Origin of the sequence: Paenibacillus contaminans (assembly GCF_003285015.1) — a bacterium.
In the GTDB taxonomy this organism is placed as follows: Bacteria; Bacillota; Bacilli; order Paenibacillales; family NBRC-103111; genus Paenibacillus_V; species Paenibacillus_V contaminans.
The window spans coordinates 173,015-230,685 of record NZ_QMFB01000012.1 but is presented as its reverse complement, the minus strand read 5'-3'; the positions used below and the strand labels follow the sequence as shown (position 1 = coordinate 230,685).

Here is a 57,671-nt window from a genome sequence, read left to right as displayed (position 1 = left end):
AGGTCGAGTTTGTCCAGAAGGTCGAGCTGAAGCCGATCGACATCGATCCGAGCGCGGTTCAGAAAACCGAGGATCTGGCGCAGAAGCTGGAAACCGGCGATATTCAACCTACTAAATATACGGTGGCGAAGGGAGATTGCGTCTCCTGCATCGCCAAGAAATTTAATATTTCGAAGCAGGTCATCTATCAGAACAACCCATGGATCGTAGACGATATGATCAAGGTCGGACAGCAGATTGATTTGACGGTGCTGCAGCCGGCACTATCGGTCCGCACGGTGGAGAAAGTCGTAGAGAATCAGGAAATCCAGTATGAAACCGAGTACGTGCAGGACGATACGGTTCGGGCCGGAATAACGGAAACGATCAACGCAGGTAAGAACGGTCTTAAGAAGGTCACCTTCAACGTGACGAAAGTAAACGGGCTCATGATGGAAGAGGAGCTCTTGAGCGAAGAGGTTATCCAGGAGCCGGTCAAAGCGAAGATTCGCAGAGGCACGAAGGTGATCAAGGGTGAAGGAACAGGGAAGTTCTCTTGGCCGGTCATTTCGTCAAGTCTCTCCAGCGGCTACGGCAGCAGGTGGGGCAAGCTCCACAAGGGCGTAGATTTGACCTCCAGCAACAAGAGCATTATGGCAGCGGATAACGGCAAAGTCGTATACGCAGGGTTCAAATCCGATTACGGCAATCATATTATTATCGATCATCTGAACGGCTACCGTACCTTGTATGGCCATCTGAGCAAGATCGACGTCAGCGTCGGCAAAATCGTCGAGAAGGGCGATAAAATCGGCACGATGGGCAGCACCGGCGATTCGACCGGAGTACACTTGCATTTTGAAGTTCAGAAGGGCACTACACCGGAAAATCCGCTTAAATATTTGAAATTCTAAATCAAAAGTTATCATCTTGATCGCTAGCAGGGGACGACATTCGTTCTCTGCTTTTTTATTTTATCGCGCCGGAAAGTATATCGTGAAAGTGGTTCTAAATCCCGGTAAACACCAGCGTCAAGACGCCGTTAACGCCGTTAGGCGTTTATCCTAATTACCCGGAACGTATATCCGTTAAACGCGCAGCCTGAAAAACGCAAAGCTGCAGGTATCCTTGGGCGTATTTGGCATTCGAGAGAAGCGGGCAAGCTCCGAAGCTTGACGGGCGGTTTTGTGTTAGAATAGAGGGTAAAGAAGACGAAAGGCGGTGGCCTTATGTACGGTAAAATTTTAGTGGTGGACGATGAACGGCCGATTGCGGACATTTTGAAATTTAATCTGGAGAAAGAAGGCTACCAGGTTATTTGCGCTTATGACGGAGGAGAAGCGGTGGAGCTCGCTTTCAGCGAGGATCCTGATTTAATATTGCTCGATTTGATGCTGCCTGTGAAGGACGGCATGGATGTGTGTCGGGAAGTAAGGGCCAAACGGAACACGCCGATCATTATGCTGACGGCCAAAGATTCGGAGATCGACAAAGTGCTCGGACTTGAGATGGGAGCGGACGATTACGTAACGAAGCCGTTCGGCGCCCGCGAGCTTCTGGCGCGTGTGAAAGCGCATTTGCGCCGTCAGACGCAAGCGCAGGCACAAAACCAGCAAGAGTCGGAGGAGGCTGCTGCGCCTCAAGGGCTGCGGATTCATAAGCTGCTCATCGACAGCGACATGTACGTCGTTTATAAGGACAATGTGCTGCTGGACTTGACGCACCGGGAGTTCGAGCTTATCTACTATATGGCCCGCAACAACGGCAAGGTTATGACGCGGGAGCATCTTTTGCAGGCGGTATGGGGATACGATTATTACGGGGACGTTCGTACGGTTGACGTCACGATCCGCCGCTTGCGCGAGAAGATCGAAGACGATCCGAGCAAGCCGGAATATATTACGACGCGCCGGGGGCTCGGCTATATGATGCGGAACCCGAAAACGGGCGGCGCTTTTGCATGAAAGGTTTTCGATTCGTTCGGACGATTCAAATCAAGTTTATTTTGATTTACGTGCTGCTTATATTGTTCGCGATGCAGTTGATCGGTATTTATTTCGTCCGGACGACGGAAAGCTCGTTTATGAACAATTTCACCGATACGCTGAATAAACAGGCGCTGCTGCTGGCCGATTACGTGGAGCCTAAGCTATCCGTCAATCAGGAGAGCAAGTCCGGGGACGGGAAGAAGCCGGGTGAGGAATCGATCACCGATTTCGTTATGGAATGGAACCGTGTCAGCAACTGGGATATTCAGATTATCGATGCCAGCGGTATCGTCATCAGCACGTCGCAGCAAAATTCCAAATCGATCGTCGGGCAGAAAAATACGCAGCTGGTCGTCAGCCGTGCCCTGCAGAACATTAAGGACAAAGATAACGAACAGGTGTTTCTCGATACGGACGGCTATCGGAAGAAGGCGATCGCGAAGCCGGTCTCCAGCGATACGAAGGTCATCGGGGCGGTATATATCGTCGCTTCAATGGAGGAAATTTACAATACGACGACCCGGATTAACCGCATTTTCCTGTCGGGGACGCTGATCTCGGTTGCGATGACGGCATTGCTCGGCGTTATTCTATCGCATACGATCACGAGTCCGATTAAAGAAATAACGAAGCAGGTAACCTCGGTGGCGGAGGGCAATTTCAATCAAAAGGTGAAGGTATTCAGCTACGACGAGATCGGTCAGCTGAGCTTCGCGTTTAATTACATGACGAACCGGCTTAAGGAAGCGCTCTCGGTCAACGAGGAGGAGAAGGAGAAGCTCTCCTCGATCTTGTCGAACATGAGCGACGGCGTCGTTGCCGCTGATGACCAGGATCATGTTATCCTGATCAACCAGCGTGCGAAGCAAATGCTTCAGCTCGAAGAGAACGAAGCGCTCGGCAGCAATTTGTACAAGGTGCTGGAGCTCGATAAAGAAGTGGCGCTGAGCCGTATTAACGGCGAACAAAGAGGGACGCCGATTATGATCGAGCGGATACAGCCCCAGGACGAGGATCGTAAAATCCGCGTAACGTTTACGCCGATTCACCGGCGCGATCTGGGTGTGACGGGGACGATCGTCGTGCTGCACGATGTAACGGAGCAGGAGGAGCTGGAGCTTGCCCGGCGCGAGTTCGTAGCCAACGTGTCCCATGAGCTGCGGACGCCGCTGACGACGATTAAAAGCTATCTGGAGGCGTTAGAGGACGGGGCGCTGGAGGAACCGGCGTTAGCGCACCGATTCATCGGCGTGACGCGCAGCGAGACGGAACGGATGATCCGGCTTGTAACGGATCTGCTCCATTTGTCGCGGCTCGATTCGAAGCAGGCGATCCTCGCAAAGTCATGGACGAGCGTAGGGGAAATGCTGGACGAGGTCGCAGACCGTTTTTCATTTCAGCTGCAGCAGCGGCGAATCGATATCGCCATCGAGGTTGCGGACGAAATCGGGGAAGTGCTGCTGGATCGGGATAAAATCGACCAGGTGCTCGACAATCTCGTTTCGAATGCGATCAAATATACCGGAGACGGCGGCCAAATAACGGTTTCCGCCCGGTTATCCGACAGCGAGACGGTGGAAGTAGCCGTTAAAGACAATGGCATCGGCATTCCGAAGAAGGATTTGGACCGTATTTTCGAACGTTTCTATCGGGTGGATAAGGCAAGATCGCGAAATATGGGCGGTACCGGCCTCGGTCTGTCGATTGCCCGGGAAATTATAAAAGCGCATGGCGGCGCGATTGTTTTGGAATCGGAATATAATCACGGAACGAAGGTCACCTTTACGCTGCCCTATGTACGGGAGGAGGAGACGGCCTAGTGGAAAAATTCAAATCGGTCCTCCTCACCCTGCTCGTCGCGTTAAGTCTCGTGCAGAGCTATCTGCTCGCGTACGGGACGCCGAAGTTCGAGCCGATCGCGCAGGACTATGTGGAGACGCGGCTTGACGGCACGCAGGCGGAGTTATCGGACCTGCTTTATCCGAGCGAGATCGTTCTGCATTTTGGCAAAAAGAGTCATACGGTTCTGCCCTTCGATCACCAGTTTTACGAGCGGATTTACAACGACCTGCTGAAACGGCGGACGTTCGACGGGCTGCGCAAAACGAACTTGGTGACTGCCGGCATTCACCTTGAGGATATCCGCAACAATCAAGTCGGGTTCGAGGTGCGCTTCAAAGACGCGATACCGCTTAATATCCTGCAGACCATGCTGCGGATCAATGAGGATTTGCCGACGGACAACGATTACATCACGAAAATTTGGATCTATATCAAGGACAACAAAGAGGACGTCAAAACGTACTTTTTCACGGAGACGGGGACGACCGTTTATGAAGTCGTGAAGGCGGATGTGCTCGCCAAGGACGTAGAGAAGGCAGTCGGGTTCGGGGAGTTTCTGACGAAATATCATTCCGAGGACGGCGATTTCTATTTGCCGGAGCAGCCGATCGCCATGGCCAAAATCCGGATGCCGTACACGCAATTTACGGCCGATCAGCTTAAACGCAGCTTGTTCGTCGACCCGGGGCTGACGCGGTTCCTTCAGGAGCGCGACGGCTCGCAAATCTATACGGATAGCAAAAAGGGACTGCAAATAAAGCCGGACCAGCGCTGGTTCAGCTATTCGGATCCGATTTTTACGCCGGCCGAAAGCCGTTCCGACGTCAAGGGCAATCTGTTGTCGGGCATTCAGTTCGTCAATCAGCACGGCGGCTGGAACAGCAAATACATGCTCAGCAAGATTACGCCCAAGCAATCCTTCGGGCCGCAAACCTTCATATTCAGGCAGTTCATCGACAATGTCCCTATTATAAACAGCAGGAACGAAAATTTCGGTTACATCAAGGTTGTGCTGCAGAAAGGCGTTTTGTCCAACTACGAGCGCTCGACGGTTATTCCCGATCTTAACAACGCCACCCGTACGGAAGCATCGCTGCCGGGCGGCAAAGAGCTTGACGACATGATCAGCCTTTACCCGCGAAGAGTCATGGCGGCGGCGATTTTCCCGGCTTATCAGGCGGTTGTCACGGATCAGTATATCGAGTTGATTCCACGTTGGGCGGTTGAGCTGAGGGATGGGACGTTCGAGTTCCTGTAAGTGTTCTGCAGGACGAGGCGAAGGAACGATGAAGCGGAGGTGAACGGATGGATTGGGGACGGGCGAAGATGATTATGATCGTATCGTTCTTGTTTCTGAATGTGCTGCTCGGCTATCAGCTGTGGGTGACGCGCTTCAGCCAGCCCTATTCGGAAACCAATACGGCCAGCATTATCGAAGAGACGAATAAGCTGCTCGCGAACAAGAACATCCGGGTGCTCGCGGATGTTCCGAAAGATACGCCGAAGCTTGGACAGATTACCGTGAAGCTGCAGGAGAAATACCGCAATGCGGAGAAGGTCACCCTCCAGCAGCCGATCAAGTACGTGAACTTAATCAGCCGAAGCGGGCTTAAAGAGGTTATCGCGAAGCTGCCGGTGGAGAATGCGAATGCGTATAAGCTGGATACGGCGCTTACCCGCGATGACGAGTACGTTTTCTATCAGGTGATGAGCGACATGCCGCTCTTCGACGCAACGCTCCATCTATATGGACAAAAAGGCGAAATCAACGGTTTTAAACAGACGGCGGTTGAAGTACAATCAGGAGGAGAGCACAAAGAGCAGAAGGTTATTTCGGCCTATACGGCGATTCGAAGCCTGGCCGAAAATTTGCCGGAAGGCTCTGTCATAGCAGACGTTCGGCTGGGCTATCATGGGCAGCAATTCGACTCCGAGACGCAGGTCATGCTGCCTACTTGGCGCGTCGTGCTCGCGGAGGGCGTCCCGTATTATGTTCAGGCGTTCAACGGCGAGCTGGAACGGCCGCAGGAGCAGCGGGAGTGAGGTTGCCAGAGGCGTATTTGGGCGGAATGGACGGCAGTAAGTATCGAACGCACCATGATCGCAGCACGAACGACAGCATGTATGAAAGGGCAGAGGGAGCAGGGATTATGGGGTTACGGTTTAGTGTTTTATCCAGCGGATCCACAGGAAACGCTACGGTAGTGACGAACGAGGAAACGAAGGTGCTCGTGGACGCCGGCTTCAGCGCGAAGAAGATCGACGAGCTGCTGCAGGAGCGCGGCATGTGCGGCAGCGACCTGGATGCCATAGTGGTGACGCATGAGCATGCGGATCATATTAAAGGGCTTGGCGCTGTTGCGCGCAAGTTTGACCTTCCGATCTACGCCAACGAGAAAACGTGGGCGGAGCTGGACCGGCAGATCGGCGAGATTGCCGAATCCAACAGGCGCGTCCTCGATACGGGCGGGCTGCTCGAGATCGGCACGATGCAGATCGAATCGTTCGGTATTTCGCACGATGCGGCGGAGCCCGTAGGGTATTGCTTCCATGAAGGAGAGCAGAAGCTGAGTCTGGCAACGGATCTCGGCTATATGAGCGGCAAGGTAAAAGAGAAAATCAAGGATTCGGACGTTCTGGTGCTCGAATCCAATCACGATATCGAGATGCTGCGCATGGGCAAGTATCCGTGGAACATCAAACGCCGCATTCTGAGCGACGTCGGCCACTTGTCCAATGAGGCGGCAGGCGAAGGACTTATCGACATCCTTTCGTCCAAGACGAAGCGGGTTTATTTAGCGCATTTGAGCCGCGATCACAACATGATGGATTTGGCGCGGCTGACGGTCGGCAACATACTTGAAGGGCAGCGGATCACGGAGGAGCAGGTCAAACTGATGGATACATACTTCGACCGGCCTACTGCTTGGGATAGATTGGATCAGGATTGATGGCGTCCAGCTGAACGAGTTTGTTTTCAAGCTCGCTGTGCGTAAGCTGCCCCTTCTCGATCAATAGCTCCAGCAGCGCGCTGATCAAGACGGTTTGCCGGTAGTGCTGTTCTTTCATGTCGGCCAGTTTGCCGATCAAATCGACTTGCTCCAAGTGATTGAATATACGATTCATCCCGATTCTCCTTTTCTAGGAAACTATGATTTTTGTCTTTCTTTTGTGTTACTATTGTAGTCAAGCGTTCACAAAAACATTCCGATTATTTTCGTTTATCCGAAAGTATATCGTGGAGTGCTCTAAATCCCGGTAAACGCCATGGTCAAAGACACCGGTAGGCGTTTATCCTTGTTCATTCGGCGGGTTTTGTTCCGCTGCAGTAACGCGTTTTTGATCGGATATAGGAAAGTTAAGATAGATGCCGGGTTCACCGGTTTAGGGCTGACGATCCGTCAGAAGGGAGAGGGATGGATTGAGCTTTTTTCAAGACGATTTTTACTCCACCAAGATGTCCAGATGGGGACAGCGGGGATGGAACAGACAGCCTCAGAACGGCGGCGGCATCGTATGGGTGGCCATTATTGCCGCCGTATTGGGGGCTCTCCTTTGTTTAGGGCTTGTTGCAATCCTTCGCCCGGCTGCTACCGGAGGCCATGACCAAGTAGTGGCGGCGGCCGACAAGGTGAAGCCTGCGGTTGTCAGCGTGCTAAGCACAGTGAAAGACGCCAAGCAGGATAAGATGATGGGCTTGGGTCTCGGTTCGGGCATCATTTTTCAGAAAACGGGCGGGAAAGCGCGAATCGCTACCAATTATCACGTTATTGACGGCGGGACGGATTTTGAAATCGTTCTTCCTGACGGCAAGCGGAAGAAAGCGACCGTTCTCGGCAAAGATCTGTACACCGATTTGGCGGTGCTGGAAATCGACGCGGGCGACGTGACGAGCGTAGCCGAGTTCGGCAATTCGGACTTGCTTAAGGCAGGTCAGACGGCCATCGCGATCGGCAATCCGCTTGGATTGGACTTCTCGCAGACGGTTACCACCGGTGTAATCAGCCGGCCTAAGAGCAACATCCCGGTTTCGCTCGGACAGAACGGCGAGCTCGACTGGGAGATCGACGTCATTCAAACCGATGCGGCGATTAACCAAGGAAACAGCGGCGGACCTTTGGTCGGCCTGGATGGTAAAGTCATCGGGATCAACAGCTTGAAAATCGCGACGACCGGCGTAGAGGGACTCGGGTTCGCGATTCCGATTAACGAAGCGAAGCCTATTCTTGAAGCACTCATACAAGATCATAAAGTTAAACGCCCGGCTATGGGCATTACGCTTGAAGATTTGCAATCGTATCAAACCGGTCTCGATGTACTAAAATTGCCCGACGATGTGAAAACTGGAGTTATCGTACTGGACGCATCCGGCCCGGCTAAAGAAGCAGGGCTCAAAACCAGCGACGTGATCGTCGAGCTTGACGGCAAGCCGATCAATTCCGCTTTGGCATTGCGCAAATATTTGTATAACGAGAAGAAGATCGGCGATAAGCTGTCCATCACATACTATCGGGCAGGGAAGAAAGCGACTGCTTCGCTTACGCTCGGGGAGCTGTAGTCTGTAGACGGACGGCGTTATGGCCATTCAAATTGGGGGACGCACATGTTTGTCGTTTGCAAAGAACATCTGGAGCTGGCCATCGACCGGTTCGTAGATGAATACGAAGAAGCGCCCGATCTGGTCGATCTGCTGGAGACGCGTTTTCCCGATTGGACGCCGCCGGCCTGCTGCGAAGAGCAAGGCTGCGAACAATTCGGACGTTTTCTGGTCGTGTGAATAGGGCGAGAGGGGGAGCGAAAGCTCTCCCTTTTTGCTTTGTAAGGCTAGGAGCAGATAAGGAAAAATGTTCCACGTGAAAAAATGAGGGAGAGTCGCACATATGAACATTCAAATCATCGCAGTCGGCAAGCTGAAGGAAAAGTTTATGGCCGACGGCATTAACGAGTATTTAAAGCGAATGGGCCCGTATGCGAAGATGCAGGTCGTGGAGGTGCCGGACGAGAAAGCGCCGGAGACGATGAGCGAGGCGGAGGAGGAGCAGGTTAAGAACCGCGAGGGCGAGCGCATTCTTGCGCATATCAAGCCGGACACGCATGTCATCGCACTGGCCATCGACGGCAGCCTCTGGTCGTCGGAGGAGCTGGCGCAGCAGATCGACCGCCTCGGCACGTACGGCCGCAGCCAGCTCGCCTTCGTCATCGGCGGCTCTAATGGGCTCGCCGCTGCCGTGCTGAAGCGCGCCGACCAGAAGCTGTCGTTCGGCCGATTGACCTACCCGCACCAGCTGATGCGGCTTGTTTTGACCGAGCAGGTATATAGGGCGTTTAAGATTATTCGGAGGGAACCATATCATAAGTGACGGCGAAAAATTGGGGTGTAGAAAGTTTGGTTCGCCATACATTCGCCCTGTTCCTAACCGTTGCGATGAAAGATAATTAGCATAAAATTATGGTTAATAAGCTTCGAAAACAGGTGTTTTCGGGAGGTTCATTATGTTCGTGAATACGACGTTATCTGAAACAAATTGAAAGGAAGGAAATTTAAATGAACAATCAACCACTCATTGACGAAGGTGAAAAAATAATTGAAGGTCAATTAATGGATGAAATGCAACTACATTTAATTGGTTGTAAGAACTGTTGTAATGTAATTGCGAAATCAATCGAAGCATTTCCAGTGATGGATGTCAATAATGTGACAAGCTCAATAAAAGTTGTTACTTCTTTATTAGCAAAAATATTGAACGATTTAAGGGCCGCTTCAATTTTATCAGCAAGAGGATACTCAATTCAAGCCGCTACACTGGCTTCGTCATTATACGAATCAGCTTTTATGATAGCGTATATAGGAAACAACAACGATTTAGCTGATAAATGGATTAATCATGAAGATCCATCGAATTTATTTATCTCTGTAAAGAAGCTAACTGAACAAGGTTTAAAGAATATTAACGCACCAAATTATAAAGAACTCTCCGAGCGGGAGTATAACAATTATAGACAATTATGTATGGTTAAGCATGGCAATCCACTTATACAAAAAAATCATGTATATTCAATGGAAGGAAACTCTGTGGTCGCAATCTTTGGGCCAGAAACAAGCGAACCTTCTATAAGAGTTAGCTGGTTTGCTTTAGAGAATGCAATAAATTATTCAATGATTGCGTTATCTAGCTATATAAACTGTCATTTACAAACAAAAACATCATCTGAGATTTTTGAACAATTTGATGATTTAAAAGAAGTGTATAAAGAATTACACAAGAAAGCAGTTGAAAGATGGGGCAATGAAAATCCCTTACCTGAATTGTAACTCAATGAAGCCGTAGGCATCAACTACCGTAATTCCCGCTGCACGGCTACCGCCGCTTGCTCCGCTGGTTTTAGGTACTAACTTCGTTTGCACAGATAACAGTAACACTAAATAAGAGTGAGTATAAGTTATTTGGAACTGTGGGGTTTTTCGGACATGAAAAGCCTCTTCCCCCATTTCAGAGGAAGGGCAACGCTTAAAAAATGCTTCTCGGTCTCCTTGTTGAACACGCACTCGACACTGCCTACTTGCTTCCCGCCGTCCAGAGTAATTCGCTTCACGGCAAATTTGGAAATAGCCCATCATCGTCCTGTCCAGCTTCGACAAGAAGCTCACCTTCGGCCGCATGACCTATCGCACCAACTGATGCATATGCCCTGCTGGAGCAGGTTTATCGGGCGATTAGATTAATTGAGGGAACAGTGCGATAAGTGACGGCGAAAAAAGCTCTGTCAAGGAAAAGCATGGGATAGCGAGCCTTTGTGAGACTTTTGGTTTCAGAGGCTTCCTAGTTCTTCGTGACTAGGAAAGTGTCTGTTATTTTCCACCTATAATGGTATGATGAGGGAAGGGTAGGAGATGTCAATGGATACTGACATCCTATCGCACTTTATACATCTTGGATATAGCGAATACACGAACATTTAAGGAAACTACTGCAAAACATCAGAAAGGGGAATATATTTGAGTAACTATGGAGAGGAATTAGCATATTGGTACTTGCGACTAAATGGATTTTTCACGATAAATAATTTTGTTTTACACCATAACAGAGAAGGCCGTACTTCAGATGCTGATATTCTTGCGGTTCGATTTCCTTATGTTTACGAAGAAGTTGGTGGAAGAGATGAAGATTGGGACAATCAACTAGTCGGGAGATTTAATAAAGACAAAATTGTAGGTTTGATTTGTGAGGTTAAAACCGGATTGGATTTTGATGAAACAAAATTATTCAAAGAGGTGAACTTATCTAAAGCTTTGGGGAGATTTGGGTTTACAGAGAGATTAGACAGGCAAGCTGATGAACTTAGCATTAAACCAAGCCTGACAATAGACAATTACGAAATATATAAAGTTCTTATCTCAACAGACCCACAGTCGCCTCGGACTGATTGTTTACACATAAAATTAGTAGATGTACAACGGTTTATTAAAGAAAGAATGAAAAAATACGTTTATAGAAAGTTGTCGGATAGAATGTTTTTTCAATCCGAGCTCTTACAGTACATGATTTGGGAAGAAAGCATGAAATGAAGATATCGCTCTACAGGTATGCAATATCCGTAAACGCCATATTCACACTATGCTACCACCAACTGATGCATGTACTCTGCAGGAGCAGGTGCATCGGGCGATTAGATTAATCGGGGGAACAGTGCCATAAGTGACGGCGGAAAATTGGGGTGACAAGAAGGATGTGGATGCCTTTAGGAGTGATGGAGGAAGGTGTGATAGAGATATGTTTATCCCCCTAGAGAAGGGTTCTAGGGGGATTTTTGTGCAACTAAAAACGACAACGTTTTCCAAATTCGTGGTATGATTGTGATGTATGGAGGGCTTGTATTCGTAAATATTTGTGAACTCGTATTATTATCTAACTTCGCAAAAGAGACGCTATACGCAACCTTGGAAAATCGAATATCTATCATGAAAGAAAGGAATATAGGTATGGAAAACAAAGAAATTCTTAAACAAGAATTTTTAAAGGTTAGCCCCTTATATCAAAGATTATCAATTAACATAACTGAATCCTTAAGATTTTTACTTAAAGAAAATAATATCTCTTTCTTGGATGTATATTCAAGAGTTAAAGAATTCGATTCTTTCTTCGATAAGATTGATCGAAAACAATACAAAAAACCTTTTGATCAGATAGAAGATATTTGTGGATTGCGTATTGTCTGCTATTATCCTTCTGATATTTTATTAATTAAACAAATAATAGACAAGGAATTTATAATTGTAAATTCAGAAGATAAGCTTGATTCTTTGGAACCAGACAAGTTTGGCTATAGGTCTCATCATTTTGTCGTAAAATTAAGAAATGGATGGTTGAATGTTCCAAACTATAGAGGTTTAGGAGGTTGCAAAGCAGAAATTCAAGTAAGGACAATATTAATGCATGCTTGGGCAGATATCTCTCATAAATTATCTTATAAGAAGAAAGAACATGTCCCAGAATTATTCCAGAGGAATTTATTTCAACTAAGTGCTTTATTTGAGATTGCAGACGATAGATTTGATATGCTTCGAGCAGAGCGCGAGAATTATCGCAACAGTATGATTAATAATGGACTATTCAATCTTGATCAAGAGCTTAATTTAGATAGTTTACAAGCATTTTTAGATTTTCATTTTCCGGATCGGGTCAAGCAAACGCATGGAACTATAGATTTACTAGACGAGTTGATGAAATATAACATTTCTCTAGAAGATTTAAATGAATCATACAATAAAGTAAAGAAACTTATTCCCAAATTTGAGATGGAAATTTTCCTTGAGGATAACATAGAGAGAGATGTTAATGAAGATGAACACAGATGGTATCAGAGTGGAATCATTAGGCATATTTTGGAACTTACAAATGATCACTATTGGGAAGATAGATGCGAAGAGTTTAAAGATGTGCCTAACAGTCAGATTGAATTGATACAAGCTCAAAGAGAAAGAGTGAAGAAGAACAATTCGTAGTCTTAATCGATTCAGCCGAGGAAGCGTATAACATAATATTCCGCGTCGGGGGACGAACCCCCTCGGTCCGGCCGAGAGTCGAATGGGTTCAGTGAGGCGATTTTAGTAACAAGGAAGTGGATTGGCTAAGACAACTAATGTGGGTGTCAGGGCGACTCTCAGAATGGGTAGGTTAAGGCCACACAGCGTTCATTTAGCCTTGACCTAGGTCACACTTGCTCTATCACAGCCCCCACGCTCCACCAAGCCAAACCAAGGAGAACGTTCATCACAGGCGTTCTCCTGTTGCACTTCACGTATTACTCATTCATTACCTCACGCGCTTTCATCTGCGCATAAGCTTCGCCAAGCCCAATCGACTTGTAATATTCCCGCTCGGCTTGCTCCATTCGCTCCATAACGGCTGTGTGGTTTTGCTCCGATGGCCCATTTTTCTTATCCGCCTTCCTGGTTTGAAATGGTTAAGATTCACAAATGGAATGAGTTTCCTTTATCGAAATAGTACTATTAAGTACTTTTTTATACAAGTTTTTTTAATATGAATATCTGTTAGCGTGCTGAAACCTCTCCTAACCTGTAGTAGAGGTGGTTTTAGTGAGCTTACCAATTTTGGTCGGGAATAGAATTAGATCGTTACGAAAAGCGAAGGGGTGGACTCAAGAGCAACTAGCTGAGGGATCATCGCTTCATTACAGTTATATAGGTGGAGTCGAACGAGGGGAACGTAATATTTCCTTAGAAACATTGGAGAAGATTGTTTTGGCTTTACAAGTATCGCCTATGGAGTTATTTCGGGTTGAGCTTGATGCGGACGATGACGCGAAGGCTCATCGCAAGGCCGTTGATGAGCATATGTCCATGATAAGCTGCAGGAGTACGGAGGAGATTGAAATGATCTCCAAGATAAATCAGGACATTTTTACTGCTATTGATAACAAGCGTTAGTTTCTATGTGAAATCGGTCAGGAGGAGTGGCATGAAAGGCAAGCCGATAAAAGTCACTGATTACTGCGTTTTGTGGAAGCAGGTGATTAACGATAATGAGCATGGCGAGAGGTATGCAATTGAAAAAATCGAGGTAAAGTCCACCGGGAATGAAGAGATTCGATTCACGTATTACAAGAAGTCCGATGACGGTAAATTTCGTTTTGTACCTAGACCGCTTGATCTCAGCGAGTCAGCGCTTTTAGAGTTGTTTAAAAAAGAGGGAATTACAGAAGTTTTTAGTGCAAATTTCTTGAACGAACTTAGAGATGTTTTAGATGAACTCTGTCGCAGAAAATAGTACATAAACAGATAGAAGGAATTAAATACGTAGCCCGACCTAACTTAGTCATGAAAACCACCAACGCCATTTCGGGTTATTGGTGGTTTTGGTTTATCTAGATTCATTTAGGTCGAGAGCATTTGCCCGATCTGGATACATGCTGATCACACGGAATCACCGTGCAAGGAGACTTCCGTATTTACTTCAGTCCAGCGATCATACAGCTTGAGCAATTCAGCTTGATAAGCGTCAATCGGTTGCACGGTTAAACCAGCATCAGATGCTTGAGTGCCATAAAGCCTATCGAAGCGGATCCGTAATTCATCCCATTCCATTAGCCCATTCCCCCATATTGTACAAGTTCGGATTCGAGTAAAGCATAGAGGAGGAGCGGGACTAATTACAAACTTGACTTCGGTGAATGATTTGAGAGGGATTATGAAGGAATTGCCCGGTTGCTTCGCCTCTCGTGGTTTTTGGCAATATTCAATAATCTTTAACTAGTGGGGCGAAAGGATTGCAAAAATGCAAGCCGCTTTTGAAGCTCGGAACGCTGCCGCGCGGCAGAGCCTTCGTCGATGCTGGAAACATATTATCACCTATCGGGATTGTCGAAACAGAAGTCGTGTTCCCTACACCACGCCGCACATTTATTCGGGCTTTACCCATCAATCTAAGAGATACTCAGGATATTGTTTTTGAAATAACCTTCATAATCTCTCGCTTTTACACTTGTTTAGGCTGGTTCGATCACTGCTGTCACCAGAGACGAGAAGATATAGGATTCAGGTCTTCATCAAAGCTCAGTTGAGTCGCCGCGATCTCTTTACTACCATAATGTGGTATCATTCTTAATGAGGGATATTCTACTAGCCCTTTTCCCTTCCATTGTAAGGTTATCAGGAGGAATATCACGGCTGTAAAAGTATAAATGTCCGTACTAGTAATCGTAAAAAAGGATGAGACTGTAGCCGCTCAATAAGAAGGGATATGGCTTAATGAAGATAAAGCGCTTCTTTGGACTAAAAATTGAAACAAGATGCGATAGATGTCACGATAAAATAGACTCTCCCCCCGATACTTATACACTCTGCAAAGAGTGCTTTTCTATTGATCCCCAAAAGATTAGAGAACATGAAACAAAGCTGGACTATCCTCACCTAGTCGCAGGTCAAACGTGTGTTTTGTGCAAAAAGAGTCCAGCCAATACACAACATAATCATACTTGTTATAAATGTGTTTCCCAGCACAACGACAGAACTCACAGCGGATGGTATATTAATAGCGACTATGACGAAGGTACCAAATTGTATCGCAGTTGTATTTGTGGAGATGTCGTTGTCATTACTATTGGCATACCACATCATTTTGAATATTACAGGGTAGGAGATAGAAGACCAACGACAATACCTTATCCGTGCAGCAGGAATGTCAGAAAACATGAACATTGTGAACATAATTGGCTGATCCTCGCAGAAAACGATACTCCTTATGAAGAGGGGTTAAAGAAATACAAGGAATACAAACAAAACCCTGCTATGGGTTTTCTCTTGGATGGTGAAGATGATTACGAGCATATGGCGTTTGGATCAACTAAATTTTGGTGTAGTCGATGTGGATTGTATCATAATTTATCTCCAAGTAAGGTGAAGCTTCTCCCGTCAATTGGTTACATTAAGCATGACTAAATCATCAGTTACATATAAGCGAAGCTCCTATCGGTGGGCGCTTTACTTTGTAGATTCTTATTGTCTCAAACATAGGGTAATCAAGACTAGGAGGACGAGTAATGTGAAGATTCATAAACTAACAATTATTTATATGATGATAGTCTGCGCCGCTGCACTTTCATTAGCTTTATTTTTGGATTATAAAGGAGTAAACTTTTGGTCCAATATAGCCGTTGGAATACTATCGAGTGGAGTGCTTGCATTAATAATCTCGGTAGTTGGATACAACATAGAACGGCGAAGAACATTAGAGGAATTTTATACTCAGGCTTGCAAAGCAGTACGGAATCTTGGGTTATATGAACATGATGAAAACGAAGAGCAAATTATGAGAACAATTATAAAGATGGCAGATTATGATTATAGTGCCTTAAATACTTCCTACGCAAATATAGACTTCATTTGGAATTCCAAGAAGCTGAGGAATCGTATTTATAACAATGTTTATTTGGAAATAGTCACAATTAAAAATGAAATAGCGGACAAGGTAGTGCATTTCCAATGGTATTTAACCGGGAAAACAACAAATCTTCCTGTAATGCAATATTATATTAAGGAACTCGACAAAATCCTCGTAATGAGAAATGATAGCGAATTCCATAATCAAGATGGCAGCGTAACCAAAATGAGTTATGTTTGTAGTAGTACAAGCCGTATTATTGAGGAAGAGCTAAACACATGGTATTTTCAATTGATGTATGGGAAAAAGGCTAGCACAAAAGTACCAACCAAAGAATAATTCATATTAACTATGTTCCTATACAGTCGCAGCGCATTTTTCGCCGATGTCCCCGTTAAGCTGAACCATACCATAAGTGACAGCGAAATATTTGCCTTAATCACTTAAGGGCACGGAAATTTGTCGTGCAACAAGACAGGATCGAGGAGTGTCCTCGTCCTGTCTTCTCCTACTATACTAAATTATCCAAATCCGGCTGCAATTTGTTCCGCAGAACATACAGCATGATGGCACCAACAAGGAACGCGACGGCATCCGCAATGACGAGCGACCAGACTACCCCGTGGAAGCCGTTCATTCGATTGGCGATATAGAGCACGGGAATCAGAGTTATTCCTTGAATAACTGACATAACTAACGCGGCGGTTCCTTGCGCAGTTGCTTGGAAGATCCCCGTAAACAACGTGGTCATTCCCGAAATGAACAAGGATAAGAACGTCACATGCAGAAAATAACTGCCCATTTCAATTAATTGAGGGTCATTCGTGAATAAACCAATTAAGTGGTTGGAGATCAGATAGACGATGACGCCGAACACGACGGCTAACGCCACAATCGCTTTGATTGTAAATCCAATGGTATGCTTCATGCGCAATTTATCCGCCGTAAAAGAGAAGGCAATCAACGGCACGACTCCCTCGCACAAGCCCATCAGAATAAACTCGGGAAATTGCAATAAACGCGATGAAATTCCGTAAGCCGCTACGGACTGATCCCCATAATCGACAAGAAAATGGTTAAAAATGAGCGACATTGCACCCAAAAAGATACTCATAATAAAGACGGGAACTCCGATTTTGAATACATTGCTCAGGATGACCTTGGTAGCCTTGAACCATTTTACGGAAACGGTTAAGAATTCGCTCTTATTTCTCATATGGAAAGCGTAGAATACACTCGCGACCAAGTTCGAAACGACCGTGGCAGACGCAACGCCGATCACGTCCCCATGGAACACGAAAATGACTAACGCATCGAGAATAATATTTACGACAACACTGAGAATCATACCGATCATCGACGTGATTGCCGCGCCCTCCGCGCGCACGATATTCTCCAGAGTGAAGAATAATACGACGATGGGCGAACCCATAAGCATAACCGTGACATAGTCCTTCGTGAATCCGAAGGAATCGGCCGTTGCCCCCAGGCCATGGACGATTGAATCGATCGACGGAAGACCGACGGTGATCACGATAAGACCGAGAATTAAACTGCTGTAAAAGGCGAATGAAGACACATGCTTTACATCATCGTATTTTTTCTCCCCTAGCAAGCGCGAGATGAATGTACCGCTACCCATGCCAATCAGGTTGCCTAGCGCCATAATGACCGCGAATAACGGCAAGGTTAGCGCGAGTGCGGTTAACATGGAGGTGTTGTGGAGCGTACCAAGGAAAAAGGCATTCAAGATGGAATAGATGACGCTCATTGACGTGCCTAGCATCATCGGTACGGCGAAGTGAGCTACGGCTTTAGCGATCGGTGCTTTTTCAAAGAAATGGAGGTTTTCTGCATTCATGGGGGTCACTTCCTTCTTTGTCTGTTTCGTGAGTCTAACAGTGTTAGATTGAACCTTACAGTGTTAGATGATATCATGAACCTATAAACCTGTAAAGAACAAAGCTTACACTGTTAGATAAAAGGGCGGATAACGATGAAAAAGCAACAGCCTCAGATTTCGGAGGATAAGATTTTGGAGATCTCGTGGGAGCTTCTGAGGGAGGAAGGAATTGAGAAATTCAGCATGAGACGTTTGGCCGACCGGCTGGGGATTCAGGCTCCCTCTTTGTACTGGTACTTCAAGAGCAAGCAGAATCTCTATCAGCGTCTGGCCAACCAAGTATCGAAAATAATTCTGGAGGAGTTTCACACCGAGGGGGACTGGAAGGAGCAACTGACGGGACTTGCGGTTACGGTACGGAGCGTGCTCAGCCGGTATCCCTGCTCTACGCAGCTCATGATGATGACGCTGCCCCACGAACCGGACATCATCCGGTTCACTAACCGTATGCTGCTCTGCGTGGAATCGACGCCTCTTGAGCAAGAGCAGAAAATGCAAGTGGTGACTACGCTCGTGAACTATGTCTTCTACTTCGTCCTAGACGATTATCAGCATGAGCGCAATGTCTCCGCTATCCTTAAGGACGACCCGGGGGCACTTCCAGGCGAAGAGATGATTAGCCTCCTGGATTCCATGAGCGAGACGGAAGCGGGATTGTTCCGGAGGATGTTCACGAACGGGCTGTTCGAGCTGATGGGGACCGACGGGGCGTTCGAGTTCGGCTTGAGGCTGATTTTGTTGGGGGTTGAGCAGGTGATAAAGGAGCAGGAGAAGTAGGGTGTAAAAACCGTTTATCCGGTAATCGGATGAGCGGGTTCGCATTTTTCCCTGATAGACCCGTTAAGCTGAGCCGTACCATAAGTGACAGCAAGATTTTATTGTAAAACTCGATTCAAGTATGCAAAAATCGCCGATAATATGATTAAAGTCGAGTTCATTCCGGCCGCCTTTATAAGAACAGTTAATGAGGTATCAAGGAACTTTAACCCCCAACGGATGGGATACAAATGGATTGTGATTGGTTGTAAACAGTGTTACGCTAACAACGGTAAACTTATAATCTATGCTCATCAATACATCCGATAATAGTCACCATTTTAGTTAGAAGAAAGGTAATACTATGATAAAAGTTGAAAACTTATCCTTCTCATTTCCGCAAAAAGAATTATATACAAACATTTCATTTACGCTCGAAGAGGCACAACATTGCGCTTTTATAGGAACAAGTGGCAGCGGGAAAAGTACATTGATAGATATCCTGATGGATCCAGAAAGATATTTGTTCGAGGGCAAGTTAGAAATAGACCCAACCTGCAAGATTGGGTATGTAAGTCAGTTCTCTCAACTAGACAGAGCGAAAGAAACAACTGTGTTTGAATATATCGGAGATAAATTTATTAAGATACAAAATGAAATACAATCTATTTGTACTGAAATGGAAACATCATTGGATATTGAGCCGTTACTCGAAAAGTATCAATTAGCTTTAGACGCATTTGATTCAATCGGTGGGGAAGATTTTGAAAGCAATATTAATAAGAAACTAAATCTAGCAAACCTCATGAAGCTTAAAGATCTTAGAGTATCCGACCTAAGTGGTGGGGAATTCAAACTCATTCAAGTGATGAAGGAAATGCTTAATAGCCCAGACTTAATGATAATGGACGAACCAGATGTATTTTTAGACTTTGAGAACCTAAATGCACTTAAAAATCTTATTAATGCTCACAAAGGAATACTGCTAGTTGTTACGCACAACCGATATTTATTGAATCATTGCTTTAACAAAATTTTGCACCTTGAAAACACGGAGATCCAAGAGTTTGATGGGCGATATATAGATTATAATTTCTCATTACTTCAAACTAAAATTGAGTTACAAGAACTCACAGTCGCTGAGGCAGAAGAAATTGAGAGAAACGAGAACATCGTCAATAATCTAAGAGCTATCGCAACTATTAATTCAGAAGCCTCTAGAGGTAGAGCGTTAAAAGCTAGAGTTAGGTATCAAGAGAGATTGGTAGCTCGTAGAATTAAAGAGCCATTTGTTGATATTAAGCAGCCGACTATCCGTTTCGGTATCGATAATGAAATGGAAGATACCACTGTTATAAATGTTAATAATTATAATGTAGCCTTTGATGAGTTGCTTTTAGAAAATGTTTCCTTTGCGATAAAATCTACGGATAAAGTAGCTCTTATCGGTGCGAATGGTACCGGAAAAACGACATTACTCCGAGAAATCTTTAACAATAATCATGATTCCATTCAAATAAATGTGGATGCTAAAGTGGCTTATTTATCTCAGCTTCAAGGTGAAATGCTAAATGATTCTAATACAATTCTTGAAGAGTTCATTGATGCGGGGTTTGACACTTATGATGAGGTCAGATCGTATATTGCCAACTATGGCTTTGAGGGAGAAATCCTTAATCAAAAGATAGAATCTTTATCTGGTGGAGAAAAAAATATGCTTCAATTAGCTAAAGTTTCTGCCAGTAAAGCAAACGTATTGCTTCTTGATGAACCGACAAGCCATTTAGACACCTATACACAGATAGCACTGGAGAAAGCTATTAAAGACTATAAAGGTGCGATTCTCATGATATCGCATGATTTCTATTCTGTTGTAAATGGTATGGACTATGTATTAATCATTGACGATAAGACGATTAGAAAAATGAGTATGCGAAAATTTAGACAGATGATTTATGCTAGTCATTTTAATAGAGACTATTTAGAAACGGAACAAAATAAAAAATCAGTTGAAATGAAAATTGAATTGGCTTTAAAAGATACTGATTTTGAACTTGCAAAAGGATTAGTTGATGAGCTAGAAGAGCTGATTAAGTTGCTTTAAATGACAACCTTCTGATTGAAATGATTCAGCATTTCGTTCCATACCCCCGCGAGCTGCCAGCGACGGAACCGCGTATAAACGGTCTTCCATGAGCCGTAATGTTCAGGAAGGTCCCGCCACGGTGCTCCGGATCTCGCGACCCAAAGCATGGCGTTCAGCATTATGCGGTTGTCTTTTGCAATTCGTCCACCCGATAGCCCCGTTAAGCTGAACCATACCATAAGTGACGGTGAAAAATTGAAGTTTGAAGTGTTAGTGCGCTTGTGGAATAGATTGAATTTTAACCTCTACGGCCTTTGGGTTTAGGGGTTTTTGCTTTGATAAGGAAGCAATATTTCGCCACATTTTCCCATATTGTGATACTATAAGTGAGTCGGATTTATTGCAAATTTCAGGAGTATAAGTAAATCGGGGGGATTTACGAAGTTCGTGAATACGACGTTATGCGTAATTACTGCAACATAAAAGGTCGCTTTATAGATGTATTGGATGATGAAATTGTTGCGACCTAAACTGATTTTTTGAAACTAATCCATATATATCCACGTCTAAGGATTTGAGCTATTTAAGCCTTATTAAATGATGAGTTTAGAATGGATAACGCTTGTTCAAAAAAGAAGCCAAAGGACGAGGTGCAGGCATCAATCGGTGGCCTCGTTTGAAGTAACGGGCAGATAACTGAGTGAAGATTTTGTAAAGCATATTTGTCAATCGAGTAAAATTAGTATAATTATCCGATTAAGATCATTTAACGAAATTTTTTCAGAGAAAGGTGTGGCACATGAAAAAGGTTGCTAAGTATGCCCTGGCGATGTCACTATTGTACGGTGGATTCAGTTTTTTTAGCACCTCAGCTGCGGCGAGAATCGATTTGATGTCGAATAGACAGTTGGTTGTTCTATCGGAGACGAACCTATTAGATGACTATAGAAATCCAAATTCTATTGTTGGCTCAATTTCCGGTATGCAGATGGTAGAAGTGGCTTGTACTCTGAATGATTCGAACTGTTTAGCAAACATCCAAGGTAAAGAATATATACGTATAAAAACCTGGATCGGAGAAAAATGGATCGAGGATGATAACAAAATTACTGCCGGCGGCTATTGGGAGGAAGACAGGGACATTGCCCTTGTTGAAGATATGAAGTTATATGACCAACCCGATGTCGGTGTGTATTCCAGCGCCGAACCACCTAAAGATATAATTGCACCACAAAAAGTGCATGTTACAGCCATCTATAATTATTTATACAAAGGGGCTCATACAGGAAGGGCAATGTTGGAAGCTCCGATGTGGTATCGAATTTCTACTAAACAACAGGGGGAGAAGTGGATTGTCGATCCATTTATCCCTGAAGACTTTCAGGATAAGGAGAGATCAACTGATAGAGTCGTTAAAATGACTGGGAACGAATTGCTTTATGATCATCCCTATGTAGTTCAGGGAAAAGGAGTGAAAGCGACTCCTGGAATCGTTCAAGCGGTTGCAAGCTCCATTTTCAGGATTAAGACTCAAATTTATGAATGGTTCAAGATTCAATTACAGGATGGAACTTATAAATGGGTTAAAACGTATCCTCTATTTGAATCCGAGAGTGGACCGTTAATGCAATCCGATTTAGATAACGAAAAGATTACACTGCGAACAGCTACACGTTATTTCGACATCGACGGAGACGCAAGCAAAAGTCTGCAAAATTGGCTGCAGCCGGGAACATATATAGCTGACAAAATAAATGAAGGTTGGGCACGTATACAGACCCCGTTCGGATGGAAAGTGGTCAACCTTGATAGAGCACCATTTGAAAGACCTCAAGGAATTACAATAACAGAAGAAAAAGTACAACTAACCTCAGAAACAAAAACCTATTATTTCCCACTCACAGGAGAAGTTTCCCATGAAGCGGGCTCCTTCAAGGATCAGGAAGTCCTTTCTTTTGAAAAGTGGATTTCCCCAGAAGGGATCAATTGGTATCATATTTCAACTTACAGTGGGATCGTTTGGGTACCGGATAAACTGTTACAGGAATGAATAAGATACGGAAAGTGAAAAGAATAATTGGAAAGTATTACCTTCAAAAAGCTTGGCTATTTTAAAGGTTGTGTAGGATGTCGAGTAGCTCATTCAGCTTACTGCAATAATAAGGCCGCCGATTACTTCGGCGGCTTTCTGTGTAGGATTATGAATGAAGATTCGGATATTAAAGGTTCGTAACTATGCGCCGCGGCAGCTTTTTCCGTATTTTTCGCCGATGGACTCGTTAGGTTGAGAAGTATCATAAGTGAGAAAAAATTATGACGGATACATCGACTTTTGTCATACAAAGTGTGTAAGCATGTGAGGAATACGGAGATGAGATGCAACGATAAGGAGCCAGGACATTACCTTAGGGGAATGCCTGGCTCTTTAACGTAGAGGCACTTGTATTTTTCAGAATGAAATGGGCTGCGTTGGGTTCAACTGTAATCGCTGAGACATAGAATCTTTCATAGTTCTTTCATAGGTCAATGTTATGATATGGGATGGAAAATCATGGAGTTGATGTACGTAGGGGAAACTACAAATTTATTTGCGTCTAGGGGGTAGCAAAATGAACGATATGCAAAAACGATTTATGATGGTTTTTCTTGTGTTTGTGTTATTGGTTGGTTCTTACCCAGGGTTGATTGTGAAGGGGGGAATCGCTCACGCGGCAGACGACTTTGCAGGGGGAAACGGAACTACGGGCAACCCCTTTCAGATTGAATCGGCAGATCAACTAAATCATGTAAGGGATTATTTGGACAGTCACTTTATTTTGAATAATGATATTGATATGAGTGTGTTCGATGCAGATCATCCATGGGAGCCGATTGGCAATCAGACAACGCCATTCACAGGGAGTTTAGATGGACAAAATTTTAAAATTACCGATTTGGTCATCAATGCCCCTTCTTCTGGTCAGCCTATGGGGCTATTCAGTGTTGTAGGAGGAACAGGCAGTTTTATACAAAATCTCATTATAAATGCAGGTGAAGTAAGGGGCCTTGATTATGTAGGGATATTGGCTGGAATGAATAGAACGACCATTCGTAACGTTGGGGTTACGGGGAGCGTGTACGGTCAAAATTTTGTAGGTGGCCTGACGGGGGCAAGTAAAGATTCAAATATATCGAACAGTTATGCGACCGGCATTGTAATTGGTACAAATGATGTGGGCGGCTTAAGTGGACGAATGGATAATGGGGTTGTATCCTACAGTTATGCTGCGGTTGATGTTAGCAGCCCGGTTGATGTTGGTGGGTTTATCGGTAAACAAGAGAATACAAATATCTCTTACAGCTATGCAACTGGTAACGTAGCAGGCTGTGAAGATGTCGGCGGTTTCGTTGGAGATAATGGCAACTCGCTCATTTCCAACAGTTTTGCAACTGGAACGGTGACCGGCTCATGTGAATCTGGATTTCAAAGCGACTCTGTTGGGGGACTAATAGGGGATAATAGCGATGGAGATATTGAAAATAGTTATGCGATTGGGCGAGTAACAGGGGATTATTTCGTAGGCGGCTTAGTTGGTATTAGCGGTAGTGGATCTGTGAACAGCAGCTTCTATAATAGGGATACGACAGGGCAGTCAGGTGGTAGCGGGCAAGGTCTAACTTCTGATGAAATGAAGGACAGGCTGAACTACCCGTGGGACTTTGATACGGTTTGGGACATGCAAGTCCCACACCATGATGGATACCCCTATATAAGGGCAATTCAAGCCTTTGTAACTTATGTCGGGAACGGTACGGATGAGGGTAGTGAACAGTTTAGCAGCCAATCCTACTTGCCTGGATCATTAGTGGAAGTTCAGGACAAAAGCCAAGATTGGACGAGAGCAGGCTATCGATTTAATGGATGGAATACAGCGGCAGATGGCAGCGAGGATACTTATAGTGCTCATGATACGATCGTATTGAGCAGTAATATTCTTTTATATGCAGATTGGAAGCAGCCAGCTGTACCTGCGCTTATGACACCAATGAGCGGTGAATACACGAATAACCGCTCACCGGTGATCAGTGGTTCGGCGGATGAAGGGGTAACAGTGGTCATTAATCTGGATGGAAGCGAAGCGGCAACGGTAACGGCAGCGGATGATGGGGGCTGGTCATGGACTCCGACGGGCGAACTTGCAGATGGCTTTCATTCGGTAAGTGCTGGTGTAATAGATTCAACGGGTCATCCGGCCAGCGTATCGGCGGAGCATATGTTCACGGTGGATACGGTGCCTCCTGTCATTACGCTGATTGGAGATGCTTCGATCACCCTTACAGCAGGAACATCCTTCGTTGATCCTGGTGTGACCGTGGCAGATGCGGAAGAAGACATTCGGGTTACGATCACGGGCAGCGTAGACCATCAGGTTCCAGGCACTTATACCTTGCAATATGATGCGACAGATCGTGCAGGGAATGTGGCGGTATCGGTGATGCGTACGGTACAGGTCATTGCGCGGAGTTCAGGCGGGGGCGGAGGTGGAGATGGTCATCAGCCTTCAGACAACGCAAATCTTGCACGGCTTACCGTGAAGGCTGAGGAAGGCGAACTGGCATTAACGCCAGCATTCGCGGCAGGCACGACCCATTATCAAGTGGACACGACTGCGGACGAGGTAACGATTGAAGCGATTCCTTCCGATGCGAAAGCTACTGTAACCTTAGATAAGACCAAGCTTGTTGGAGGAATAACAGTTGCACTTGATGAGGGAGACAATGAGTTTGAATTCATGGTTAGAGCAGAGAGCGGCGTCCTCAAGACATACAACCTGACGATTCATCGTTTGACAAAGCCCGTGGAACCAGGAGCAGAAATTCCCGCCTGTACATTTCGGGATATCAAGGGTCATTGGGCAGAGCTTCCCATTTGTGAAGCCTTCGAGATAGGGATTGTCGAAGGCCAGTCAGAGACGACGTTTCAACCTCAAGCGAATATTACCCGAGTCGAATTTGTGGCCATGCTGCTACGTGCGCTAGGCATCAATTCAGGGCCCGCCGGGAGCGAGCTCCCCTTCACAGATCAGGATCAAACTCCTGCTTGGGCGACCGATGTGATTGGCACGGCAGTAGAGAAAGGCGTATTGCAGGGTTATCCGGACCGTACACTTCGACCGATGCAAAGGGTAAGCCGATCAGAGATGGTTGTCATGATGGCAAGGGCAATGAAGTGGGAGATCGAGCAGGGAGGAACCTCCTTTGCAGATGATGCGGATATTCCGGATTGGGCTAGAGGATACGTTCATGGCGCTGTTCAGAGAAATCTAGTACACGGACGTGAAGGCAATCGGTTCAGCCCGATGGATCCAGCTACAAGGGTGGAAGCAACGACGTTACTATTGCGACTGTGGCACACGCAGGCGGGAACGAAATAAGGAGTCAATGAAGGAGCTGTTCCAAAAGTCATGAAAATGACCCAGGGGCGGTTCCTTTATTTCATGATCTATGCCTATACACAACGCCTCTACTCCTCTCGCCAGATCGCCAAAGTGTCGCCGATGAAGGTAAAAAAACTATGAGCTCATAGGCTGGTTAGCAACCAGCATTTATTGATGTGATAGTCGAAATTGATGGTTACTTAGAGAATGTACAGCTTACAGGCAAAACATGTTTAATCATAGAATTAAGAAAGAAGTACAAAGTACAATATTGCCAAAAGACAATGGCCAATACGCACCGCGGCAAAGGCGTTGGCCATTTTTCGCCGATAGACCCGTTAAGCTGAACCTTATCATAAGTGACGGCGAAATTTTTGGCTAACCGCGCACAGGGCGCAAAAGTCGGAGGGTGGAGATTAGGCCACCCTTGAGGAAATTGCCACTCGGTTGGTCTCGTGAGGACTGTTGCTAGCATCAGAGCGGAGGCAGTATGGACAGGGTAATTGTCATGAATGACTTCGGAGAGTTATTTTGACTAGAGAGTTTCCTAATAGCTAGAAAAATGTTACATCCGCGGTTCGGCTCCAACAAGAAATCCACAACACGAGGTTGTGGATTTTCTTGTTTTTATTTGTTCAAGAAATATACTCAGGATAGAAAATAGACTAAAAGACCTATCTGGTTTACTGGTCGGAAATATTATACAATTAAACTGAGGTACAATTCCCTAGAACTGAGTGGTGTTAAATTTGTCAGAATATTTACTTAATCAAGTAGAAAAATTAAAAGAGAACTTAATAAATAAAGCCACAGGGAATGAGGTTGGAATTACTCACGATGAGTTTAAAAATATACGCCGAAATTTAATGACTATCCCGCATCTGAAAGAAAAGTTGCCTGATTTCGTTATTACATACAGAGATATGACAGAATTCTGGGATTTCATTAAGGAAAAATTTAATAGCTACAAAGAAAGAAGAAATTATATCATTGCGGCATTTAACCCATTATTAGATTCATTAGAGCTATCAGATTCTAGTCTTATTTTTGATTATGATAAGATTGATCGATTGGGTAATGGTGGATTTGGAGAAGTATTCAGATATAAACATAAACTGTTGGATGTAGATTTTGCGTTTAAAATATTTTCACCAATGTTTCTTAGTGAAGATGAAGGTAGTTTGCAAAGGTTTTTCCAAGAAGCACGAATCTTACTTGATTTAAATCACCCTAATATAGTGAAATTTTATGACCTTGGGATTTTGAATAATACTCCTTTTATCAGAATGGAACTAATAGATGGAATTAATTTAGTTCAACTTTTGATTAACAAAGGTATCCAGTCCCCTATTGAGGCGCTAGAAATAATTGAACAAGTAGCGAAGGCAATATCTTATGCACATCATAAAGGGAAAGTTGTTCATAGGGATTTGAAACCAAGCAATATTATGATTAATAGAGAAGGGATAGTGAAGGTGATCGATTTCGGATTAGGTATCTTTCTTGAAAAAGACCTACAGTCACGTATAACCAAAAGCAATCAAAAAGTTGCAGGCGGATTATATACAGCACCAGAACTATATGAAAACCCAAAACTTAGAGATGAACGAACAGATATATACTCTATTGGTGCAATTTGGTACGAGTTATTGATTGGAAAGCCACCAGCAGGAAATGGAATTGGTGAAAACTTATCTTGTGTTTCAAGTATTTATAAAGATGTGATTCTCACTTGCTTAAATGATATAGAGAGTAGATATGTTAATTTAGAGCAATTATTTGGGGACATAACTAAAATTAGGAGTGAAATAGGTGAGGAAGAGAGTATCAGAACTTGATTTTGGGTCTGGTGATGCTATTAATTATAAACAAAGAAATAATAAAGAGTTTTTTAATAAAATATTCTTAACAGACCACAAATTAAGAGCCATATTAAAGCCAGATAAGTATTTTTTGATAGGAGAAAAGGGGACCGGGAAAACGGCCTACTCTACATTCTTAGCAAACAATGATTACGATAACAACATTTCAGATAATATTTTTATAAGTGAGACAGAGTATAAAAGGTTTCTTAACTTGTTAATAAAACATAATCTACTTACTTCTGATATTATTCAAATCTGGAAGGTTATTCTTCTTAAGTTACTTTCTGATGGTGTTAGAAGATGCCTTGATTACTCGAATCCTTTTAAAGGAGTTTTGAATTACAAAAAGCTTGCCGATGCTATCGATGAGTACGGAGAGATTACTTCGTCAGTGCTAGGCGTTTCTGGAGCAATCGATTTAGTAGACAATGCTAGTTTGTCAATTACAGTATTTCAAAAATATTTCCCTATTCAAACACCTAATCAAATTGTCTCAAAGAACTATATGTTTGAGTTACTTTATTTGAAAAGTCAATTTGAAAAATGTTTGTCAGCTGTTAAAGTGAAGAATAGCTATATACTTTTTATTGACGGGATAGATATAAAACCTGAGGGAATTACACAAGAAGAATATATTGAATGTATAAAGGGCTTATTGAACGCTTCATGGGAAATCAATACTGGATTTCTGGGGAATATTAGGGGGTTGCAGAATTATCAAATAAAAGTTGTAGTACTTCTAAGACCTGATATTTTTGATGTAATGGGACTTCATAATCAAAATAATAAATTAAGAGATAATTCGGTAATGTTAGACTGGAGAACAACGTATAACGATTATGTGAGTTCTGGTTTATATAAAATTGCTATGAAAATGCTCATTTCCCAACAAGATTTTAGTGTTGAGGACGAGGAGAAATTATTCGAACAATACTTTCCGTATAAAATTTGGAATCATAAAAAACAGGCACAAATAGATTCTCCGTTTATTGATTTTTTAAGGCATTCATTTTATCGTCCAAGAGATATTGTGGTCTTATTCGATATCATGAAAGATTATATCGAGCTTAATAACCCGGACGCAACAGAATTTCCAAATGATACTTTTAGAAAATGTCTAGAAAGTTACTCAGAGTATTTGTTAGGAGAAGTAAAAGACCAATTGAAATTCTATTATACGGATGATGAATATCAGGTATTTTTGAATTTCTTTCATTACTTAGATGGAAATAAGGAATTTGACTATGATCAGCTATGCGAAGCTTATGATAAATATCTTGATTTTTTAAATGTTAACGGTATTGCTTGTCCTCAATTTTATCAAACAGTGGATATATTTTTACAATTTATATATGAATTAAATATCATTTGTTATGTTGAGGTTTTTGAGTCCAGGGATGATGAACTCCTGAGATGGTGTTTTAGGGAGCGAAGTTATTCAAATTTAAAACCTAAGGTTAGATTAAAATCAACATATCGGATACATTATGGTCTACAGAAAGCTTTAAATGTAGGTAGGAAAATTAAAACAAATAGTTGACCTTGTAGACCGTTGGTTGATAGAAATCAACAATCACACGTAGGCAGATTGGTTTTGCCTAGTCACGATTCGTCGCGATGAACTCCTTTCCATGATTTCAGGGCACCCTTTCTTTCTGAGGGTGCCCTGAAATTTCGCCTTTGCGATGATACGCCGAACCGTACCATAAGTAGCGGCAAGTTTTTTGTGGATGGACCCGCTAAAAAGGCGTGTGTAAGGTTTGAGGTGAAGGGTTTACCCAGAGCGACATTTTGCAAAAAACCTCGTTTTGGAGGCGTGTGGCTGTCGTCTGAGGAAGGCTGGGAAGAGCCGTACGTGGAAGACGGCTCAGACCGTGAGGGTGTAGGCAGCAGCGAACTTTTGCCGGGGAACGGCAAAAGCCCCTGCTACCGTTTGGGTGGAAGGGGCTAATCCTAAAAAACACGCATTGACCTTCTCATCGAATTCTAATTCGATGCCTTCAATTTTCTGTCCTTTTTTGACGTGGATCTGCTTCACGATCGTTTGAAGCAGACTTTTTTGTGTTTCGATGGGTGATGCGGTGAGCATCTTATGGAACTGGGAGAGCACCTGCTAAGGGCCTGCTGGAGTGTAGGGAGTTGTGGATGGTGGCCGGATCAGAGAAAATTGTTTTCCATTACTCCAGTGGCTCGACAGGGTATCCGGCGAACCGGAAACGGGAAAGGTACGGGTCACAATGTTCCTGGATTAACGCGGCGATGGTTCGTTTTCCCTTTTCAGTAAAGGTTAATGTCAGGGGGAGGAGGGGCTCCTTGTTTAGGGTAAGAACCAAAAGTTCGGTTCAGTCGGGGCCGTTGGTTGCAGCAGATCGGATGTAGCGGGATTCCCTACTGGCTGCTTTTTGTGCCTCATTTGAAACGAAGAAGGGTGATGCTAGTTCCGATACCCAGCCAAGGGCTAACTCAATCAGACTGCCTTCCCGGATCGGTGGCCCTTGGCCCAAACTTCTTCTTCGATGAAGCGGATGTCTTCAGGAGTTATGGTAATGTAAAGGTCGGTGCCATCGAAATAGGGATTCATACCGGAGCTATCCTGGAAGGTAAGTGCGAGTCGAACTTTGATGTTGGTTGGAAGGTTCGGTTTTTCCTGCTCTAGTTTGATCGCCGAGATAGCGAGAAAGTGGATGGAGCCATCTGGGTTGAATTGCTGAGTGAGAAAGTTATATAGCCGCTGTTGGAGAAAAAAGCTCATAAGTGAGTATTCCTTTCGTAGTTTATTAGTCTATGTCACGTAAAGGTTAAAAATGGACTAAACTTCGTCTACTCAATTACTTTGAAATTGCTTTCTGATAGAGTGCAGTAACTGGATATGGTAAAATAGGGATATTGAACATAATGAAGAAACAAAGATACGGCATAAGATTTTAGCTTGGAGGTAAATATGGCTATTCCCGTGCATAGTTGACGAATATTTACGGGTACAAACCCGAAAGATTAGTACTCAGTTTTCTAACATGAAAGATGCCTCTGCCCTATACGATGATTATTATGAAAGTATTGAAAATGAAAGTCTCAAACAAATATTCCCCCTATTTCATGCCATACTAAATAATTTTTTTTCATTTATGAATCAAAAGCTTTCGCCTGGCTACGGTGGACACTTCAACGCTGATCCTAGCAGGGAATTAATTGATGTAATTGAAGCTTTTCAGAAGCTCCAGGCAAATTTTAAAAAGTCACCAGTTGCCTTCGAATTAGACCCATATTACATGGATTTGATTGTTAGGTGCAGTTCCTTTTTAAGTAAAAGTGGAGGCAGCCCCATCCCTTCTGATTTTCCGATGATTGAACTGATTGAGCATCGAACTATATTTTCAATTGTTGAACGTCGTGGAAGTTAAGCGTTCACCGAATAAAGAAGTATTTCAGACCAAGTTAATCGGTGGTGGCTCATACGCCCAGGTATTCAAATATAAAGATCCGTATTATAATCGCTGGTTTGCCTTAAAACGTGCAAGAGTTGATTTAACGCCCAAGGAATTACAGAGATTTAAGAATGAATACGAGATTACGCGTAAGTTTCACTCCCCGTACATTATCGAGGCTTATAACTACAACGAAGAAAAGAACGAATATACTCTCGAGTATGCTAATGGAGGAACACTTGCTGATTACATCCGTGTCAACAACACTAAGCTGGATATGCAAGAACGGCTAAAGCTTATTGGTCAGCTTTTTAATGCCTTCCTTTACATTCATGAGAAGGGAATTTTTGCATCGAGACATTAGCTACCACAATATTCTGATTCATCACTTTGATCAAATGTGGACTGTACTCAAGATATCTGATTTTGGTTTGGTAAAAATCCTAGAAAGCTCATTAACGAGTAAAGATTCGAGTGTGAAAGGTTCACTTAACGATCCTGATTTAACAAAAGTGGGATTTGCAAGCTATGAAGTGCGCCATGAGATATACGCTCTGACCCAGATTGTAAACTTTATACTTTGTGGGAAAAAGCATGGGAATGGGCTCTATAGTGAGAGCCAAGCAGTTAAGGGGTTCCTTTTAAAAGGTTTGGCTGCAAATAACAGTGTTTTCACAAATTTAGCCCTTGGACCGAACAAATGAAGGTTGGCGATTATACGTCACGACGCATTTTTCGCCGATATCCCTGTTAAGCTGAACCTTTCCAGGAAAGTAAACAGTGAAGCCTAACTCATATGCATTCTGTAACATCGAACAGGCCCCAAAGGGTAACCAAGAACGAGGAAAAGGCGGTAGGTACGGTCAATTACTTCTCCCCTAACACATTCACTCTCTCCTGTAATCCTTCTACAACTTCTTTTGGTATTTCCCTGACCTTGATATCTCCACCTAAGAAAAGTAGCCAATTTGTTACTTCGGCCAATTCATCCGGATGATGAACATTGATGAACGTCTTTAAAATAGCCGTAGTTTGATAAGGATTCGTGTATGAAATTGTAATTTTTAATGGATGGTACTTTTTGAACTGGGCAATCGCCTTGGGACCAAGTTCGAGGACTAGGTTGACGGCTTCTTCCTGCTTGCTTAGTTGTTCTACTATCTTCTTCTTGCTTATTCTTTTTTTCTCGGGGTATGGTTTGACATCGGTGAGATTGTCGACTGGAATAATCCGCCTCTTTCCCTCCTCTAGGTCGAAGCCTTCAATTTGCCAAGAGCTTTTTTCACGATATAGGCGCATGAGATAGATAGGATAAGACTTTATTTCCCTTCCTTCTTCGACGGAAACCACTAAGTAGCAGTCCACAAGAAGGATTTGGATGAGTTGTTCAAACATAGGATGGGGCAAATCCGATAGATCAAGCAGGTCAGGATTGTGGGGATTGGTACCTTCGAAGAGCAAGATTTGATTTAACAGAACAAGATCATCTTGCTGATTCTGAGAGATGAGACCGAGCAATTTTTCCGCTAAAGAGTGGCGACTCTTGAGATAAGGGAGTTGTAGATTTCGTGTGGCCATGAAGGCGATAAAAAGAGCCTTAATCTCATTATCGGTAAAGCGGACAGTGGGCAGGACGGAGTTGTTCATCACAAAATACCCCCCGTCCCTCCCGACTTCGGCGACTAGAGGCATTCCCATCGCTTCAATTTCCCTGATATCTCTAATCGCCGTCGAACGGGAGATGTTAAACTCTTGCATGATTTCCGAAATGGTAAAATGGGCGCGGTTGTTGATGTACCGCATGATGATGTTAATCCGTTCTACTTTTTTCATAGGGCCCTCTAAACAGTATCATATTTTGACATGATTTATGGTTATTATAAACCCATCAAGAGAAAAAACAAATGACTTGATCAATTAGAAAAAAAGGAGCTGGGATGATGGCAACGTATACCCTTGAGGAAAAAGGCGGCTTTATCGTTCTCGGTATTGGAACGGAACTGAAGAGCGATTACACGGACTATGCCGGCATGAACGAGGAGAAGGAAAACTTTTGGCGGACAGTGGAGCGGGATGGAAGGCTTGACGCTTTAAAGGCTGTCGCTGCGAACGACTACATCTTTGCCGTGAACGAAGCGGTAAACCGCAAGAGGATGTATTATGCCGGCGTCATGACGGAAGCATCGGTACCGGAAGAACACAGAGTGATCCAATTCCCTAAGGGACAATACCTCGTCATTAAAGGCGAAGGGAAGACGGCTGATGAGTTGAGTCGTATACTTACCGGCATTGCCTTTGGTCAAGTCTTGCCGGAAGCCGATAACTTCGCCTATGTCGGCGGGCCCAATGCAACGGTTGAGATGGGGCAGCGAGACGGCCTTGTATATGGGGAAATGTGGATTCCGGTTGTGAAGAAGTAAACGAGATCAAAGGAGGAATGGGAATGAGCACGATTACTGGTAATGAAAAAATCGCGAAAGTTGAATCCCGCCCTATTGGAAGAATGGCCGCTTATTGGACCGTCACCATAATTCTCGCATTCTCTATTACATTAAGCGGTATCGGGCAATTGATGCGATATGGCGGCAATGTGGATTTAGTGACCAATATCGGTTTCCCGTTGTATGTCACGAACATTCTCGGAGCTTGGAAATTGCTTGGAGTCATTGCGATTGTAATGCCAGGTTTCCCCCGGCTTAAGGAATGGGCTTATAGCGGTATCTTTTTTCTAATGACGGGTGCGGCCTTATCTCATGCGTTCGCTCAGGATTACGGCGACGGTGGATTCCATATAATTCTTCCGCTTGTCTACGCTGCGCTTAGCATCGCCTCCTGGGCACTGCGCCCGAAAAGCCGCAAACTCTAATGGGGAGCGAAATTAACGTCAGCCCGTTCGTGACTCTGATAGACTTCCACTACCTAAGGCACTAATATTAAGTAGGAGCGCTGTGGGAGAATACAGTCGCTCGCCGTCTAAACAGTATCGTATTTTGACATGATTTATGGTTATGATAAACCTATCAAGTGAATAAACAAATCAATTGATCCACTCAAAAAAGGAGCTGGGATGATGGCAACGTATACCTATGAGGAAAAAGACAGCTTTATCGTTCTTGGTATTGGAACGGAGCTGAAGAGCGATTACACGGATTATGCCGGCATGAACAAGGAGAAGGAAAGCTTTTGGCGGTCAGTGGAGCAGGATGGAAGGCTTGACACGTTAAAGGCCATTGCTGCGAACGACTACATCTTTGCTGTAAACGAAGCGGTAAATCGCAAGATGATGTATTATGCCGGCGTCATGACAGATTCATCGGTACCGGAAGAACATAGAGTGATCCAATTCCCTAAGGGACAGTACCTCGTCGTTAAAGGTGAAGGGAAGTCGGCTAATGAGTTGAGTAGTATGCTTACCGGCATTGCCTTTGGTCAAGTCTTGCCGGCAGCCGATAATTACGCCTATGTCGGCGGGCCCAATGCAACGGTTGAGATGGGGCAGCGGGACGGCTTCGTATATGGTGAAATGTGGATTCCGGTTGTGGAGAAGTAAACGAGATCAGTAGGAGGAATGTGAAATGCCCCAGATCGTTGATTTTAAAAATGTGTCTACGGTTGGTCTGGAATCTTCGCCAGTAGCAGAAACGCTAGCTGGTTTGCGTGCGAATGAAGCCCGTTACTTCATGAACAAATACAAGCACGAATTTACGGTCGTACCAGCCAGCGAAAGCCAGGAGACGCTTGATTATGTGAAACGAGTTTTGAAAGAAGAACGTGGTATTGTGTTTGCGGCCCAACCTTTAGAAACATCGCGTTTTCAAGTAGAAAATATCAATTGGGCCTTCGTCTTTTATGAGGATGGTCTGGCGGTCAATGTCTTGTATACGGTGGATGATCCTAAGAAGCGGGCCGTAGGGTTTAAGCTATCTGAGGGGATGGAAGTACCTAAGGAGTTGGAAGAGAAGAAGTTCAAATTTGCAAGACAGAAGTCCAAACTGGCTGGGACAATTCGAGGTTCGTTCTTCGTCATTAAAGGAGAATATTGAAGCAATCAACGCCCCTTAGAATGGAACGGCTTACCTAGAGGGTTAGTCCAATATCCATTCTAAGGGGTGCAATTATTTACACAATATCATCTGATGTACGGTTACGGGTATTATACTGGATCAATGTCGAGAGGTGTAGAAGCCTGTAGAGTAATGGAGTAAGGTGCTATAGTGATATGTGTCTAACCCTCTAGAAATGGATTCTAGAGGGTTGTTTACATGGGGAAATACGACAATTTTCTCCATGCCTGTGGTATGATTGTGTGTATGTAGAGGCTCTGAGAGCATACGGAGAATTAGAGATTCAATAATAATAAAAAATCAGAACTAGAATTGGATTCACCCGCAGGAGGGATTAAAGGGAAGTATGAGGACTAACAAGAGAAAGATCGTGAACGCGCTAAAATTTCTTTTTCCCGAAACCCAACTTGTACAGTTGGTTCGGACAGAAGGCTTTATTGCTCGGAAAGAAGCTCCTCCGGCTCAGTCAAGGCCGGAGCAGTCGGTGCCATCCAATCAATACGGAGCCGACGCCGGAAGAGCCGGGAGTGCCTATTCTGCGCAGAATGCGCCGGGACAGAGCCCTGCTTCGCCTCCTTCCCGACCTGCTCGAGCTCAAACCTTCGCATCCTCGGGGCAAGTCCGGAATGACACGCGAAGCGCTTCGTCTCCCAAGCAGCTCGATCAATTGTTCCAGGAAGCAGAGAAGAATGTAAACAGAGAGGTTATTGGTCAGCAGCTCTTCGTAGGTGACTTGGCAGCGGGATATAAGCAGGGATACATAAACGGGCGCCAGGATAAGGCGAAAAATATTATTTTATTGGCCGGTGCCGCTGGAACGGGCAAAAAAACGGCATTGGAGCAGCTGGTGAAAGAGCTGCATACCTGCGAGCTCACCTCCAATCCGCGCATAGCCGATATCGATTTGAAGCGTTACGAGGCGGATGAGATAACGGGAAATTTCATTAAAGATATGGCAGAGGCCTTTCAACATTCGGAAGGCACGGTGTTATTTAGAGGGGTCAAGGAAGCGGATCCTGCTATTGTCCATCTGATCGCCCTGCTTGCCGCGGAAGGCAGCTTCCGTACCAAAGAAGGAGTGCGCGTAAGCGCGGCGGATTATTTCCTTATTTTTTACATCGACGGGCCTGTAGAAAGAGCAAACGAATACGGACAAATCCCGGCCGCGCTGACAAAGCAACTGCCCGCTTCTATCTTGCAAAATATTCAGGCGGCGGCGATCTCTTCAACGTTGGATCGGGCGACGATGCGGCGAATAGCCGAAATATTGATGGGGGGAGCAGTAAACGAGTTGTCGCGGGACATGCAGTTGAAGATTTCCGTCCACCCTTCCGTGTTTGAGGCTTTGGCCGATATAGCCGCAATGAATAAAACATTCGGTGAAGCTGTGCAGCACTGGGTTGAAAATGAGCTTACAGTCGTATTGTCCGGTTTGCGTGCCCGGAATGAGATTCGCCGCAATGAGACTGTGCGTATCCGTTTTAAGAGCGATATATTTGTTGTGGAGTCGAATTCGTTCGAATTTCCGATTAAAGCGCTGTCATTCGTTCAACCAGAATCAATTGACGATGTTTTGAAAGAGTTAAATGCGCTAACCGGCCTGGAGTCCGTAAAAAAGTTTGTATACGAGCTCATGGAGACGGTTCAGGTCAACAAGCTAAGGGCCAGGGATGGAGATAGCTCTGTGGCGATGTCGCTTCATATGGTATTCTCCGGGAATCCCGGAACCGGCAAAACGACGGTCGCCCGCTTAATCGGCCGGATTCTGAAGTCGTTGGGATTGCTTCCGCAGGGCCAATTGATTGAGGTAGCAAGACAAGAGCTTGTCGGACAGTATGTAGGCTCGACAGCTCCCAAGACGATGGCGCGGGTCAATGAGGCTTTGGGAGGCGTGCTGTTCATCGACGAAGCGTATACGCTCGCCCGTCACGATCACGATACGTTCGGCACTGAAGCAATCGATACAATCGTCAAGGCGATGGAGGATCATCGTGATAATCTGGTTGTTGTATTGGCGGGGTATACTCAGGAAATGGAGACATTCCTGCGATCTAATCCCGGCCTGCGTTCAAGGTTTCCATTCATCGTGGAATTCCCTGATTACAAGGCTGCAGACATGCTGGAAATTATGATTCAAATGACGGAGAAAAACGGTTTCCGGATTGAAGCGGGCGCTTATGAAGGATTGATGGAACTGTTCGACCAAAAGCAAATCCCCGGCCGCAATGACAGCGGCAATGGCCGGCTCGTCCGCAATTTATTCGAGGAGGCTGTTCGGAAGCAAGCAATTCGAATTAGAGGGATGATGGCGGATGAAAGTACGGGAGCAGATTTGCAGCTGTTATTGGAAGCGGACTTTGGAATCGGAGAGAAGGCAGCATTTAACATCGAAAACGAGCTTGCCGGCATTGTGGGCCTGGATACCGTCAAAACATTCGTCCGAACGCTGGAGAAACAGCTTATTGTGAACCGAAGACGGAAAGAAGCCGGCGTTCATGTGGATACGGGTCAGACTCTCAATATGATCTTCTCGGGCAATCCCGGTACGGGCAAGACGACGATGGCGCGTTTGCTGGCAGGAATGCTCAGATCGATGGGATATTTGAAAAAAGGACATTTAATCGAGGTGGACCGCTCCGATCTTGTAGGGCAGTATGTTGGCCAGACGGCGAATAAAACCAAGCTGGTTGTTGAATCTGCTCTTGGCGGCGTACTCTTCATCGATGAAGCTTACGCGCTGACGGAAGATGGCGTACAGGGCGGCGGCTTCGGCAAGGAAGCGATCGATACGCTCGTTCGTCTTATTGAGCTTCATAAAGACAATCTGGTCGTTATATTGGCCGGATATACCGAAGACATGCAGCGGTTTGTCCAGGTCAATCCGGGGTTATCCTCGCGCTTCCCGCTGCAAATTGAATTTCCGGATTATACGGCGGAGGAAATGCAGCGTATTGCCTTGATGATGGTTAAGGCGCGCGGTTTCTCGCTGGCTCCGGACGCGGCCGGATTGCTCGTCGCCTATTTCAATGAGAAGCAAATACCGGGCAGAAAGGACGGGGGCAACGGCCGGCTTGTCCGCAATACACTGGAGGAAGCCATTCGCAAGCAAGCCGAGAGGCTGGCCGATGTTCCCGATATGGCGGCGGATAAGCTGAATGGGCTTACTGCGGAAGACTTCGGGCTGTCGGCTAATACGGACTTGTCCGTTCAAAAAGGAGATGCGCTTGGAGCGTTGGACACCGTTGTTGGTTTGACCTCCGTCAAGGAGTTCGTGAGAAGCCTGTCGGCGCAAATCGAGGTGGCCAAGCGACGCCAGGAGCTGGGGCTGCCCAAGGCATCCGCTCAAGCGCTACATATGGTGTTCAAAGGAAATCCGGGAACCGGCAAAACAACCATCGCCCGCATTCTGGCCAAGCGTTTGAAAGAGTTGGGCGTGGTGAAGGCCGACACGCTGGTTGAAACTGATCGATCCGGTCTTGTTGCCGGTTATGTGGGACAAACCGCGCTCAAGACGAAAGAAGTGATCGAACGCGCGCTTGGCGGAATTTTGTTTGTCGATGAAGCTTACGCTTTGGCGGAAGGAGACCAATTTGGTCAGGAAGCGATCGATACTCTTGTCAAAGCGATGGATGACTACAGGGATCGGCTTATCGTTATATTGGCCGGGTACGAAGATGATATGGAGCGATTCCTCAGCCGCAACGCGGGGCTTCGCTCCAGATTCCCCAATATCATTACTTTCTCTGATTATACAGCGGAGGAAATGCTGCAAATCGCGCATCTGTTGGTGAAGGCGCAGGGATATACATTGGCCGAGGATGCCGAAGGTAAGCTTCTGGCAATCCTGAAAACCTACGTGGGAGATATTACGGCAGGCAACGGCCGCCTTGTCCGGAATTTGGTTGAGAAAGCGATAAGACATCATGCTTTGCGGTTGAGCAGAAATGCCCATGCTACGGTTGAAGAACTGTCTACCTTAGAATCTGGGGATTTCGAAGCACGAGCGGAGGCGATGCAATGAAAATATTGAAGTGGTTGCTGGCTATTATTTTCTTCCACCCTGTAATGATTTCCGTAATTATCCTTACACTGATGATTCCTTTCATGATCTACGGAGATATCAAAGGAATTTTGATCCACGAAGTTCCGGTTAGCGAAGGCAGCCTCATTATGTTAAGCTTTTGCGGTTTTTTTGTTTATTTGGCTTTGAGAAGCAGCTTTTTAGGCATACCTTATCGAAAAATTACGATTCTGCTTCCTATGTTGCAAATGGTTATCTATACAAGCCTGGCTTTGGCCGCAGCATTCATGATTATAAATAAATGGGCTGATCAGGGACTCTATTCCAAAGGATGGGCCATCACGCTCGCATTGCTCGCCATTGTAGTTATCCGTTTACTTATGTCTTTGCTTTACTGGAAGTACCCTATTGTTCAGCGGAAAGGTGAACATTAAATACGCTATTGCGAGGAGAGGGAAATTGGAGAATAATCGGCAAAATATGAAACAGTCGAAATCATATGAGCAAAAAGGGTTCGGTTCTGGACAGACTGGGGGTGGCGATCCGGAATATCGGGAAGCGATGGCCAACCTGGACGTACCCGCTGCCGGAAAGAACAGGAATAGGAACAAGCACCGATTTTGGATTGGGATCGCTGCACTGGTTACATTCGGAACGGCCATGTATTTTAACAGCTCAACAAGCGGGCTTGATGGTGTCCGATCCAACGGGATAGGCAAAGGAATGGAAGCTGGTAAGCTGCTTGTCGCGGCAGACGATTCTGCGGGACTAGAGGCCAGAGACTTTGAGATTCAGATGAAAAAGAATATGGCTTCAAGCCGCATGTTGATCTGGGATTTCGCAGCGGAAGACGGCGATTTCGTAACGGTGAAGGTGAACGGGGAAGTTCTTGCAACGAACATAGGCATCCTGCATATGCCGGTATCGTATGATATTCCCATTCCGAGTGTAGTTGAAATTATAGGGGTCAAAGATGGCGGCGGCGGCATCACCTACGGGGTCAAGTTCCCAGGCGCCGTTCAAAACAACGCCTATTTCAACGCAGCGCCGGTAGACTCCGCTAACGTGTATACGATAACTGGACAGTGAGAAGTATATGTTGCTTAATGGGGGATAAGCCGCTTGACACGTGGGAAGGCAAGCCCTCCGCCGTACTTTCGATATGCTGAACTGTACCGCAGTGACGGTGAAAAATATTGTTGTGTGGTATGGTGGGGGGAATGTTAGTGGGCGTGTGGTATAAAGGAATACAAAGAGCCCTTGAGCCCTTGAGCCCTTGAGTTTCAGTTTTTTTAGTTCTTCCTAACTAAAAATCTCTATCATTCTTTCTGCACCCGATGTTTGATATCGTTACTAGGTGAGCTTTCCGAAAACAAATAAAGAGCGCCCTGCCGGGTGCTCTTTATTAACATTTTGACATAAACGGGACTTATCTATTTGAGGCAGTCAACAACGACTCTCTCGTCACCTGCGACGAGCGCTTGCTTCAGGATGCAGGAGGGAAATTTCATCGTAAAAAAGGGCCACCCGAAGCCGCCGAAGCACGCTCGCTGCGGCCGGCTCCGTCGCCCCTTTATCATTTACAACTCATCCAACCCGCGCTGCAAATCTTCCATGAGATCGTCGATATCCTCTAGCCCGACGGATATCCGAATCGTGCGCTCAAGTCTCGTTTCCCATTCGGTTCGGGTAGTCTGCTCGGGATGTATGCTTAAGCCTGGCGAGTAAATCAAGCTTTCGAAGCCGCCCCAGCTTACGCCGATTTGAATAGCTTCAGACTATTCATCAATTGTTTTACCGCGTCGGCGCCGCCATGCAGCTCAAAGCTGAATAATCCCGTAATATCGCTGAACTGCCGTACGGCCAGCTCATGCTGTTCATGCTGCTCGAGCAGAGAGTCCAGCTGTAGCTTCGCTTTGCCAGCCGGTTTCCCTAAGGTTCAGCCGCTCGGTTCCGGTCAAGCGGACTAGAGGGGGCAAATGCTCCGTATTCCCCCGGAAAATCGAAATTTCAAAGGAGGAGGCTAAACCATGGCTATGCCGAACAAAAGCCCGGATTTTTGAACATGGGACGGACTGGTCAGACAAGAGGGGACTTGACTGGGGGGAACCATGCTGTTGGGCTTGTAAACGACATTTCGATGCTAAATATAATTTAAACAAGCCCCAAGCAACACGATTTGTTCATATTGCCGAGGAACTAAAAAGACGTAGGTAAGTCCTTACATTTTACACATACTCCCATGCAAGCTTCAACCTTCTCATGCTTGCTCCATCCGGTCGATTATATTGCCAGTAGGATGAGTATTGATAACATTTCGTTAATACTGGCCTCATAAAAACCTTCATAATGCTTTGTACATCCCCATTTGAACATATATTTCCATTCATGAACTTTCATCTTGCAGGTTTCTAAAATGAAACACAATGCTTTGTTTACCATAAATATTCATTCCATAGGTCGATTAATATCTGCAATAATGTACTATAGGTCCTTTCTTGTGAGATGTAAGATATGAGAATAATGCAAGTTAAGGAGTTCTCATGGATATTACATCTTTTTTGATTTACTGTTTTATTGCTACCTTTACGCCTGGTCCCACGAATATCGTCATCTTGTCCACTGTACACAATCTTGGGGCGAAAAGAGCGATGAGATATACGTACGGAGCAACGATTGGTTTTGGCTTCTTGCTGGTTGTCTCCGCGATGTTAAACACGATGCTCATCACGGTCATTCCGAAAATAATTATCGTGATGCAGATCATCGGAAGCGGGTATATGCTCTATCTTTCTTATCTAATTTACAAAGGGAGTTCATCCAACTCCGCTGCAGACCAGACGGCTACCTTTTTGTCAGGCTTACTCATGCAATTTCTTAATCCGAAGGTAGTGCTATTTGCATTGACTGTTATTCCAACTTTTATTGTGCCTAACGATCGTTCAAGCACAGCGATGGCAATAAGCATTATGGTCATCACAGGAATCGGATTTTTAGCCTTTATGACGTGGGTGCTTTTCGGTACGATTTTTAAGGCGTTCCTAGAGAAGTATAACAAGACATTTAAAGCATTAATGGCTTTATCTCTCGTTTATGCTGCGGCCATGATTTGGATGTAGAGACGCTTAGAATGAGGGGATTGGAATGAACAATTTTCTTTATAAGAAATCCAGCGGAATTACGGCGCTGTCCGCAAGTATGACTGATTTTACTTATAAAAAGCATGCTCATCAAGAGTATGCCATAGGCGTTACGTTACGCGGGATTCAAGAGTATACTTTAGAGGGCAGCATCCAATTATCCTATCCGAACGGCGTTATGCTTTTTAGCCCGGAACAGGCCCATGACGGAATGGCGCATGATAAGACGGGGTTGGATTATGTCATGCTTTATATAAAGCCCCAATTGCTTACGGAGTCAATAGAGAAAAAGGATATCTTACAGTTTGCCAAACCGGTTGTATACGATGTTCGATTGGAAAAACGTATATTGATCCTTGCCGACGCCATATTGAAGGACAAGGACGAAGCCTACTGTAGCGAATTATTTTTATCCCTTACGGATAATCTCATACAAACCAAGCTTTCGACTGACGATAAGAAGGAAGACGCGCTAATTCGAAAAGCAAAGGATATGCTTCATTCCAACCTAGAACAGGTGCTAAAACTTGACGAGATATGCAAAGAGATTCAACTATCGAAATTTCAGTTTATCCGGGTATTCAAGGCTCATACCGGAATTTCGCCTTACCAATATTTCCTTAACTGCAAAATTGAACGTGCCAAGCAGCTAATCGAAAAAAATAGAGACATCTATTCTGCAGTAGCAGCTTGTGGTTTTGTAGATTTAACACATTTAAACAAACACTTTAAAAGCATATATGGAACAACGGCGTATGAATACATGTCGCATATAAATTCGGAAAAGAGGAAAAATTAAGGAATCACCAAATTCCATTCCAACAAGTCCATATCGTTAAAAACAGGAGAGATGCGAATGGGGAATACAGATAAATTTGAGATGATAGCTGACATGTATGACACGCCTGAAAGAATTGAGATTGCCAAGGTATCGTCAGGTGCCATTCGTGATTATTTAGTTGACGCTAAGAGCAAAAATGCTATTGATTTTGGGTGCGGAACCGGTCTTGTCGGCATAAACTTGTTAAACGATTTTCATTCTGTACTTTTCATGGATACATCCCAAAACATGATCAATCAGATCAAGCAAAAAATTTCCGATTTCAATATTCAGAATGCAGATACATTATGCTTTGATTTTGAAAAGGAAGGTCTGTCGGATTTACAAGTCGACTATATTTTCATGGCTCAGGTTCTACTGCATATTCATGATGTCGAATCCGTTTTATCAAGATTATTCGATGTTCTGAATGAAGGAGGACATTTACTGATCGTAGATTTCGATAAGAATGAAAACGTAGTCTCGGATCTCGTTCATAACGGATTTATTCAAGCAGAACTAACCGACATGATGACTCAAATAGGGTATAGGGATATTCAATCCAAAACGTTTTACGCTGGAAGTAAAATATTCATGGGACACGATGCATCTATGTTTATTCTTGATTCCCAAAAGTAAGGTTGGAGAAGATGGGTTTAAATAGCCGTAACGTTTAATTTTCTATGAGGATGGCCTTGGGCTTAATGTCATGTATACGGTTGATGACCCTAAGAAGCAGGCTGTTGGTTTTAAGCTTTCTGAGGGGATGGAGGTACCGGAGGAGTTAGGGAAGTTTAAGTTTGCAAGGCAAAAATCTAAACTGGCGGGGACCATTCGGGGCTCGTTTTTTGTAATTAAAGGCCAATATTAAGTAAGGCTTGTTGCTAATTGATTAGTGAAATATGTCCAACGCAATACAGAAAAGACTGTCCGCAGGCAGCATGCTGCCTGTGGACAGTCTTTTGTTAAAAGCTCAGAAAGTATATCTCCGCTGATTGTTCGATTTCCCGGTAAACGCCCCAGTCCTCAAGCGTATGCTTACGAAGTCGCTTTTTTCGAAAGCGTTTAGGACGGCGAAGTCGTTTATCCTTGGCTTCATTTATTTTTGGGGAGCCTTATCAGGAACAAGGTTTCTACATGGGGAGTACTTATCAACTGGATATGGCCTTGATGTGATTCAACGATTTCCTTGACAATCGAAAGTCCGATACCGAGCCCCTCGCCTTTTCTTCCCCCGCCGACACGGTAGAACCGTTCAAAGATGAATTTGTGATCCTCAGGAGCAATTCCTCTGCCTTTGTCCTTAACGATTATGCACACAACATCGCCTTCTTCAACGAGCCCTATTCCAAGGAAATGCCCTTCATTTCCATAGCGAATCGCGTTGTCCATTAAGTTGCGTACAGCACGTTCAATAAGAGACGCATCGATAACCGCCTGAACATCCTCATCGGGGATATCGACTTCAACCGAAAAGCTTTGCCCATCTAAAAATAACATGTAGTCGGCGGCAATTTTTCGCATTATTTCAGACAAGTTATGCGGCGCGAGATGAATCTCAAGCGTATCCCCATCGAGCCGTGCGATGTCTAACAATTGATCCAGCAGTTTGTCCATATAACGGGATCGTTGCAAAATGACTTTCGAGCTGGTCCGCAGTTCGTTTTCGTCACTATATAAACCGGCATGAATGGTTTCGGCGTAGCCAAGGATCATCGTTAATGGTGTTCGCAAATCGTGAGATAGATTAGAAAGCAGCAGCTTGCGCCCATTTTCGAATTGCTCGATTTCATCAGCCTGTCTCCGAATCCTCTGCGCCATCGAATTGTAGTGACGGGTAAGCTGACCGATTTCATCCTTGGACTTATCCTCGAGTACGATCGCATCGCTTCGGATATTGACCTGATTAAGCGCTTGGTTGAGCTTGCCGATCCGTCGATTGACCGAGGAGAAAAGCCACAAGGACAGAAAATAGGGCACAAAGAAAGATAACAGCAACGGCAGAACCCAAGAATAGAGTGCCTTAAATGTTCGAACAAAAAAGTACAACTGTCCTTGTTTCATAGCATCGCTAGATAAACTCAGTAATAAGTAATAAGGCTGTCCGTTCTTATTCGCGGAATAGGCAAGCGTAATCGGTTTATCTTCGCCCCAAAGGTTGTTCGGCATATTAATAAAGCGATCCGCCAATTGTTCAAAGCTGTATTTGTGCGTCTCACCATAAGTATCGTAGAGCGTTGATCCGTCCGAAGAAATCCATTCAAATCGAAGAGCAGGATGGCGGATATGAAACTGATCCAATATCGGCTGGATTTCATTCTTCTCATATGTGTTTTGTTGTTCAATCGCATTCAGCATCTCTTGCGAGACCGCATTCAGCGTATTTAAATCATAACCAGTATCCCAAACTTTACCTGATAATAGTAAAAGCCAAACAAACAAAAGCAAGCTGATAACGATGCTTATTAGCATGATGAGCCATATCCTAGTGGGATTCTTCATCGTCGCTCTCCCGAAAAGCGATATCCGACGCCACGAACGGTTTGAAGGTAATATTGAGAGCCGGAAGAGCTTTCGAGTACTTTGCGGAGCCGGCTAATAAATACGCTCAAGTTGTTATCATCGTAGTTTTCATGCAGCCAAATGTGTTTGTATATTTCCCTTTTGGTGAGGGCGCGATCGGGGTTTTGCATAAAAAATTTCAGAAGCTCGCACTCAACGGGAGTTAAATCGCAAGGTTTCCCGTCATTATGCAGAACTAAATTATCTACATCAAGAACCAAATGATTTAATCGTATGATTTCAGATTGATGAGTCGCATGGGGATGCTGCCTTCTTAATTGTGCTTGAACCCGAGCAAGTAACTCTAACGGACTAAATGGCTTTGTCACATAATCAACGGCTCCCAGACTGAGGGTAGCAATCTTGTCCTGCACTTCTCTTCTAGCGCTAAGTGCGATAACGATGGGTTGCAAATTATTTTCTTGTAAATAACGAAGTACCATAATGCCGTCCCCGTCGTCCATCATCAAGTCCAAAATCAAGAGCTCGATATGATGCTCCTGCATCCGTTCAATTGCTTTCCGACCGGATTCCGCCTCCATGACTTGGAAGCCCGCCCGTTCCATGTGGATGCGAATTAACGTACGAATTTCGGGTTCGTCATCGATAATTAGGATATGTCCCATACATGAACGACCACCGTTCTTTCCAAAAATACGAATCTCTTAAAAGAGTACTATAAAATTTGAATATTTAAAAATACTGATTCATGACAGTATGGATTCTGATCATCCATTAAGATTTCATTAAGATACGGCTTCGAGTTCTTATTAAAATAAGAAATGATAATGTTTTTACGAATTGAAGGATAAGGGGGAGCGGATGCTTGTTCCTTCGCGGGGATGATCGCTGACCTTGCAAAGAGCAAGATTTTAAAGGAGCGTGGCATTTTTTTGAAACGAGCACGGCGTATTTTAATTTGGGAAGGCAGGTTGAGTTTGATCATGAACAAAAAGTTAATAATATGGGTTACCGCACTGACATTAAGTTTAACGTCCGTTGCATCGATTGGCGGCGGTGTGAGCGAGGCGAAGACTTCGGCCGATTTCAGCGATTTAAAGGATTTGGACGCAGCTACGAAGGCAAAGTTTGATGCCATGATTTCAGCGGGTATATTTGACGGGACCTCTGAAACTGATTTTGGGTTAAAAGAAGAGATGAATCGAGCGCAATTCGCGAAGGTAGCAGCTCTTATTGTTGGCCTGAAGGTTGATAAAGATCTGAAGACATCGTCCTTCAGTGACGTAAAGTCAGATGATCCGGGAAACGGCTTCGCGTTGCCGTATATTGAGGCGATCAAGGCAGCGGGTATAACGGACGGTGTAGGCAACGGAGAATTTGACCCTTCGGGAAAAGTGACCAAAGAACAATTAGCTACATTTCTGGTTCGAGTATTAGGCCGGAGTGCGGAAGCACAGTCGGCTCCAGGTGTTAGCGATAGCACTGTCTCCGATTGGGCGAAAGGTTATGTCGCGTTGGCACTTGAGCAAAAGTTGCTAGGGAATGATTCGGACGGTACATTCGGCGGCACAGATAATGCGCGTCGTGGGTTGCTTGTTACGGGATCCTATCAAAGCGCCAAAAACCTCGAAGCTACTGGGCCTCTTGAGGTGTCCGGAGCGGACTTCAAAGCAGGTAACAAGCTTGAGCTGACGCTGACGGTAGGGGTCGCTGCGGATTCCGTTGATTTGTCCAAAATTACGATTAACGGTGTACAGCTTGACCCGAAGCTGGACAGTTATGTGCTGTCCGAGGACAAGAAGACGATTTTTATCAAGTTGCACGAAGGCTTTAAACTCGATGCATCCAAGACACCGGTTATCGTAGTAAACGGCTTGAAGACAATATTCGGTAATGAGGTGAAAAATGAGGAGAGTAAGTCAATACCGGTTAAGGTAACGGAGCCCCCGGTGACGCCGCAAGTGGTCACATATACGCCATCGACAACGCCATCAACACCAACACCAACACCAACACCAACACCAACACCAACACCAACACCAACACCAACACCAACTCCAGTGCCTGATGTGACTCTGACAATCGATGTCGTGAACGGAACAATCACGCAAACGACGGCGTCTTACCCGGTAACGGGATCGGTAACCGGGACCGTGTATTACGCTGTGCTGCCCACCGATTCCACAGTTCCTAACTTGGACGAGATCAAATTAGGGGCGAATGCTATCGCTTATGGTTCGGTCGAATTGGACGGAACGAAGGCGAGCCTGGAATTGAGCGGATTAGCTGCCGGTACTTCCTATGTGTTGTATGCCTATGAGCTTGCCAATGGTAAGACATCTAAGATCTCTTCAGCACGTTTTCAGACGTTAGCTGAGCAGCAAGTCGTGCCTACGATTACTTTTGATGCTTTTGGCACAAGTAGAAGTATGGAAATTACAGGCGATACGATTCATGCAAGCGTGAATGTAGAATCATTTGACACTCTATATTACATTCTTACCGAGATCGGTTCTTCTGATTCTCCAAGCGCTGCTCAGATCAAATCCGGACAAGATGCAACGGGAGAACCAGCGCTTCAGCATGGAATAGTCGATAAGGCGTTAGACGGATCCCTTATCAGCATCTCTGAAAACTTGCTTTCCAATAAGACCTATCGGCTCTATGTAGTCGGATCTAAGGAAACGTTGGATAGTGAAGTCGCGGATTTCACCTTTTATCGAATGGATTCGATCATCGACACGTTTACGAGCTTAGGCACGCCTGTCGTAGACGCCAATTCGATTACAGTCTCACCGGATTACAGCGGAAGCGAGTACGAATGCTACTATTTGACAACGGATCAGTTTGCAGGTATTAACCCACCACCGGCTGATTATATTATTAATCAGGGCGGGCTCGGAACGTATAATTCCGTAAACGGTACGGTAATCATTCAAGGTACGTTTACCGCGAATACCGGACTTTATATGGCCATTGTAGTCCATGATCAAACGTTGGGCGACCAAATCCGCTCGAATGTAGTTGCGTATATTCCTGTTACCTAGTGTGGTGTATCGGTGAGCGTGTGATAAAAGAAAATAGGAAAACCCCTGAGACCTTGTCTCAGGGGTTTTTAGTTCTAATATCAGCGTATATGTTTCACAATTACTTAAGCCTGATATTTCACCGATAAACGCGCCTCTGTCCTTAAACACGGCGAAGCCGTTTATCCTTGTCAGAAGAAAAACGCTTTTACGCGAGCCGCATCTTAAAATCTTGATAGCCGAATTCGCGCACGACTCGGCAATCGCCGTCTTTGTCTTGAACGGCAATGGCCGGAAGCGGCGTGCCGTTGAAGGTATTGGTCTTCACCATCGAATAAATCGCCATATCTCCGAACACGAGCCGATCGCCGCACTTTAAGGGTTGATCGAACGAATAATCGCCGATCACGTCTCCCGTCAGGCAGGTTTGGCCCGTAAGCCGATAGGTAAACGGCTTCTCTCCGGACTCTCCAGACCCAAACAGCGGGGGACGATACGGCATCTCCAATACGTCCGGCATATGACAAGTTGCGGATGTGTCCAGAATCGCAATGTCGATCCCATTCTTATGAAGGTCGAGCACGGATGCGACTAAGTAGCCTGCGTTGAGCGCGACGGCTTCCCCTGGCTCCAAATAAACCTTTAGGTCGTATTGCTCCTGCATTCTTTTGATGCAAGCTTCAAGCGTGGAGAGATCATAGTCGTCTCTCGTGATATGATGGCCGCCGCCGAAATTGATCCATTCCATTCGCGGCAGCCACTCTCCGAAATTTTCTTCGACCGCCCGCAGCGTGGTCTCCAAATCGTCGGAGTTTTGCTGGCAGAGGGTATGGAAGTGCAGTCCGGATACGCCGTCAAGCAACTCCGGGCGGAAATCTTCCCGTTTGGCCCCGAATCTGGAGCCTGGCGTACACGGGTCGTAGATCTCATGCCCAACCTGGGTCGAGCACTCCGGGTTGATGCGCAAACCGACCTTCCGGCCGGCGCGAAGAGCCCTATCCTTGAACTTCTCCAGCTGCGAGAAGGAATTGAAGATAATGTGATCGCAAATGGAGAGGATCTCATCGATCTCGTCTTCCCGATATGCAGGGGCAAAGACATGATTCTCTTTGCCCATTGCTTCGTAGCCTAATCGCGCTTCAAATAAGCCGCTTGCGGTCGTGCCGTTCAAGTATTCGCCAATGAGGGGGTACAGGGTTGTCATGGAAAATGCTTTTTGGGCCAAAATAATCTTAGCTCCCGTACGCTGCATGACGCCGCTCAGGATTTTAAGATTTTTCTCGATGAGCGCCTCATCGACGACAAAACAAGGTGTAGGCAGTTCCTCGAACCGCATCTTAACGAACCATAGCCGGTTGTTTGACAGTGTTGAGCGATTCCTCTCCGTCATCAACCAGAACGGGATTAAAGTCTTCTACCCATGGAAGTCCCCATTTGTTCAACTCTTCCATGAACGGATCCGGATCGAATTCTTCGATATTGTATACGCCCGGTTTGTTCCATTTGCCTGTCAGAATCATCGCTGCGCCGATCATGGCAGGAACGCCGGTTGTATAAGAGATCGCTTGAGAGCCCACTTCTTTGTAGCACTCTTGGTGATCGCAAACATTGTATACGTAGTACGACTTATATTCGCCGTCTTTTTTACCTTGGATAATGCAGCCGATGTTCGTTTTGCCGACGGTGCGCGGCCCCAGCGATGCCGGATCAGGCAATACGGCTTTTAAGAATTGGAGAGGAATGATTTTCTTTCCTTCGAATTCGATCGGCTCGATCGATGTCATGCCGACGTTCTCCAGCGCCCGAAGGTGAGTCAGGTAGCTTTGGCCGAATGTCATGAAGAAACGGATACGTTTCAGTCCCGGCATATTGAGCGCAAGGGATTCGAGTTCTTCATGGTAAAGCAAATACATGTCCTTCTGGCCAACTTCGGCGAAGTCGTAAACACGTTTGATTTCCATAGGCGTGGTCTCGATCCATTCGCCGTTCTCCCAGTATCTGCCGTTGGCGGATACTTCGCGAATATTGATCTCCGGATTGAAGTTCGTCGCGAACGGGTACCCATGATCCCCGCCGTTGCAATCCAGGATGTCGATATATTCAATCTCGTCGAAGTAATGCTTGAGTGCATAAGCGGAGAATACGCCCGTTACGCCCGGATCGAATCCGCTGCCGAGAAGTGCGGTAATGCCGGCTTTCTCGAAACGCTCGCGGTATTCCCACTGCCATTTGTATTCAAACTTCGCGGTATCTTCAGGCTCGTAGTTGGCGGTATCCATATAGTGGGTTTTCGTTATCAGGCAGGCGTCCATGATTGTCAAATCCTGGTAAGGCAGCGCCAGGTTCATGACGATATCCGGTTTTACCTCCAGAATCAATTCGACAAGATCTTCCACGTTGTCGGCATCTACTTGCGCTGTCGTAATTTTCACTTTGCCGCCGTCCAGCTTTGCTTTCAATGCGTCGCATTTGGATTTGGTGCGGCTTGCGATACAAATTTCTTCAAAAACCTCGTGATTTTGTACGCATTTGTGGATGGCTACCGATGCCACTCCACCACAACCAATGATTAGTGCTTTTCCCATTTCTCAATCCCCTTGCCTCGTTATTTTTTCCTGATTCTTGCCATGTTCGTTCTGTCCAGATGATTGCCGTCGTTTTTTACGCACAAAAAAACAAGTGGCAAAAACGCATAATCGCGTACTACACTTGTTTAGATATAATTATGAAATATTAAAATGTCCCCGTTGCCCGGAACATAGCTTTTTTGAGGAAGCTCTTTAATATTCAAAATATATCGAACGAATCAGAGTCTATATAGCAAATAATCACTTTTACCACTCTTATTGATCGTTTCACAAGTTAATGTGCGATGCAATGCACTGGTCGTTAAGAAACCAAACTTATAAAATTTGAGCTGATCGCTCAATCAATAAGGCAACCAAAGTTGCCAGTCGGCATTTGACCCGGCTGTCCGTATGGCCTTAACTTCCTAAGTGGATGTGGTCAAAAATTATCTGCTTGGAAAGACTCCGTATATTTTGAATAACAGCTTTCCAATAACCAATCTCATAATATCATAAACACTATAGATATCAATAAAAAATTTTAAAAAAACTCGTAACATTATATGACAAATTTTTCGGTCGGTGAGTATATTTGATTTTGGGCCGACTTTCAATGTCGTCGATGGTTGTTATTTTGTTTTTGGTCAAATCGATTTGCAGAGGACTTTTCGCCGACAGCCCCGGTAATCGGAACCCTGCAGTAAGTAAACGGCCCAAAGTCAGGTGAAAAGTCGGTAGACTCGGGACAAGCGATCACTATAATGGAAATAACAGACATATGATGAAGATTATGAGGAGCGGCGGTGAACCGGGAATGGCCAAGGACGTAAACGTACAATTACCGAGTCATTTTCGCAATCATTTGTCTATATGGAACGGGCAACAAGAGGAAGTGCCTTTTATCGGGTTCAATTCCTTTTTGTCAATTCCGGATATCATCGGAACATGGTCCGTGATGAATGAACTGTTTGAGGACGAAGAAGAGGCGGAAGGGATCGAAGAAGATCGAATCAAGCCGCTGATATGGAGTAACAAATGGATTCCTTTTACGGATTATGAAGCATCCTCTCGTCTGATTCTGGACTTGGATCCGGGGAAAAACGGTATTTCGGGACAGTTTAAGGATTTCTATTTTGTTTGAAAATAATTACGCAGGTCCCGCTCGGTATTGTCTAAGGAGGCATGAATGAAACTAGCTTTTCTATTGGATACATTCGGAACTTGTGTCGGTCAACTGAGAGATGAACTGCTACCGTTAGAAGAAATAGCGGAAACATGGCAATTTCCGTATGATATTGTTTTTGTTTGGCGTGTATTACCTGAAAGTTACGGGCGAAAAACATTTAGACGCTTTGACGGCAATGATAATACGCTAGCGTTAGATATGAGTATAATCTTTGAGCAATATCAGCGGATGTCCAAAAATGAACAGCGCGAAGCGTTAGGTATTTTCCTCTATAATTATTTGTCGGAGTCTGTTGCGAAATATAAGAAGTATGCAGATACGGAAACGCAAAATCGTTTTTTGGCTAACATAAAAAATTGGATGCTGGAAAACAACTGGCTGGATGGAAAGATAAATCAAGCACGGGAGCTTCTTTCGCACAATAGGGGACTTTATGAAGTCAGCCGACAATTGAAAATGCCGTTAGAAGAAATTGAGTATATCCTTCTCCGCATGAATGACTATGAGCCGACAGACGTTCATCCCGATAATATTGCAGCAGGGAAAGCCTCGCCATATCATTTGTAATTTGTCAGAAATGCCTTTTCTTCCGAGTCAGTAATATAGGTCGATGCATTTGCGGGGTGATTTTCATCGGGAACGAGATCATGTGGACTAACGATGCAGAGCTGACAAATGTGGAGACGGAGCATAATTTTGAAGAGCTTGAAGACAGCATTCTTGTGCAGCGAGCTCAGACCGGCGACTGGGAGGCCTTCGGCGAATTGATCCGACGTCATCGGAGGCAAATGTATGGTTATGCGCAGGTGTTAACGCAGGAGCCTTTCCTAGCGGAAGATATCGTGCAGGACGCTTTGATCCGCGCTTTTTTGCACCTTGGGACGTTAGTTGATGTTGCGCGTTTTCTGCCTTGGCTTCACAGGATCGTCCGTAATCAAGCGTATACCCGATTAAGGAGCAATGCAGTTGTGAAGGAAATGCCTTTCTCGGTACTGCAACATAACGGAGAACAAAGAGATTCGGGAGGCTCCGTCTGGTCAAACTTGGACGATATCCTTCACCGCGTCTCGCGTTCATTTGCCGAAAATGCAAATACTGCTGCAAATCCGGAAGAGCGCTTCATACGCCGACAACTGCATGAAATGATCACAAGCATGCTCAGCTGCTTAACTAAGCGCGAGAGGCAAATTTTCGAGTCTCATTTTTTCGATCATTTATCGCCGCAGGAAATCGCAAAGTTGTTCAGCTTATCTCCCGCCAACGTCTATCAAATCTTGTCCCGTTCCCGGAAAAAAGTCGCTAAGGAGCGAATCCGTATCGTAGTCGACCAATACATGATGGAACGAAAGGATTTGGGAGCTTTGAAAACAAACCTTTTGACGAAAACGGCTGCATTTCATTCACCCGGAACATGGACATCGGCGGGCTGGGCCTTGTATCGCATGTTGAGTTTTACCGATCGGAAGCTGTCATTGCCGATGGTAATGGGCCTTACCGGGCAAGCTTTTCGTATCACCATTTGCCATCACGATGTCCACATTGCAGGGCCGACGATGTACCCGTTTCGGGATATTTTGCCTCGCGGTTTGACAAACATCGGGTGGAGCTGCCGTATCGTGGAGACTAAGAACAAGCGCGATGTGCCCGGAGATAATATCAACTTGATTGACCCGTCATTGCTTGAGGCGCCGGCAAAAGAGAAGAGGCTGATCCAAGAGGAGCTGCCCGCTGCCCTGGATCTGATTCACCGCTCCATTGACAGAGGCATTCCGGTTTTGTCCTGGGATTTGTTCATTCCCGAATTCGGAGTCATCTACGGCTATGATGATGAGCGGCGGATGTTGACGGCAATGGAATGCGTACAGGATGACAAGCTTCCTTACGATCATCTCGGGCGAGGTACGTTGGAGGATCTGTTCATACTGGCTCTGGAAGAACGGACTGAGAAGGACCAACGTTCCATGCTTCGGGATGCGCTGGCGATGATTCTCGATCACTACCATGGGAGAGAGGCAGCGACCGATCGTGGGGAACGGGGATTGCGCGCTTATGATGTATGGATGGAAGCTTTTCACAGCGGCAATATCGAGCCGAACGGTAATGCCTACAGCCTCGCAGTTTTGCAGGATGCCCGCCGATTTGCTGCAGATTTCCTTGATGAAATTAGCAAAGGGCGGCAAGGGGGCGATCCATCGGACGAACGCATCCGTGTTCTTGGTACTGAGGCTGCGCAGCTTTACCGACAAATGGCGGAGCAGCTGCAAGAGCTAGTCTTGCTGTTCCCTTTTCCTTCAGGCGGAGATCCAAACTTGATGGAGAACCGCAATCGTCTCGTTAATGTGCTGCAAGAAGTAAAGGCACTGGAAGAGCAAGTCTGTTTCGCTGCTTGAACAAATGTATGCGGCGATTGCATAACCGTTACTTATGAAATACGATCGGCTCTAAGCGTTAAGCCATTAAAACCATAAAAAAGTCACCAAAACCGTAAGAGGAATTGGTGGCTTTTTGTTGATTATATAAAAGCATATGACCGCCTTGTATCACTGGTGTATCCATGTTCTTTTTTGTAGCCCCGGTCACAGAATATGTACGAATAACCTGGTAGTATTCTTACTGGATAGTGCTGACTGGAAGAAACCGGCGGTCTGCGGGGTTATCATAAAAGTGAAGTTTTATGCCGCATTGCAGAAGAAAGAATCCCCCTATATTATACAATTTCTTCTATTAGGATCGGATGGGTTTATAGTAAAATATGATCAAACACAAGTCGATAGAGGGGAAATGTAGATGAAAAAAGAGCGAATGCCGTCAGGTTTGCGGTCATACTTGCTGGCAGCGGTTGTAATCGTCACAATGTTCTCGGCATGGATCATTTATGGTCCTTTAGTATCCGCAGCAGGAGAGTGGACGACAGGCGGGGGAGCGGCAGGCGATCCTCCTGCATTCGGAGGTGTTCCGACAGGAATGGACGTAGACCCGGTCAACGGTTTTTTATTTGTAGCCGATTACAGCAATCATAAAGTGAACATCTATGATGCGGACGGTATTATCAAGGGAACGCTCACCTCAGTGGATTTCACTGAACTGTTGGCTGTCAGGTTCGACGGCAATGATCTGTATATAACCGACAAGAACGATCTTTTCAAATACAACGTCCAATACTCGGGAACGTCCTACACGTTTAATCTGGCTGCAAAGTGGAATGGGGGGCTTTCATATCCTCAAGGTATTGCTATATTCGGAAATGACTTGTATGTAGCCGATACGAACAACAATCGCGTATTGAAGTTTAATAAAACAACCTTCAGCAGTTCCAGCGCCCCGACCATATGGTCAGGCGATCTGGATCCGGATCCGGAGATCACAACGACTCTACACTTGCCTACCGGTCTCGCCGCAGACAACTCCGGGGTGTATATTGCCGGTTTAAATGAGACAATCATGAAAGTCACTCCAAGCGGCACGGTTGAACTGGTTAAATCGCTCGAGTACCCGCGCGGGCTCCAAATTGCATCCGACGGATACCTTTATGCTGCAAGTGCGAACGGCGGTAATCTCGTCACAAGATTAAATAAAAACCTGGAAGTGGACGGGATTTTTTTTCAACAATTGACTAGTTATGTGGTAGTGAACGATATAGCGTTAGACACTGCAGGAGCGCTATATATGAGCCAAGAGTCTCAAGGCGTATCGGCTAACAACCAGGTGAAAAAGCTGACGATCGGTTCGCCCGATAACCGGTTGTCCGATTTAACGGTCTCCGCAGGTACACTGGATCCATTTCCATTCACATCTAATGTCTATGAGTATAGTACAACTGTTGGGAGCGGTATCGCCTCTATTAAGGTTAGACCTGTACTGGCGCATCCGGACGCTAGCGTTACTGTGAAGAACATGACCGTAACCAGCGGCAGTGAATCCAGCGATATAGCATTGATCATAGGAGATAACTACATTCCTGTTGAAGTAACAGCAGGGAACGGCACGAAGCGTACATATACGATCAAGGTGACCCGTTTACCGTCGTCGGACGCGACCCTGAGTGCGCTGACGATGAGCGCAGGAACGCTGAATGTCCCGTTCGCTCCCGGCACGACGACATATACGTCGTCTGTGGCGAATAGCGTCGCCTCGCTAAGCGTGACGCCTACGGTCGCGGACAGCTCGGCTACGGTGAAGGTAAATGGCAACGGGGCCACGAGCAGTAGCGCATATGGCCCGATCGCGCTGACGGTCGGACCGAACCCGATCACGATCGCCGTCACTGCGCAGGACGGTACGACGACGAAGGAATATACGATCACGGTGACTCGTGCACCGTCGGCGGAAGCGACGCTGAGCGCGTTGACGATGAGCGAAGGAACGCTGAATGTTCCGTTTGCGTCAGGTACAACGACGTACACGTCGTCTGTGGCCAATAGCGTTGCCTCGCTCAGCGTGACGCCGACGGTCGCGGATAGCACCGCTACGGTGAAGGTAAATGGCAACGGGGCCACGAGCGGCAGTGCATACGGTCCGATCTCGCTGGCGGTCGGTCCTAACCCGGTTACGATTACGGTTACCGCGCAGGACGGCACGACGAGGAAGGAATACACGATCACAGTAACCCGTGAGCCGTCGTCGGAAGCGACTCTGGGTGCGCTAACGATGAGCGCCGGAACG

Annotated in this window: 50 protein-coding genes and 5 pseudogenes (2 of these 55 running past the window's edge); 41 read left to right on the top strand and 14 right to left on the bottom strand. The window is 45.4% G+C overall.

Going from position 1 to position 57,671, the window contains the following annotated elements; all coding sequences use genetic code 11:
- The 6 genes from DQG23_RS21050 to DQG23_RS21025 all read left to right on the top strand — a co-directional run.
- Window positions 1–893: the 3' portion of a M23 family metallopeptidase gene (locus DQG23_RS21050; protein ID WP_238177957.1), read on the top strand. 790 nt of this gene lie to the left of the window's left edge; 893 of the gene's 1,683 nt are visible here — the last part of the coding sequence; its start codon lies off the left edge, out of view; it ends in the stop codon at window positions 891–893.
- A gap of 315 nt (window positions 894–1,208) precedes the next feature.
- Complete coding sequence (gene yycF / locus DQG23_RS21045) at window positions 1,209–1,943, top strand: response regulator YycF (protein ID WP_113032843.1); 735 nt, start codon at window positions 1,209–1,211, stop codon at window positions 1,941–1,943.
- Window positions 1,940–3,787 carry a cell wall metabolism sensor histidine kinase WalK gene (walK, locus tag DQG23_RS21040; RefSeq protein WP_113032842.1) on the top strand — a complete coding sequence of 616 codons (1,848 nt, stop codon included), beginning with the start codon at window positions 1,940–1,942 and terminating at the stop codon, window positions 3,785–3,787. Before yycF ends, walK begins: the two co-directional genes overlap by 4 nt.
- On the top strand, window positions 3,787–5,067 hold the full coding sequence (locus DQG23_RS21035) for a YycH family regulatory protein (protein ID WP_113032841.1): 1,281 nt from the start codon (window positions 3,787–3,789) through the stop codon (window positions 5,065–5,067). The genes walK and DQG23_RS21035 overlap by 1 nt, the downstream gene beginning before the upstream one ends.
- A 47-nt stretch (window positions 5,068–5,114) precedes the next feature.
- The gene (gene yycI, locus DQG23_RS21030) at window positions 5,115–5,852 is read left to right on the top strand and encodes a two-component system regulatory protein YycI (protein ID WP_113032840.1); all 738 of its coding nucleotides are present in this window, start codon (window positions 5,115–5,117) and stop codon (window positions 5,850–5,852) included.
- 107 nt (window positions 5,853–5,959) lie between these two features.
- Entirely contained in the window at window positions 5,960–6,760 is an 801-nt protein-coding gene (locus DQG23_RS21025; RefSeq protein WP_113032910.1) for an MBL fold metallo-hydrolase, read from the top strand.
- On the opposite strand, the gene DQG23_RS21020 is transcribed toward DQG23_RS21025, so the two are convergent.
- On the bottom strand, window positions 6,729–6,935 hold the full coding sequence (locus DQG23_RS21020) for a hypothetical protein (protein ID WP_113032839.1): 207 nt from the start codon (window positions 6,933–6,935) through the stop codon (window positions 6,729–6,731). The genes DQG23_RS21025 and DQG23_RS21020 overlap by 32 nt on opposite strands.
- A gap of 295 nt (window positions 6,936–7,230) precedes the next feature.
- Here DQG23_RS21020 and DQG23_RS21015 point away from each other — a divergent pair, with 295 nt between their 5' ends.
- The 8 genes from DQG23_RS21015 to DQG23_RS20980 all read left to right on the top strand — a co-directional run bounded on the left by DQG23_RS21015 (window position 7,231) and on the right by DQG23_RS20980 (window position 14,098).
- Window positions 7,231–8,367 carry a S1C family serine protease gene (locus DQG23_RS21015; protein WP_238177956.1) on the top strand — a complete coding sequence of 379 codons (1,137 nt, stop codon included), beginning with the start codon at window positions 7,231–7,233 and terminating at the stop codon, window positions 8,365–8,367.
- A 45-nt stretch (window positions 8,368–8,412) separates the two neighbouring features.
- Window positions 8,413–8,586 carry a CxxH/CxxC protein gene (locus DQG23_RS21010; protein WP_113032838.1) on the top strand — a complete coding sequence of 58 codons (174 nt, stop codon included), beginning with the start codon at window positions 8,413–8,415 and terminating at the stop codon, window positions 8,584–8,586.
- A 103-nt stretch (window positions 8,587–8,689) separates the two neighbouring features.
- Complete coding sequence (gene rlmH, locus DQG23_RS21005) at window positions 8,690–9,169, top strand: 23S rRNA (pseudouridine(1915)-N(3))-methyltransferase RlmH (protein ID WP_113032837.1); 480 nt, start codon at window positions 8,690–8,692, stop codon at window positions 9,167–9,169.
- Between the two features lie 185 nt (window positions 9,170–9,354).
- Window positions 9,355–10,122: a DUF5677 domain-containing protein gene (locus DQG23_RS21000; RefSeq protein ID WP_113032836.1), complete on the top strand. Its 768-nt coding sequence runs from the start codon at window positions 9,355–9,357 to the stop codon at window positions 10,120–10,122.
- Window positions 10,123–10,806: 684 nt separating this feature from the next.
- Window positions 10,807–11,376 (top strand): hypothetical protein, encoded by a 570-nt coding sequence (locus tag DQG23_RS20995; protein WP_113032835.1) that lies wholly within the window; start codon window positions 10,807–10,809, stop codon window positions 11,374–11,376.
- A gap of 414 nt (window positions 11,377–11,790) precedes the next feature.
- The gene (locus tag DQG23_RS20990) at window positions 11,791–12,813 is read left to right on the top strand and encodes a GTP pyrophosphokinase (RefSeq protein ID WP_158560617.1); all 1,023 of its coding nucleotides are present in this window, start codon (window positions 11,791–11,793) and stop codon (window positions 12,811–12,813) included.
- 585 nt (window positions 12,814–13,398) lie between these two features.
- Window positions 13,399–13,758: a helix-turn-helix domain-containing protein gene (locus DQG23_RS20985; protein WP_420330246.1), complete on the top strand. Its 360-nt coding sequence runs from the start codon at window positions 13,399–13,401 to the stop codon at window positions 13,756–13,758.
- Window positions 13,759–13,789: 31 nt separating this feature from the next.
- On the top strand, window positions 13,790–14,098 hold the full coding sequence (locus tag DQG23_RS20980) for a hypothetical protein (protein WP_113032832.1): 309 nt from the start codon (window positions 13,790–13,792) through the stop codon (window positions 14,096–14,098).
- Between the two features lie 146 nt (window positions 14,099–14,244).
- Here the strand turns inward: DQG23_RS20980 and DQG23_RS42220 are convergent, their stop codons facing one another.
- Complete coding sequence (locus DQG23_RS42220) at window positions 14,245–14,415, bottom strand: hypothetical protein (protein WP_158560616.1); 171 nt, start codon at window positions 14,413–14,415, stop codon at window positions 14,245–14,247.
- Between the two features lie 663 nt (window positions 14,416–15,078).
- Between DQG23_RS42220 and DQG23_RS41850 the strand changes: the two genes are divergently transcribed.
- On the top strand, window positions 15,079–15,768 hold the full coding sequence (locus DQG23_RS41850) for a hypothetical protein (protein ID WP_146762345.1): 690 nt from the start codon (window positions 15,079–15,081) through the stop codon (window positions 15,766–15,768).
- A gap of 103 nt (window positions 15,769–15,871) precedes the next feature.
- Window positions 15,872–16,549: a hypothetical protein gene (locus tag DQG23_RS20975; RefSeq protein ID WP_113032831.1), complete on the top strand. Its 678-nt coding sequence runs from the start codon at window positions 15,872–15,874 to the stop codon at window positions 16,547–16,549.
- A 172-nt stretch (window positions 16,550–16,721) separates the two neighbouring features.
- Here the strand turns inward: DQG23_RS20975 and DQG23_RS20970 are convergent, their stop codons facing one another.
- Window positions 16,722–18,071 carry an MATE family efflux transporter gene (locus DQG23_RS20970; protein ID WP_113032830.1) on the bottom strand — a complete coding sequence of 450 codons (1,350 nt, stop codon included), beginning with the start codon at window positions 18,069–18,071 and terminating at the stop codon, window positions 16,722–16,724.
- A gap of 135 nt (window positions 18,072–18,206) precedes the next feature.
- Here DQG23_RS20970 and DQG23_RS20965 point away from each other — a divergent pair, with 135 nt between their 5' ends.
- Together DQG23_RS20965 and DQG23_RS20960 are read left to right on the top strand one after the other, a co-directional pair.
- Window positions 18,207–18,890, top strand: coding sequence for a TetR/AcrR family transcriptional regulator (locus DQG23_RS20965; protein ID WP_113032829.1), 684 nt, complete (start codon window positions 18,207–18,209; stop codon window positions 18,888–18,890).
- A 343-nt stretch (window positions 18,891–19,233) separates the two neighbouring features.
- The gene (locus tag DQG23_RS20960; protein WP_113032828.1) at window positions 19,234–20,973 is read left to right on the top strand and encodes an ABC-F family ATP-binding cassette domain-containing protein; all 1,740 of its coding nucleotides are present in this window, start codon (window positions 19,234–19,236) and stop codon (window positions 20,971–20,973) included.
- A 29-nt stretch (window positions 20,974–21,002) separates the two neighbouring features.
- Here the strand turns inward: DQG23_RS20960 and DQG23_RS42745 are convergent.
- Window positions 21,003–21,194 (bottom strand): annotated as a pseudogene (locus DQG23_RS42745) (transposase); the annotation flags it as partial.
- A gap of 560 nt (window positions 21,195–21,754) precedes the next feature.
- Here DQG23_RS42745 and DQG23_RS20950 point away from each other — a divergent pair.
- The 4 genes from DQG23_RS20950 (at window position 21,755) to DQG23_RS20935 (ending at window position 29,777) form a co-directional block, all read left to right on the top strand.
- Window positions 21,755–23,005 (top strand): hypothetical protein, encoded by a 1,251-nt coding sequence (locus tag DQG23_RS20950; RefSeq protein ID WP_113032827.1) that lies wholly within the window; start codon window positions 21,755–21,757, stop codon window positions 23,003–23,005.
- 559 nt (window positions 23,006–23,564) lie between these two features.
- Entirely contained in the window at window positions 23,565–26,369 is a 2,805-nt protein-coding gene (locus tag DQG23_RS20945; protein ID WP_113032826.1) for an S-layer homology domain-containing protein, read from the top strand.
- A gap of 752 nt (window positions 26,370–27,121) precedes the next feature.
- Window positions 27,122–28,210 carry a serine/threonine protein kinase gene (locus DQG23_RS20940; protein WP_113032825.1) on the top strand — a complete coding sequence of 363 codons (1,089 nt, stop codon included), beginning with the start codon at window positions 27,122–27,124 and terminating at the stop codon, window positions 28,208–28,210.
- Window positions 28,185–29,777, top strand: a complete 1,593-nt coding sequence (locus DQG23_RS20935) for a P-loop ATPase, Sll1717 family (RefSeq protein ID WP_113032824.1) — start codon at window positions 28,185–28,187, stop codon at window positions 29,775–29,777. The genes DQG23_RS20940 and DQG23_RS20935 overlap by 26 nt, the downstream gene beginning before the upstream one ends.
- A gap of 327 nt (window positions 29,778–30,104) precedes the next feature.
- On the opposite strand, the gene DQG23_RS20930 is transcribed toward DQG23_RS20935, so the two are convergent.
- Both DQG23_RS20930 and DQG23_RS20925 read right to left on the bottom strand, forming a co-directional pair.
- Complete coding sequence (locus DQG23_RS20930; RefSeq protein WP_113032823.1) at window positions 30,105–30,347, bottom strand: hypothetical protein; 243 nt, start codon at window positions 30,345–30,347, stop codon at window positions 30,105–30,107.
- A 357-nt stretch (window positions 30,348–30,704) separates the two neighbouring features.
- Complete coding sequence (locus tag DQG23_RS20925) at window positions 30,705–30,989, bottom strand: hypothetical protein (protein ID WP_113032822.1); 285 nt, start codon at window positions 30,987–30,989, stop codon at window positions 30,705–30,707.
- Between the two features lie 262 nt (window positions 30,990–31,251).
- Between DQG23_RS20925 and DQG23_RS42215 the strand changes: the two genes are divergently transcribed.
- Genes DQG23_RS42215 through DQG23_RS20915 form a run of 3 tightly spaced genes read left to right on the top strand, consistent with a single transcriptional unit; the run spans window position 31,252 to window position 32,366 of the window.
- Window positions 31,252–31,638: a hypothetical protein gene (locus DQG23_RS42215; RefSeq protein ID WP_158560615.1), complete on the top strand. Its 387-nt coding sequence runs from the start codon at window positions 31,252–31,254 to the stop codon at window positions 31,636–31,638.
- Complete coding sequence (locus DQG23_RS20920; protein WP_158560614.1) at window positions 31,628–32,026, top strand: protein kinase family protein; 399 nt, start codon at window positions 31,628–31,630, stop codon at window positions 32,024–32,026. The genes DQG23_RS42215 and DQG23_RS20920 overlap by 11 nt, the downstream gene beginning before the upstream one ends.
- The gene (locus DQG23_RS20915) at window positions 32,010–32,366 is read left to right on the top strand and encodes a hypothetical protein (RefSeq protein ID WP_158560613.1); all 357 of its coding nucleotides are present in this window, start codon (window positions 32,010–32,012) and stop codon (window positions 32,364–32,366) included. Before DQG23_RS20920 ends, DQG23_RS20915 begins: the two co-directional genes overlap by 17 nt.
- Before the next feature lie 163 nt (window positions 32,367–32,529).
- Here the strand turns inward: DQG23_RS20915 and DQG23_RS20910 are convergent, their stop codons facing one another.
- Window positions 32,530–33,495, bottom strand: coding sequence for a helix-turn-helix transcriptional regulator (locus DQG23_RS20910; RefSeq protein WP_113032819.1), 966 nt, complete (start codon window positions 33,493–33,495; stop codon window positions 32,530–32,532).
- 107 nt (window positions 33,496–33,602) lie between these two features.
- On the opposite strand from DQG23_RS20910, the gene DQG23_RS20905 reads away from it, so the two are divergent.
- The 7 genes from DQG23_RS20905 (at window position 33,603) to DQG23_RS20875 (ending at window position 40,836) form a co-directional block, all read left to right on the top strand.
- Entirely contained in the window at window positions 33,603–34,082 is a 480-nt protein-coding gene (locus DQG23_RS20905; protein WP_113032818.1) for a GyrI-like domain-containing protein, read from the top strand.
- Window positions 34,083–34,105: 23 nt separating this feature from the next.
- Window positions 34,106–34,528: a DoxX family protein gene (locus tag DQG23_RS20900; protein WP_113032817.1), complete on the top strand. Its 423-nt coding sequence runs from the start codon at window positions 34,106–34,108 to the stop codon at window positions 34,526–34,528.
- A gap of 204 nt (window positions 34,529–34,732) precedes the next feature.
- On the top strand, window positions 34,733–35,212 hold the full coding sequence (locus DQG23_RS20895) for a GyrI-like domain-containing protein (RefSeq protein ID WP_113032816.1): 480 nt from the start codon (window positions 34,733–34,735) through the stop codon (window positions 35,210–35,212).
- Window positions 35,213–35,237: 25 nt separating this feature from the next.
- Window positions 35,238–35,705: a phage tail protein gene (locus DQG23_RS20890; RefSeq protein ID WP_113032815.1), complete on the top strand. Its 468-nt coding sequence runs from the start codon at window positions 35,238–35,240 to the stop codon at window positions 35,703–35,705.
- 688 nt (window positions 35,706–36,393) lie between these two features.
- A complete protein-coding gene (locus DQG23_RS20885) occupies window positions 36,394–39,747 on the top strand; it encodes an AAA family ATPase (RefSeq protein WP_238177955.1) in 3,354 nt (1,117 codons plus the stop codon).
- Window positions 39,744–40,181 (top strand): hypothetical protein, encoded by a 438-nt coding sequence (locus tag DQG23_RS20880; RefSeq protein WP_113032813.1) that lies wholly within the window; start codon window positions 39,744–39,746, stop codon window positions 40,179–40,181. The genes DQG23_RS20885 and DQG23_RS20880 overlap by 4 nt, the downstream gene beginning before the upstream one ends.
- Before the next feature lie 25 nt (window positions 40,182–40,206).
- A complete protein-coding gene (locus DQG23_RS20875) occupies window positions 40,207–40,836 on the top strand; it encodes a hypothetical protein (protein WP_113032908.1) in 630 nt (209 codons plus the stop codon).
- 491 nt (window positions 40,837–41,327) lie between these two features.
- Here the strand turns inward: DQG23_RS20875 and DQG23_RS43035 are convergent.
- A pseudogene (locus DQG23_RS43035) lies at window positions 41,328–41,590 on the bottom strand (PLP-dependent transferase).
- Between the two features lie 700 nt (window positions 41,591–42,290).
- Between DQG23_RS43035 and DQG23_RS20860 the strand changes: the two are divergent.
- The 4 genes and pseudogenes from DQG23_RS20860 to DQG23_RS43030 all read left to right on the top strand — a co-directional run.
- The gene (locus DQG23_RS20860; protein ID WP_113032811.1) at window positions 42,291–42,866 is read left to right on the top strand and encodes a LysE family translocator; all 576 of its coding nucleotides are present in this window, start codon (window positions 42,291–42,293) and stop codon (window positions 42,864–42,866) included.
- A 25-nt stretch (window positions 42,867–42,891) separates the two neighbouring features.
- Window positions 42,892–43,686 carry an AraC family transcriptional regulator gene (locus DQG23_RS20855; RefSeq protein WP_113032810.1) on the top strand — a complete coding sequence of 265 codons (795 nt, stop codon included), beginning with the start codon at window positions 42,892–42,894 and terminating at the stop codon, window positions 43,684–43,686.
- Window positions 43,687–43,743: 57 nt separating this feature from the next.
- Window positions 43,744–44,346 (top strand): class I SAM-dependent methyltransferase, encoded by a 603-nt coding sequence (locus tag DQG23_RS20850; protein WP_113032809.1) that lies wholly within the window; start codon window positions 43,744–43,746, stop codon window positions 44,344–44,346.
- Window positions 44,347–44,383: 37 nt separating this feature from the next.
- Window positions 44,384–44,578, top strand: a pseudogene (locus DQG23_RS43030) (phage tail protein); the annotation flags it as partial.
- A gap of 224 nt (window positions 44,579–44,802) precedes the next feature.
- On the opposite strand, the gene DQG23_RS20845 reads toward DQG23_RS43030, so the two are convergent.
- The 4 genes and pseudogenes from DQG23_RS20845 to DQG23_RS43780 form a co-directional block, all read right to left on the bottom strand.
- Entirely contained in the window at window positions 44,803–46,209 is a 1,407-nt protein-coding gene (locus DQG23_RS20845) for a sensor histidine kinase (RefSeq protein ID WP_113032808.1), read from the bottom strand.
- Window positions 46,206–46,490, bottom strand: coding sequence for a winged helix-turn-helix domain-containing protein (locus DQG23_RS43790; protein ID WP_420330249.1), 285 nt, complete (start codon window positions 46,488–46,490; stop codon window positions 46,206–46,208). The genes DQG23_RS20845 and DQG23_RS43790 overlap by 4 nt, the downstream gene beginning before the upstream one ends.
- Before the next feature lie 44 nt (window positions 46,491–46,534).
- Window positions 46,535–46,637 (bottom strand): annotated as a pseudogene (locus tag DQG23_RS43785) (DNA-binding response regulator); the annotation flags it as partial.
- Window positions 46,614–46,835 (bottom strand): annotated as a pseudogene (locus DQG23_RS43780) (response regulator); the annotation flags it as partial. The pseudogenes DQG23_RS43785 and DQG23_RS43780, both read right to left, overlap by 24 nt.
- A gap of 378 nt (window positions 46,836–47,213) precedes the next feature.
- On the opposite strand from DQG23_RS43780, the gene DQG23_RS42600 reads away from it, so the two are divergent.
- Window positions 47,214–49,277, top strand: coding sequence for an S-layer homology domain-containing protein (locus tag DQG23_RS42600; protein ID WP_192894614.1), 2,064 nt, complete (start codon window positions 47,214–47,216; stop codon window positions 49,275–49,277).
- 187 nt (window positions 49,278–49,464) lie between these two features.
- Here DQG23_RS42600 and nspC read toward each other — a convergent pair whose 3' ends face one another.
- Together nspC and DQG23_RS20825 are read right to left on the bottom strand one after the other, a co-directional pair.
- Window positions 49,465–50,592, bottom strand: a complete 1,128-nt coding sequence (gene nspC, locus DQG23_RS20830; RefSeq protein ID WP_113032806.1) for a carboxynorspermidine decarboxylase — start codon at window positions 50,590–50,592, stop codon at window positions 49,465–49,467.
- A gap of 1 nt (window position 50,593) precedes the next feature.
- The gene (locus tag DQG23_RS20825; protein WP_113032805.1) at window positions 50,594–51,841 is read right to left on the bottom strand and encodes a saccharopine dehydrogenase family protein; all 1,248 of its coding nucleotides are present in this window, start codon (window positions 51,839–51,841) and stop codon (window positions 50,594–50,596) included.
- Window positions 51,842–52,601: 760 nt separating this feature from the next.
- Here DQG23_RS20825 and DQG23_RS20820 point away from each other — a divergent pair.
- The 4 genes from DQG23_RS20820 to DQG23_RS20800 all read left to right on the top strand — a co-directional run.
- Window positions 52,602–52,964 carry an SMI1/KNR4 family protein gene (locus tag DQG23_RS20820; RefSeq protein WP_113032804.1) on the top strand — a complete coding sequence of 121 codons (363 nt, stop codon included), beginning with the start codon at window positions 52,602–52,604 and terminating at the stop codon, window positions 52,962–52,964.
- Window positions 52,965–53,009: 45 nt separating this feature from the next.
- Complete coding sequence (locus DQG23_RS20815) at window positions 53,010–53,576, top strand: hypothetical protein (RefSeq protein WP_113032803.1); 567 nt, start codon at window positions 53,010–53,012, stop codon at window positions 53,574–53,576.
- An 80-nt stretch (window positions 53,577–53,656) separates the two neighbouring features.
- Window positions 53,657–55,399: an RNA polymerase sigma factor gene (locus DQG23_RS20810; RefSeq protein ID WP_238177954.1), complete on the top strand. Its 1,743-nt coding sequence runs from the start codon at window positions 53,657–53,659 to the stop codon at window positions 55,397–55,399.
- 397 nt (window positions 55,400–55,796) lie between these two features.
- Window positions 55,797–57,671, top strand: partial view of a cadherin-like beta sandwich domain-containing protein gene (locus tag DQG23_RS20800; protein WP_113032801.1) — the 5' end (the start) only. 2,973 nt of this gene lie beyond the right edge of the window; the window shows 1,875 of its 4,848 coding nt (coding positions 1–1,875); the start codon lies at window positions 55,797–55,799; the stop codon falls past the right edge of the window.

Coding starts and splice junctions, on each gene's coding strand:
- yycF (WP_113032843.1), top strand. CDS start 1,209: ATGTACGGTAAAATTTTAGTGGTGGACGATGAACGGCCGATTGCGGAC.
- walK (WP_113032842.1), top strand. CDS start 1,940: ATGAAAGGTTTTCGATTCGTTCGGACGATTCAAATCAAGTTTATTTTG.
- yycI (WP_113032840.1), top strand. CDS start 5,115: ATGGATTGGGGACGGGCGAAGATGATTATGATCGTATCGTTCTTGTTT.
- DQG23_RS21025 (WP_113032910.1), top strand. CDS start 5,960: ATGGGGTTACGGTTTAGTGTTTTATCCAGCGGATCCACAGGAAACGCT.
- DQG23_RS21020 (WP_113032839.1), bottom strand. CDS start 6,935: ATGAATCGTATATTCAATCACTTGGAGCAAGTCGATTTGATCGGCAAA.
- DQG23_RS21010 (WP_113032838.1), top strand. CDS start 8,413: ATGTTTGTCGTTTGCAAAGAACATCTGGAGCTGGCCATCGACCGGTTC.
- rlmH (WP_113032837.1), top strand. CDS start 8,690: ATGAACATTCAAATCATCGCAGTCGGCAAGCTGAAGGAAAAGTTTATG.
- DQG23_RS21000 (WP_113032836.1), top strand. CDS start 9,355: ATGAACAATCAACCACTCATTGACGAAGGTGAAAAAATAATTGAAGGT.
- DQG23_RS20990 (WP_158560617.1), top strand. CDS start 11,791: ATGGAAAACAAAGAAATTCTTAAACAAGAATTTTTAAAGGTTAGCCCC.
- DQG23_RS20980 (WP_113032832.1), top strand. CDS start 13,790: ATGAAAGGCAAGCCGATAAAAGTCACTGATTACTGCGTTTTGTGGAAG.
- DQG23_RS42220 (WP_158560616.1), bottom strand. CDS start 14,415: ATGGAATGGGATGAATTACGGATCCGCTTCGATAGGCTTTATGGCACT.
- DQG23_RS41850 (WP_146762345.1), top strand. CDS start 15,079: ATGAAGATAAAGCGCTTCTTTGGACTAAAAATTGAAACAAGATGCGAT.
- DQG23_RS20970 (WP_113032830.1), bottom strand. CDS start 18,071: ATGAATGCAGAAAACCTCCATTTCTTTGAAAAAGCACCGATCGCTAAA.
- DQG23_RS20965 (WP_113032829.1), top strand. CDS start 18,207: ATGAAAAAGCAACAGCCTCAGATTTCGGAGGATAAGATTTTGGAGATC.
- DQG23_RS20960 (WP_113032828.1), top strand. CDS start 19,234: ATGATAAAAGTTGAAAACTTATCCTTCTCATTTCCGCAAAAAGAATTA.
- DQG23_RS20950 (WP_113032827.1), top strand. CDS start 21,755: ATGAAAAAGGTTGCTAAGTATGCCCTGGCGATGTCACTATTGTACGGT.
- DQG23_RS20945 (WP_113032826.1), top strand. CDS start 23,565: ATGAACGATATGCAAAAACGATTTATGATGGTTTTTCTTGTGTTTGTG.
- DQG23_RS20925 (WP_113032822.1), bottom strand. CDS start 30,989: ATGAGCTTTTTTCTCCAACAGCGGCTATATAACTTTCTCACTCAGCAA.
- DQG23_RS42215 (WP_158560615.1), top strand. CDS start 31,252: ATGAAAGATGCCTCTGCCCTATACGATGATTATTATGAAAGTATTGAA.
- DQG23_RS20910 (WP_113032819.1), bottom strand. CDS start 33,495: ATGAAAAAAGTAGAACGGATTAACATCATCATGCGGTACATCAACAAC.
- DQG23_RS20905 (WP_113032818.1), top strand. CDS start 33,603: ATGGCAACGTATACCCTTGAGGAAAAAGGCGGCTTTATCGTTCTCGGT.
- DQG23_RS20900 (WP_113032817.1), top strand. CDS start 34,106: ATGAGCACGATTACTGGTAATGAAAAAATCGCGAAAGTTGAATCCCGC.
- DQG23_RS20895 (WP_113032816.1), top strand. CDS start 34,733: ATGGCAACGTATACCTATGAGGAAAAAGACAGCTTTATCGTTCTTGGT.
- DQG23_RS20890 (WP_113032815.1), top strand. CDS start 35,238: ATGCCCCAGATCGTTGATTTTAAAAATGTGTCTACGGTTGGTCTGGAA.
- DQG23_RS20880 (WP_113032813.1), top strand. CDS start 39,744: ATGAAAATATTGAAGTGGTTGCTGGCTATTATTTTCTTCCACCCTGTA.
- DQG23_RS20860 (WP_113032811.1), top strand. CDS start 42,291: ATGGATATTACATCTTTTTTGATTTACTGTTTTATTGCTACCTTTACG.
- DQG23_RS20855 (WP_113032810.1), top strand. CDS start 42,892: ATGAACAATTTTCTTTATAAGAAATCCAGCGGAATTACGGCGCTGTCC.
- DQG23_RS20850 (WP_113032809.1), top strand. CDS start 43,744: ATGGGGAATACAGATAAATTTGAGATGATAGCTGACATGTATGACACG.
- DQG23_RS20845 (WP_113032808.1), bottom strand. CDS start 46,209: ATGAAGAATCCCACTAGGATATGGCTCATCATGCTAATAAGCATCGTT.
- DQG23_RS42600 (WP_192894614.1), top strand. CDS start 47,214: ATGAACAAAAAGTTAATAATATGGGTTACCGCACTGACATTAAGTTTA.
- nspC (WP_113032806.1), bottom strand. CDS start 50,592: ATGCGGTTCGAGGAACTGCCTACACCTTGTTTTGTCGTCGATGAGGCG.
- DQG23_RS20825 (WP_113032805.1), bottom strand. CDS start 51,841: ATGGGAAAAGCACTAATCATTGGTTGTGGTGGAGTGGCATCGGTAGCC.
- DQG23_RS20820 (WP_113032804.1), top strand. CDS start 52,602: ATGATGAAGATTATGAGGAGCGGCGGTGAACCGGGAATGGCCAAGGAC.
- DQG23_RS20815 (WP_113032803.1), top strand. CDS start 53,010: ATGAAACTAGCTTTTCTATTGGATACATTCGGAACTTGTGTCGGTCAA.
- DQG23_RS20810 (WP_238177954.1), top strand. CDS start 53,657: ATGTGGACTAACGATGCAGAGCTGACAAATGTGGAGACGGAGCATAAT.